The sequence below is a fragment of the Micromonospora humi genome, assembly GCF_900090105.1.
Classification (GTDB): Bacteria; Actinomycetota; Actinomycetes; order Mycobacteriales; family Micromonosporaceae; genus Micromonospora; species Micromonospora humi.
This window is the reverse complement of record NZ_FMDM01000006.1, coordinates 278,081-334,135: the sequence shown is the minus strand read 5'-3', so window position 1 is coordinate 334,135 and position 56,055 is coordinate 278,081. Positions and strand designations below refer to the sequence as shown.

The following is a 56,055-nucleotide window of genomic DNA, read 5'->3' as shown; positions in this document are numbered from 1 at the left end:
TCGAAGTGCCGCCTGACTTCCGAGCTCGTATCAACATAAAGACTGAGTTTCAACAGGTAATCACGGCCAAGCTCCGCCGCAATCCGTTCGTTCAAGCGGGGTCGACGGCCAACATGGTGGCTGTGGGTGCCTCGAATGTGGAGGCGGTCGTAGATGCAATCGTGGAGCTTCGAGAGGCGGGCGACGCCTACGCCGCGGACTTCACGAAGAACGTCCGATGGACGAGCGTGGAGCCGATCTTCACGACGAAGAGCCAGAACCGCAACGTTCGCGGCTGGAAAAACCTCAACCCGCTGCGGCCATTCCACAGCCCCCTGACGCTGAATGATCCCGCAATCGAGATTTACGACGAACTCGTTCAAGGGCGCATCGTCATTGTCGATCTTCATGTCGGCGCAAGCGCGATCACCAAGGCCCTGAGCGAATCGATCACGGCCCGGCTACTTGAGCGCCAGACCTCCGTCTTCACGGCAGGGCAGGAGCCTCCGGCCATTCAGGTGATGCTCGAAGAGGCTCACAACCTGTTCTCGTCGGACCGCTACAAGGATGACCGGGACATCTGGGTCAAGCTCGCCAAGGAGGCGAGCAAATTGAACCTCGGCATGACGTACGCCACCCAGGAAGTTTCGGGCGTCGCGCATCAAGTGAAGGCCAACACCGCCAACTGGGTCGTTGCGCACCTGAACAACACAAAGGAAGTTCGCGAACTCGCCCAGTTCTATGACTTCGGCTCGTTCTCCGATGCCATCATCGCCTCTGAGGACCGCGGCTACGTAAGGCTTAAGACCCTGTCGTCGCCATACATCGTTCCGGTACAGATCGATCGCTACGATCTGGAGCTCGTCAATGAAGCCCGCAGGTCCGCGGGTGATCCTCCGTTGACTCCGAACGGTGATGGGCCGGTTGCCTGATGCCCTACGAGACAGTCGCTGGGACGCACGAACTCGCCTCACGCCTCGGGCACTCAACCGCTGCAGTCCGCGCCATCGCCGATCAACGTACGTTCCACGTTCCAGCCGAGGTTCTGCGCGATGTCGAGGAGATCCGCAAGCGAGTCCGACCCCGAAGCGACCTCAAATCCTCAGCATCGTCGCTGTCCTCTGCCCTCGCCGTTGACGGGTCGTATGTTGTTGAGCGGGTACGGGACGGATTGCCGTCGGTATTGTATGGGTTTGCGCAAGCTGCGGCGGCGTATCTCGACCTTAGTATCCTTGAGACGCAGAAGGCGCAGCAGTTCGTCGACCCTTACGAGATCGCAAGAGCTGTCAACACGGCGCTTGTGACGCTCGACCTTCCGGTCGCCGGCGCCTACACCCGTGAGGGTGTCGACATCGCGACCTCGTGGCGAGAGGCGATCGACCAGCTCTTCCGTACGAAGAAGGTCGAAGTCAATCGTCTGAATCAGACGTTGTCGGAGCTGCTCTTCCTGTTACACGGGAAGCCGGGCGTTCCTGCGTCAACGGTGCCCGTAAACTGCCCGAGCGAAGATTGCAGCAAGGACGTGCGCGTCCCGCCGGACGGAGTCGCTTGCGACGCATGTGGCAGTTGCCTATTTCCCACCGACGTCCTGCGCATCCACGAGGAAGTGGGCGAGGAGGGAAGCAACCAGTCTGCCCTCGGCCGGCTCATGTCGGTTGTCGAACTACTTGTGCTCGTCGGGCTGGCTACCCTTTTGTGGGAGCAGTCTCGTCAGGAGCTACTGCCTACCACCCTGTTCATTGTCGATGGGCCCCTTGCCGTGTACGGACCTCCGGCCAAGCTGCGAGGCCGTGCCCTCGACTACTTCCAAGCGATGTCTGCGACCACGCCGGGCGTCGGTCCATTTATCTGTGGTATCGAGAAGTCGGGTGCCATGGTCGACTACGCGCGCCAGTTGGCTCGCCATGATGTGCTGACCCCTGGCGATTTGCTTGTTTGCGACGAGCAGATCATCGCTCGCGTCACCAACGCGACCAATGCGCGTGCCTACGGCAAGGAGACCTACTGGGGACGGAAATTCGTATATCGGGCGCTGGACGGCCGGGTGGTGGTCCCAACGGTCATGCCACCGTCAGGCGCGCCATACGACGCGAACGGGGGACAGCCTAACCCAAGGGACTACCCGACGCTTCCTTCAATTCTCGACGTTATCGACCGGACGGGCTCCTCCATGTACATCGACGGAGTCATTCCCGTGGCGGCCGCGCATGGAAAGGCGGCGTTTCCCATCGGCGTCGGCACCGACGTACTGCGGCTGGTGGCTAGCAAGCGACTTGGTCTCGATGGAACGGCCCGCAGTACCGGCCTGGTACCATGATCGCCGTGACCGGCGCCGTACGCGAACAGGAGTCGGCGCGTACGGAGATTTTGGTTCCTGTTGGAACGACGCCCCGCAAGATCGACCAAGCGCCTGCCGAGGTCGCGCATCCCCTGGCCGCAGGCCGGTACCAGAGTCCCCTGCGCTACCCGGGTGCCAAGAGCGGTCTGTCGAACGTAATCGGCGAGCTCATTGCAGCCGCTCAGCGGTCCGCTCAAGTCAGGCGAGTCGACCTCCTCGTGGAGCCCTTCGCCGGCGGCGCGTCGACCACCCTCAGGCTGGTTGGTGCAGGCATCGTCGAGCGTGCGCTACTTGCGGACGCAGATCCGATGGTGGCGGCTTTCTGGCAGGTGGCGGCCTCTCGCACGCAGGAGCTTGTGGAGCGCATCGCCGACGAGCATGCGACGTACGTCGCCGCCGGCGGGGCAACAGCACTGGCACGCTGGGACTACTGGCGCGCCTGGAAGGCGGCTCCTGGTACCAGTCGTTCGACTGAGGACCTCGAACTCGCCACGAAGTGCTTGTTCCTCAACCGAACCACCTTCTCAGGGATTCTCCATGGGCAGGCAGGCCCTATCGGCGGTCGCGCACAGACCTCGGAGTACGGCATTGGATGCCGATTTAACCTCAAGAGCTTAGTCGAGCGGCTCGAATATATCGGTCACCTGTACGAGACGAGGAGGATCGCGGACGTCTGGCGATCGGACTGGAAGACCACGCTCCACGGCGTCGCCTCGCACTATAAGACGCTGCTCCCCGACCGCGTGGTCGCCTACCTCGACCCGCCTTACCTTTCGAAGTCGGGCAAGCTCTATAGGGCTTCGTATGATGGTCAGGCAGCGCAGGCGGGTAAGGATCTCGACTGGATGGGCACGCTCCAGCATCGCAACCTGGCCGAGTACCTGCGGCAAGAGATGCAGTACCGCTGGATTCTGTCGTACGACTACGACGAGCGACTGCTCACGGAGGACGCGTTGTATGCAGCAAAGGCGATGCACCCCTCGGGACTCAGCCGCGAGCTGAACGGTGTCAAGGCTTGGCGTATCAGCAAGCGCATCGTGACACTGAACTACACCGCCTCCTCGCGCACTGGGCGCGGCCCTGCACGGGAACTCCTGCTCACCACGCTGCCACCGGCAACAGTGCCATCCAACGACAGATTGCTCGCCGAGGTGCCCGGCTGATCTGCGGGCGACTCTACGCACCACCCAGCCGCATCGGAAACAGCCGAGCACCCCACGAGACACCCAGGTCCACATGGGGCGCGATTGCTGTGACTGCGGGCGCAAAGCTGCAGATCAACCCGCATTCCGATTCGATGGACGTCGATGCAATTTGGCAAGTCCTATGGATTAAAAGTCCACAGCTTTGCCATTGAGCTAGCGGCCCGCCCGACCAGGCTACCGGAACCTCCACGCTCGGGGCTCCCGGCTTCCGCCGCCTGCCGGGTCCGAGCGATGTTCTCGTCGCCCCCTCGGGCCCGTGACGGTGGGGGATGCGCTCGTCGCAACCGGTGCCCGTCCGCCGGAGAAATCCGCCCGATCAGCAGGCTGACCTGCGGGCGGGCCGCCGCACATCGACCTGCCGCTACCGGTTGTGGAGTTGGTGGAACGGGTCTAACGTCCGTTGCTTAAACCGGTTTAGTAGTTCGCCCGACGAGGGAGGTGCCGGTGACCCGGCCAGGTCGACCAACGATCCGCGATGTCGCCCGCGCCGCCGGCGTATCGAAGGGTCTGGTCTCCTTCGCGCTCAACGGCCGGCCGGGTGTGGCCGACGAGACGCGCGAGCGGATCCTCACCGCCGCCCGCGCCCTGGGCTGGGAGCCGAGCCACCGGGCCCGCGCCCTGTCGGCCTCGCGGGCCTTCGCGGTCGGCCTCGTGATCGCCCGCCCGCCCGAATTGCTCGGCGCGGACCCGTTCTTCCCCGCCTTCATCGCCGGGGTGGAGCGGACGCTGTCCGACCGGGGTCAGGCTCTCGTCCTGCAGGTGGTGCCGGAGTCGGCCGAGGAGGCCGGCTACCGAAAGCTGGCCGCCGACGGCCGGGTGGACGGGGTCTTCCTGCTCGACCTGCGGGTCGACGACCCACGGCTCGCCCTGCTGGAACAGCTCGGGCTGCCGGCGGTGACGATCGCCCGGCCGATGGCGCCCACCCGCTGGCCGGCCCTGCTGATCGACGACCGGCCGGGCGTCGCCGCAGCGGTCGCTCACCTGGTCGAGCTGGGGCACCGCCGGATCGCGCACGTCGCCGGGCCGGACCACTTCCTGCACGGCCGGGTCCGCCGGCTGGCCTGGGAGCGGGCGCTGGTGGACGCCGGTCTACCCGCCGGTCCGTGCGTGGCGTCGGACTTCTCGGCGGCCGGTGGCGCGCAGGCAACCCGCGAGTTGCTCGACCGGGCCGAGCGGCCTACCGCGATCGTGTACGCCAACGATCTGATGGCCATCGCCGGGCTCGCGGTGGCCCGGGAACTCGGTGTCGACGTGCCCGGGCAGCTGTCAGTGACCGGCTTCGACGACGCCGAGCTGGCCGGCTACGTCAGCCCGACGTTGACCACCGTGCGCACCGACCCCTTCGAGTGGGGTCGGGCGGCCGCGCGCGCCCTGCTCGAACTCATCGACGGCGAGCCCGTGGCCGACGTGCCCACGCCGCCCGCGCGGCTCGTCGTCCGGGCCTCCACCGCTCCACCACCGGCACCACCCGCCCAGCGGCGCCGCCCGCCCGCACCGTCCCGATCGGAGCAGACATGAAACGTACCCTCCCGGCCCTGCTGCTGACCGCCGCCCTCGCCGTCACCGCGGGCTGCGACGGCAGCGGTGGTGGCGGCGACGCCGCCGAGGCCAACGCCGCCCGCGGTCCGATCAACATCTGGCTGTCCAACAACCAGGAGGAGTTGGCCTGGGGCAAGGCGATGGTCGAGGCGTGGAACGCGCAGCACGCCGACCAGAAGATCACCGCGCAGGAGATCCCGGCGGGCACCAGCTCGGAGGAGGTGATCGGGGCCGCCATCACCGCCGGCAACGCGCCGTGCCTCATCTTCAACACCGCGCCGGCGGCCGTGCCGCAGTTCCAGAAACAGGGCGGGTTGGTCGCCCTGGACTCGTTCGACGGCGGCGCGGCATACGTCAACGAGCGCACCGGCGGCACGGCGGAGCAGTACAAGTCGCCGGACGGCAAGTTCTACCAGCTGCCCTGGAAGTCGAACCCGGTGATGATCTTCTACAACAAGACGATCTTCGCCAAGGCCGGCCTCGACCCGGAGCGGCCCTCACTGGCGACGTACGACGAGTTCCTCGCCGCCGCCCGGAAGATCAAGTCTTCCGGCGCCGCGCAGGCCGCCATCTATCCGGCGCCGACCAGCGAGTTCTTCCAGTCCTGGTTCGACTTCTATCCGCTGTTCGCCGCGGAGACCGACGGCAAGCAGCTCGTCGACCAGGGCAAGGCCCAGTTCGACTCGCCGGAGGGCCAGCGGGTCGCGGAGTTCTGGAAGACCCTCTACACCGAGGGGCTCGCCCCGAAGGAGAAGTACAACGGCGACTCGTTCGCCGACGGCAAGGCCGCCATGGCCATCGTCGGCCCCTGGGCGATCTCGGTGTACGGCAGCAAGGTGAAGTGGGGCGCGGTGCCGGTGCCGACGTCCACCGGCAAGCCGGCCGACCAGATCCGCACCTTCAGCGACGCGAAGAACGTCGCGATGTACTCCGCCTGCCAGAACCGCGCCACCGCCTGGGACGTGATGCGCTTCGCCACCAGCAAGGAACAGGACGGCGCACTGCTGGCCAAGACCGGCCAGATGCCGCTGCGCAGCGACCTGGCCGCCGCCTACCCGGACCACTTCGCCAAGAACCCGGCCTACCAGGCCTTCGCCGACCAGGCGGCCCGGACGGTCGAGGTGCCGAACGTGCCGAACTCGGTCGCCGTCTGGCAGGCGTTCCGCGACGCGTACTCCGAGTCGGTGATCTTCGGTAAGAAGCCGGTGCCCGACGCCCTCGCCGGCGCCGCGGACAAGGTCGACCAGCTCGCCGCCGGCTCCTGATGTCCACCGCCGACACCGCGGCGGCCCCGGTCACCGGGGCCGCCGCCCGGAGCCCGCGACCGGCGGGCCGGGGCCGGGTGACGGCCGTGCTGGGCCGCCACCCGGTCGGCATGGTGCTGGCCGCTCCCTACGCCGTGTTCATCGCCGTGGTGTTCGCCTACCCGCTGGGCTTCGCGGTCTGGATGAGCTTCCACGACTACTTCTTCGCCGCGCCGGGCGCGGCGGTGGACCGGCCCTTCGTCGGGCTGGACAACTACCGCGCGGTGCTCGCCGACCCCGCGGTCCGTCAGTCGTTCGGCAACATCGGGATCTTCCTGGTCATCAACGTGCCGCTGACCACGGTGCTGGCCCTGCTGCTGGCGGTCGCGCTGAACCGGGTGGTGCACGCCCGGACGTTTCTGCGGGTCGCGTTCTACGTGCCGTACGTGACCGCGAGCGTGGCGGTGGTCGGTGTGTGGCTGTTCCTGTTCAACTCCGACGGGCTGGTCAACTCGGTGCTCGGCCCGCTGGCGCCCGACCCGTCCTGGCTGGTCAACGCGGGACTGGCGATGCCGGTCATCGCGGTGTTCGTGGTCTGGAAGCAGCTCGGCTTCTTCATCCTGCTCTACCTCGCCGCGCTGCAGAACGTGCCCAGGGAGCTGTACGAGTCGGCGTCGGTCGACGGCGCGGGATGGTGGCGGCGGTTCCGATCGGTGACCGTGCCGGCGGTACGCCCGGCGACCGCCCTGGTGGTCATCCTGGCCACCATCACCGGCGCCAACCTGTTCACCGAGCCCTACCTGCTCACCGGTGGGGGCGGCCCGAACGGGGCGTCCGCCTCGCCGGTGCTGGTCATGTACCAGCGCGGCATCCAGCAGGGCCAGCCGGACGTGGCCGCCGCCATCGGCGTGCTGCTGGTGATCGGGGTGCTGATCATCTCGTGGGTCAACCGCCGGCTGATCGAGAGGGACTGACGTGACACCGACTTCCACCGCCCGGTGGCCGGGGCTGCTGCGTTACGTGGCGCTGTTCGCCGGGGCCCTGCTGTTCCTCTTCCCCTTCTACTACATGCTGGTCGGCAGCCTGCAGTCCGAACCGGACACCTCGGTGGCCGGGGCGTTCCCGACCTCCGGCCTCACCCTGGACAACTACCGGGACATCAACTCCCGGGTCGACCTGCTCGGGTCGCTGGTCAACTCCGGCATCTTCACCGGAGGGGTCATCCTCGGCACCGTGGTCTTCGGGGTGCTCGCCGGCTACGCGCTGGCCCGGCTGCGGTTCCGTGGCCGGGGCACGCTGTTCGCCCTGGTGCTGCTGGTCCAGGTGATCCCCTTCCAGCTCCTGCTGATCCCGCTCTACGTGCTGATCGTGCGCGGGTACGGGCTGGCCGACTCCTACCTCGGGATGATCCTGCCGTTCGCGATCAACACCACCGCGGTCTTCGTCTTCCGACAGTTCTTCCTGCAACTGCCGGACGAGCTGTTCGCCGCCGCCCGGATCGACGGCGCCGGGGAACTGCGGCTGCTCTGGTCGGTGGCGCTGCCGCTGGTCCGCCCCGCGCTGCTGACCGCGGTGCTGCTCACCTTCATCGGGCCGTGGAACGAGTTCCTCTGGCCCTTCCTGATCACCAAGCAGGCGGACATGCAGCCGCTGGCGGTCTCCCTGGCCAACTACATCAGCAACGTGGCGGCCCGCGCCGCCAACCCGTACGGGGCCGTGCTGGCCGGGGCCTGTGTGCTCGCCGCGCCGGCCGTCGGCCTCTTCCTGGCCTTCCAACGACACTTCATCTCCACCGACATCGGTTCCGGTGTGAAAGGTTGACATGCGTTCTCTCTCGACCACTGTCCCGTACACGCTGACCCGGCTGGGCGTGCTGATGGCGCCCGACCCGGCCGAACCGTTCGAGACCGCCGGGGTGCTCAACCCGGCGAGCGGGCGCACCCCGGACGGCCGGCTGCACCTGCTGCCCCGGCTGGTCGCCGACGGGAACGTGTCCCGCGTCGGGCTCGCCGAGGTCGAACTCCGCGACGGCGTACCGGTCGGCGTGCGCCGGCAGGGCGTCGTGCTGGCCCCGGACGAGGGCTGGGAACGCGGCCTGCACAACGCCGGGGTGGAGGACCCGCGCACCACCTGGGTGCCAGGGCTCGGCCGGCACCTGATGACCTACGTCGCGTACGGGCCGCTCGGCCCCCGCCTCGCGCTGGCCACCTCCACCGACCTGCGCTCCTGGCGGCGGCTCGGGCCGGTGCAGTTCGCCTACCAGCCCGACCTGGACACCGACCTCAACCTGTTCCCCAACAAGGACGCGGTGTTCTTCCCCGAACCGGTGCCCGGCCCGGACGGCCGGCCCTGCTACGCCATGCTGCACCGACCGATGTGGGACCTGGGCTGGTTCCGCCCGGGCGAGGGCGTGCACCTGCCGGCCGGGACCACCGACGAACGGCCCGGCATCTGGATCTCGTACGTGCCGGTGGACGAGGTGCACGCCGACCTCAGCGCGCTGGCCCGCCCCCGGAACCACCGGGTGGTGGCCCTGTCCGAGTTCCCCTACGAGGAGCTGAAGATCGGCGCCGGCCCGCCGCCGCTGCGGGTGCCGGAGGGCTGGCTGCTCATCCACCACGGGGTGACCGGTCACGCCCCCAGCGGCTGGGACCCGACCACCCAACGCGTCGAGTACTCCGCCGGGGCGATGCTGCTCGACCCGGCCGACCCGGCCCGGGTGCTGGCCCGCACCGCCGAGCCCATCCTCGCGCCGGACACCGAGGACGAGAAGGCCGGCACGGTGCCCAACGTCGTCTTCCCCACCGCGATCGAGGAGGTCGACGGCGTGCGTTACGTGTTCTACGGGATGGCGGACACCAAGATCGGCGTCGCCCGGCTCGACCACACCCCCTGAGCCACCGAGGAGACCGTCATGAAGCGTCGATCACTCCTGCTCGGCGGCAGCCTCGCGCTGACCGCGCCCCTGCTGGCGCCGGCCTCCGCCGGGGCCGCCCCCGCCACCTCGCTGACCAACCTGTCCCATCTGGACTTCCTCGGTGACCGCGTCACGCCGCCCGGGCAGGCCGGGCACACCACGTACCGGCTCGCCGACGATCCTTCGGTCGGGGTGCTGTGGACGTACGCCGACCCGAACCCGGACGGCACCTACCGCCGGGTCGGCGGTGGGACCTACCACCCGGAGACGGACACCTGGGGGCAGGGCGCCTTCAACGCCGACGACATCGCCCGCGCCGCCGTGGTCTACCTGCGGCACTGGCGGGCCACCGGCGCCGTCAGCAGCCGGGACGCCTCGTACGCCCTGTTACGGGGACTGACCTACCTGCAGACCGCCACCGGAGAGAACGCCGGGAACGTGGTGCTCTGGATGCAGCCGGACGGCACGTTGAACCCGAGCGCCGAGCCGGTGGAACTGCCCGACCCGTCCGACAGCGGTCCGTCGTACTGGCTGGCCCGCACAATCTGGGCGCTGGGCGAGGGGTACGCCGCCTGGCGTACCGCCGATCCCGGGTTCGCGGCGTTCCTGCGGGAGCGGCTCGACCTCGCCGTCGGTGCGGTGGAGCGTCAGGTGCTCGTGCGGTACGGCAGGTGGCAGGTCGTCGACGGCGAGCGTACGCCCGCCTGGCTGATCGCGGACGGCGCGGACGCCACCGCGGAGGCCGTCCTCGGGCTGGCCGCGTACGTGCGCGCCGGTGGTGGCGCCGGGGCGCGGCGGGCGTTGAGCCGGTTCGCCGAGGGCATCGCCGCGCTCTCCGACGGCGGCGTCCGGGAATGGCCGTTCGGCGCGGTGCGCCCCTGGGCGCTGTCCCGGTCGGTGTGGCACGCCTGGGGCTCGCAGATGCCCGCCGCGCTGGCCGTCGCTGCCCGCGTGCTCGGCGACCGGCGGCTGGTGACGCCGGCGGTGACCGACTCGGCGGTCTTCACGCCGTGGCTGCTGACCTCCGGCGGCCCGGACAACGGTCGGCAGCCGACAGCGACGGACCGGTCGCAGATCGCCTACGGCGTGGACTCCAGGGTGCAGTCGTTGCTCGCCGTCGCCGACGCCACCGGGCGCGCCGGGTTCCGGCAGCTCGCCGGGATGGTGGCGGCCTGGTACTTCGGCGCCAACGCGGCAGGCGTGCCCGGGTACGACCCGGCGACCGGGCGCACCGTCGACGGCATCGCCGGCGACGGGACGGTCAACCGCAACGCCGGCGCGGAGTCGACCATCCACGGCCTGCTCAGCATGCTGGCGCTGGACGCCCACCCGGAGGTAGCCGCGCTGGCCCGGCAGGGTCGGATCGTGACCCGGGTCGGCAGCACCATGGTGGAGGCCGAGCAGGCCACGCTGACCGGCGGCGCGAGCGTGGTCACCCCCGACCCGGCGTGGACCGGCGAGTCGGCGTTCAGCGGCGGGTACGCGCTGCTGCCGGCCGGCGCGAGCGCCCGCTGGCGGTTGCCGGCGGCGGAGCAGCCCCGGCTGGTGCTCCCGGTGGTCGAGTTGCGGCCGGGCAGCCGGGCCGTCACCAGGTGGTCCACCTCGACCGCCGGCCGGGAGCGGACCGTGGGCAGCGTCCGGCACGGGCGGGTCGGCGACCAGGGTGCCTCTCCGGCGCCCGGCGCGCTGCTTCCGGTGACGCCGAGCGGCCCGGCGGAGGCGCCGGCCGGCGGCGTCGACCTGGTGGCCGTCTCGACCGGTGGTGACGCCGTGGTCGACGCGGTCCTGCTCGAACCGCTGGTCTCCCGGTACGTGATCGCCGGCACCGGGTCGGCGACGGCGCTGCTGCGCAGTGCCGCCCGCACGCCGACGACGGTCACGGTCACCGTGCCCGGCTCGGGGACGGCGTGCGTCGAGACGTACGACGCGCGGGGCGTGCGGCGGACCCGGGCGCAGGTCCGGGGCGGCACGGTGCCGGCGGTGGTGCTGCCGGGCGGCTTCACGATCGTCCGGCGGTGACGGGCGCGGCCCGGGCGACCTTGTCGCCCGGGCCGCTACGCTTCGGCCATGTCGAGCTGGCGCGACCGGGTGGCGGCGACGGCCCTGGTGCCGGCGGTCGGCCTGGTGGCGCTCGTCGGCCTGCTGGTGCAGGCGGACGGCGTCGACACCGCCGCCGAGTCGGTGGCGCTGCTGGTCGTGCTCCTGTCGACTGCGGCGCTCTACGCCCGCCGCCGGTACCCGGTGGCGGTGGGCGTGGCGGCGCTGGCGGCGGTCAGTGCCTACGGGGTGCTGCTGCACCGGCCCGGGCCGGTCATGCTGGTGTTCGTCGTGGCGCTCTACACGGTGGTCGACGAGGGGCACCTCGCCGTCGCGGTGGGGCTCGGCGTCGCCTCGGTGGTCTCGTTCGCCGTTGCGGACGGCTACGACCGGACGGGCGCCGGCGGGAACGGCGCGACGCTGCTGCACGCCGGGTGGCTGGTCGCGGTGATCGTCGGGGTGACCCGGAACCGGCGGGCCTATCTGGCCGAGGTGCGGGCCCGGGTGCTCGCCGCGGAGCAGGGCCGGGACGAGGAGGCCCGGCGTCGGGCCACCGAAGAACGGCTGCGCATCGCCCGCGAGCTGCACGACCTGCTCGGTCACCACCTGTCGTCGATCAACGTGCAGGCGAGCGCCGCGCTGCACCGCCCCGATCCGGAACGGTCCGCGGCGGCGCTCGCCGCGATCAAGCAGACGAGCCGGGAGACACTGCGGGAACTGCGGGAGACGCTCGGCATCCTGCGCCGCGACGGCGACGCGCCGACCGCGCCCGCACCCGGGCTGGACCGCCTGGGCGAGCTGGTCGAGACGGCGGGGCGGGGCGGCGTACGGATCCGCACCGAGGTGGCCGCGACCGGGCCGCTGCCGGCGGAGGTGGACCTGGCGGCGTACCGGATCGTCCAGGAGGCGCTCACGAACGTCTCCCGGCACGCGGCCGCGACCAGCGCGGTGGTCCGGGTCCGGCCGGACCGCGACGGCCTGCTGGTGGAGGTGGCGGACGACGGCGCCGGCACCTCGTGCCCGCCCGGGAACGGGATCCTCGGCATGGGGGAACGGGCCCGGGCGCTGGGCGGTTCGCTGAGCGCCGGGCCCGGGCCGGACGGCGGATTCCTGGTCCGCGCCCACCTGCCGGTGCGGTCCGACCCGCTGCCGGCCGGCGCGGCGGTGCCGGCGCCGCGTCCGGAGCCGGGGGTGGCCGGATGATCCGGGTGCTGGTCGCCGACGACCAGACACTGGTACGCGCCGGCTTCCGCTCCATTCTCGACGGTGAGGACGGCATCGAGGTGGTCGGTGAGGCCGCCGACGGTGCCGAGGCGGTACGGCTGGCCCGGCGGCTACGGCCGGACGTCGTCCTCATGGACGTCCGGATGCCGCGGATGGACGGTCTGGCCGCGACCCGCGAGATCGCCGCCCACGCCGACGCCCGGGTGATCATCCTGACCACGTTCGACCTGGACGACTACGTCTACGGCGCGTTGCGGGCCGGCGCGAGCGGCTTCCTGGTCAAGGACACCGAGCCGGCGGAGCTGATCCACGGGGTACGGGTGGTGGCGCGGGGTGACGCGCTCATCGCCCCGGCCATCACCCGCCGGCTGATCGCCGAGTTCGCCGCCCGGGTCCGGCACCCCGAGCCGGGGCCCCGGCTGAACGCGCTCACCGACCGGGAGCGGGAGGTGCTCGCGCTCGTCGCCGCCGGCCTGTCCAACGACGAGATCGCGGCCCGGCTGGTGCTCAGCCCGGCCACCGCGAAGACGCACGTCAGCCGGATCATGACCAAGACCCGGATGCGGGACCGCGCCCAGCTGGTGATCCTGGCGTACGAGTCGGGGCTCACCGTGCCGGGCTGGCTCGCGCCCTCCTGACCAGGTTGGCCGGCGGCGCCGGTCAGGCGGTGCGGCGGGAGCGGGCCAGTGCCAGCGCGCCCAGCCCGACGCCGACGAGCCCCAGCACCACGCCCACGATCGCCCCGGCCCGCCCCTGACCGGTGCCGAAGCCCTCGGTGGTCAGCGCCAGGTGCGACGCGCTGAGGACCAGGCCGACCACCCCGACCGCCAGGGCCAGCGGGGCGCGGCGCCGGCCGGCGCCCACCCGGCGGACCGCCAGCCCTCCGATGATCACGCTGGCCAGACTCACCAGGGCGAACGCGGTGGCGCCGACCCGTCCGGAGCCGCCGACCCCACCGGCGGCGAGCAGATCGTTGATTGACATCGGAACTCCCTGAAGGTCGTGAGCTGCGGGTACGAGCGGGAGCGTATGGACGGGCCTTCCGGGAGCGCGTCGTGCCGGAGTTGCCGGTCGGGCTACCACCCGGGATGTACGCGCCGGGATCCCGTACTCCCGGGGTGGTGTCTCGACCCGGGGCGGTTGCTGTCCGGTTCAGCGGGTACCGCACCGGACATGCGCATCGTGATCGTGGGGGCCACCGGCAACGTCGGCACCGCCGTACTCCGCCGGTTGCGGCAGGAGTCGGCGGCCGAACTGGTCGGCGTGGCCCGCCGGCTGCCCGGGCCGGACGCCGGCGAACCGTACGACGACGTCCAGTGGCACTCCTGCGACATCGGCGCGCCCGGCGCGGCCGACGAGCTGGTGCGGATCTTCGCCGGGGCGCGGGCGGTCGTGCACCTGGCCTGGCAGATCCAGCCCAGCCACGACCGGCGCACGCTTCACCGGACCAACGTCGGCGGCAGCCGCGCGGTCGTCGAGGCCACCGTCCGGGCCGGCGTTCCCGCCCTGGTGTACGCCTCGTCGGTCGGCACCTACGCGCCCGGCCCGAAGGACCGCCCGGTCAGCGAGAACTGGCCGGCGACCGGGGTGGAGACGTCCTCGTACAGCCGGGACAAGGCGGAGGTGGAGGCGCTGCTGGACGACGTGCGGCGGGAGCACCCGGAGCTGCGCATCGTGCGACTGCGACCGGGGCTCATCTTCCAGCGCGAGGCCGGTACGGAGATCAGCCGCTACTTCCTCGGCCCGCTGGTGCCGGTGCGGCTGCTGCGCTACGGCCGGATCCCGCTGGTGCCGTCGCACCGGCGGCTGCGCATGCAGGCGGTGCACGCCGACGACGTGGCCGACGCGTACGCCCGGGCCGTCCTCGGCGACGCGCGCGGCGCGTTCAACGTGGCGACCGACCCGGTGCTCACGCCGGAGCTGGTGGCGCGGCACTTCCACGGCTGGACGGTCCCGGTGGCGGTGCCGGTGCTGCGTGGCGCGGCGGCGGTGACCTGGCGGGCCCGCCTGCAACCGGTGGACACCGGCTGGGTCGACCTGGCGTTGAACGTCCCGCTGATGTCCACCCACCGGGCCGAGACGGAACTGGGCTGGGCGCCCCGCGTGGACACGGTGACCGCCCTGCGGGACCTCATCGCCGGCATGGCGACGAGGGCCGGCACCAACGCCCCGCCCCTGTCCACGGACCCGACCCTCCCCGGCCGCCCCGCGGCCCTGACGAAGGGCGCCCTCCCCGGCCACCCCAACCCCTACTGACCCGCGCCACGGCGGTGAGAAGGTGCCCCTTCTCTACCGGAGGCGTTAAGAAGGGGCCCCGCCTTACCGGGTGACCGACGGGGGGCGGGCGCCGAGGAAGAAGATGCCGGGGAAGCCCTTCGTCTCGAAACCCCTGCTCGGGTTCCTCCGCAGCGTCGAGCTGGAGATCGTCATCGTGCCGGTGCGGTTGTTGCTGACGAAGAAGATGGCGCCGCCACCCTCGTTGGCGCTGTTGTCCTCGATGATCGTGCCGGCGAGCTTCACCGTGAACTCGTTGCCGTCGCAGTAGATCGCGCCGCCGCTGCCGCCGCCCGGCGTACCGCCCCGGGCCGGGTTCGCGCCGGTGCCGACCGCCCGGTTGTCGCGGAAGACGCTGTTCAGCACCGTCCAGGAGACACCGATGCTGCTCAGCGCCCCGCCGTTGGCGCACACCCCGCCGGTGAAGGTGCTGCCCACCACGTACACCGGCTTGTTCTCGAACTGGCTGAGCACCCGCAGCGCCGCGCCGCCCAGGTCGGGGCCGGTGCGGTCGCAGCGGTTGTCGACGAACCGCGAGTTGACCACCTTGACCCGCCCACCCCGGACGAAGATCGCGCCGCCCCCGCCGCCCTCGGTCCGGTCGCCGGTGGAGTTGCCGCCGGTGAACGTCAGGTTCTGCACGGTGAGCTGCGGGTGGTCCTGGTTCTGGCAGTGCGAGGTGGTGAAGCCCTGCGCCTGGTCACAGGTGTTCATGTAGAGGATCCGACGGCTGCCGCCGCCGCTCAGCGTGACCTTGCCGCCGCCGTCCAGCACGATGCGCGGGCCGTGCGCGTTCACCACCTTGGCGGTGGCCTTCATGGTGATGGTCACCGGCGCCGGGCCGCAGTCGAACGTGATGACGCCGCCGGCCGCGACCGCCTTCACCACCGCCGCCGAGGTGCAGCTCGCGGGTGTGCCGGTCCCGACGGTACGGGTCGGGCGCGACGTGTCCACCGCGCGCGCCTCGGCCGGCACGGTGGCCCGCCCGGCCGGGTTGCCGGCGCGCAGCGCGGGCGTGGCGGGGGAGGGGCTGGGCTTGGCGCTGCCGAAGCCGGCGCGGGCACTCGGCGAGGCCGCCGGCGCGTCGGCCGCCGGGCCGGCCGGTGTGCCGGCCGGGGTGCCGGTGGCGGCGGCCGGGGCGGGCCGGTCGGACGGGTCGTCGCCGCCACCGCACCCGGGCAGCGTGGCGGTGGCCAGGGCGAGGACGAGCAGGGAGACAGCGGACTTCACGCGCACCCGCCCGATGCTAGGAGGGCGGGCCGCTCCGGCACGACTCCACCGGCGATCCTTAACCCGCCGCTAAGCCACCCGCCGGGGCGTCAGGTGTGGGAGAGGGCGAACGCGACCAGGAAACCGAGCACGGTGATCAGGCCGACCAGCAGGTGCGCGTCCTCGAACGCCTCCGGGACCATGGTGTCGGTGATCATGGCGAGGATCGCGCCGGCCGCGAGCGCGGTGATGGTGGCGAGCACCTCGGGCGGGGCGCCGCCGAGCAGCGTGTACCCGGCCAGCGACGCGGCGCCGGAGATCAACGCGATGGCGATCCAGAGGCCGAAGACGTACCGCCGGGTCCGCCCGGCCTGCCGCATGCCGGCCGCGCTGGACAACCCCTCCGGCACGTTGCTGAGGAAGACCGCGATCACCGTGACGAAGCTGACCGGGCCGCCGGCCAGCAGGCTGGTGCCGATCACCACCGACTCCGGTACGCCGTCGAGCAGCGCGCCGACCGCTATCGCGTTGCCCGAACCGGGCTGCTCCTGCTCGGAGGGCTGCTCGTCGCCGGAGCGCTTGCGGTGCCGTGCCCCGCGCCGGGCCAGCAGCACGTTCGCCCCGGTGTACGCGAGCGCGCCGGCCGCCGCGCCGATCGCCACCGGCAGCAGGCCGCCCTGCTCGTGCGCCTCGTCGATCAGCTCGAACGAGACGGCGGAGAGCAGCACGCCGGCCCCGAACGCCATCACCGACGCGGTGGCCCGGCGCGGCACCCGTACGAAGAACCCGACGGCCGCCCCGATCAACAGGGCGGACCCGGCGAGCAGGCCCCAGAATCCCGCTTCCAACCACTCCGGCACGCGCAGGACCCTACCCCCGGCCCGGCGTCGTCAACCGGATCAGAAGTCGGCGAACAGGTAGGGCAGCTCACGCGGGAAGAGTCGACGCAGCTCGGTGGCCGCCTCCACCGGCACCTCACCCAGCCCGCGCACGGCCACCTCGGTCGGGTCGAGCACCCCGTACGCGAGGGCGGAGAGCCCGGCGGCGGTGAGCCGCGCACACGGCACGCTGCCCTCGGCGGCGTTGTCGGCCGGCAGCACCGCCAGCTTGCCGGTGGTGCCGTCGAGCAGGTGCCGGCCGGCGAGCCAACGGTCGCCGACCAGCTCGACGAGCACCCGGCCGACTCCGACCGGCTGGTCGGCGAGCGCCTCCAGGCTGAGCAGCCGGGCCATCGGCGCGGAGGAGTCGGGCCGGTGCACCCGAGCCTCGGTGTGCACCTCGACGTCGGTGAGCCACAGCTCGGGCAGTTCGTCCGGGAGCAGTTCGACGCTGATCTTCGTCACCTGGTCGACGTGCCGGGCGAAGAACTGGAGCAGCGACGCCCGCGCGTACGGGTCGTCGAAGAGCAGGTCGTCGGCGATCAGCGTGCCGGCGTGGTCGTCGATCCGGTAGGTGACAGCGCCGACCGTCTCGCCGCCGCGCACCACGCTGACCAGCCAACGGTCGTCCCGCTCGCGCAACCCGACCGCGCGGAAGTCGGGGAAGACCGCGAAGCCGTGCCGCTCGCGCAGGCACCGGTCGGTGTAGGCGCGCCACCGGGGATAACCCGCGCCGATCCGCTCCCACACCAGCTCGTCGGGCAGCTCGGCCCGCAGCAGCGGCGCCAGGTCCGCCGGGGCGAAGACCGCGGTACGCCGCCGGGGCAGCCCGACGTAGCCGAAGCGCTCGTAGAACGAGGCGCGGAACGGGTACAGCGCGCTGAGCTGGTGACCCTCGTCGCGCATCCCGTCGAGGAGCTGGTGCATCAGCGTCCGCACGTGCCCGCGCCGGCGGGCCAGCGGGTGGGTGGCCACCCCGGCGACGCCGGCCATCGGCAGCACCGCGCCGCGCAGGTTCTGCCGCATCGGGATCGCCGAGGCCGCCGCCGTGGTGACGCCGTCCTCCTCGACCACGAGCGTGGTGTTCCCCGCGTTGTACGGCAGGTAGGCCCGGAACTCGTCGGTCCGGGCCGCCGTCATCGGCGACGCCTCGAACGCGTACGCCTGTAGCGGGAAGCTGGTGGTCAGGCGGTCCTCGGTGGCCAGCCGGCGAATGTGCATCCGTTCATCCCAACGTGCCCGGGCGGGGGTCGCAACCCGAATCGGGCCCGGCTCAGGCCTCGGTGACGTCGGAGATGACCACCGTGACGTTGTCCGGCGCGCCGGCCTGGTGGGCCAGCTTCACCAACTGCTCGCCGCACTGCTGGCGGTCGCCGTAGGTGGCCAGCGCGGCGGCGATCGCGGCGTCCTCCACGTAGTCGGACAGGCCGTCGCTGCACAGCAGCAGCCGGTCGCCGGGGAAGACGGTGAGCGCGCCGACCGCGGGTGGCGCGTCCGAGCCCTGCACCGCGCGGGTGACCAGCGAGCGCTGCGGGTGGTGGCGGGCCTGGTCGCGGGAGAGCGCGCCCTGGTCGACCAGCGCCTGCACGAACGTGTCGTCGCGGGTGAGCTGGGTCAGCTCGTGGTCGCGCAACAGGTAGCAGCGGGAGTCGCCGACCTGGGCGAGGACCAGCGTGTCGCCGGCCAGCAGGGCGGCGGTCAGCGTCGTACCCATGCCGTCGCGGGCCGGGTCCACGGTGATGGCCGCGCGGATGCGCTGGTTCGCGGTGCTGACCACGGCGCGCAGCGCGTCGGCCGCCTCGTCGGCGGCGGTGGGCGGGGTCAGCTCGTCCAGAATCCGGATGACGATCTCGCTGGCCACCTCGCCGGCCGGCAGGCCGCCCATGCCGTCGGCCACCGCGACCAGGCGGTCACCGGCGAGGGCGGAATCCTCGTTGTTGGTCCGGACGAGGCCGACGTCGTTGAGGATCGCCGAGCGGAGGATGAGCGTCATGGGGACAAGCTTGCCAAGAAGAATGCCTTCGCGTCTCTACGCGTTGCCGGGTCGGCGGAAAGAAATGTCATCCCCTTGCATCCTGGGTATGTGTCAATTGTCCTTACCGGACGGACGCGGATAGCGCAGCAGCAGGCTGGCGCGGACCTGTTCGTCGCCCACCGTCGCGTAGCTGTGCGGCACGTCGGAGGTCCATCGCAGGTAGCCACCCGGGCCGGCGGTGAGCGGGGCGTCCACCGGCCCGGCGCGGAGCGTGCCGGAGAACACCGTCACGTGTTCGGTCACGCCGGCCTGGTGGGCGGGGGAGAGCTGCGCCGGCCCCGGGCTTACCCGCATCCGGTACAGCTCGTACGTCGCGTCCCGGTCGTGGAACACCTCGAGCAGCGTGGCGCCGACCGCGGCCCCGCGTACGGTCGGCGTCTCCTCGGGCGCCGACAGCACGGCGGTCAGCGGCACGCCGAGCTGCGCGGTGATCGCGTACAGCGTCTCCAGGGTGGGGTTGCGGGCACCGTTCTCCAGGCCGGAGAGCGTGGCCTTCCCGACCCCGGCCAGCCGCGCCAGCTCGGACAGGGAGATCCCCCGTGCCATCCGGAGGGCGCGGATCCGCGGGCCGACGTCCATGGGACTATCGTGCTACACCATGCCGTTCCGTAAACGGAACACCCGAGGAGGAAGCGTGGCCGGTCGACTCCAACCCGTGCTGGCCGGCGTGGTGACCGCCCTGGTCGGCTTCGCCAGCTCGTTCACCGTCGTCCTGGCCGGGCTGCGCGCGGTCGGCGCCGACCCGGCCCAGGCCGCCTCCGGCCTGCTCGCGCTCTGCGTGGCCAGCGGCGCCTGCGCGGTCTGGCTCGGCCTGCGGCACCGGCTGCCGCTCGCCATCGCCTGGTCCACGCCCGGCGCGGCGCTGCTCGTGGCCACCGGGCCGGTCCCCGGCGGCTGGCCCGCCGCGGTGGGTGCCTTCCTGCTCACCGGCGCGCTGATCGTCGCCGCCGGGCTGATCCCCGCGCTCGGCCGCGCGGTCGCCGCCATCCCCGCCCCGATCGCCGCCGCCATGCTCGCCGGGGTGCTGCTGCCGCTCTGCACCGCGCCGGTACGCGCCCTGGTCGAGGTGCCCCGACTCGCCGGGCCGGTGGTGCTGGTCTGGCTGCTGCTGCACCGGTTCGCCCGCCGCTGGGCGGTGCCCGGCGCGCTCGCCGTGGCCGTGGGGGCGATCGCGCTCACCACCACCGGCCCGGCCCGGCTGGACGCCGCCCCGGTGATCGCGCTGACCGCGCCGACCTGGACGCTGCCCGCGATCGTCGGGCTCGCGCTGCCGTTGTTCCTGGTCACCATGGCCGCGCAGAACGTGCCCGGCACCGCCGTGCTCGCCGGCTTCGGCTACCGTGCCCCGCTCGGCTCCGCGCTGCGCGTCACCGGGCTCGCCACCGCGCTCGGCGCACCGGCCGGCGCCCACGCGGTGAACCTGGCCGCGATCACCGCCGCGCTCGCCGCCGGCCCCGACGCCCACCCCGACCCGGACCGGCGCTGGATCGCCTCGGTCACCGCCGGCATCGGCCTGGCCCTGCTCGGCCTCGGCGCCGGCGTGGCGACCGCGCTGGTGCTGCTCTCCCCGCCGGTGCTGGTCGAGGCGGTCGCCGGGCTGGCCCTGCTCGCCGCGCTGGCCGGCGCGGTGTCGGCGGCGGTCGCCGAGCCGTACGCCCGGGAGGCCGCCGTGGTCACGCTGGTGGTCACCGCCTCCGGGGTCAGCCTGCTCGGCATCGGCGGCGCGTTCTGGGGCCTGGTCGCCGGCTGCCTGATGCTCCTGCTCTTCCACCGGCGTCCGACGATCCCGGTGGCCGTCCCGACGCCGGCCGATCCCGACGACCGGCCGGCTCGGACCGTGCGACAGATGGGCCCGAGCGGCCTGCAAACTTGATGGCCTAAACGGGTCGCAGCCGTGATGCATCTACGCCATCAAGTTTGCAGGCGCCACGCCGTCATGTTCCTGGCCGCGACGGTCAGGGAGTGGGGCGCGTTGACACCGGGGAAGGCCGCGGCCGATCGGGCGCATTTTCGTCGGCTCCCGTGGTCGGACGTGGGGCCATGACGTGCGGTCACTCCTCGGCAGGGAGCTCCGCCGCCGGGACGGTGAGGCGGACCGCGCCGTCGGCCACGGTGGCGATCCGATCGGCGAGCACGTAGACCGCACCGGTGTGGACCAGTTCGGTGGAGACCTTGAGGTAGCCCTCGCGCAGCAGCCGCGCGGCCAGGTCGGCGGGCACGTCCGGCTCGTCGACGGCGGCCGACTCGATCAGCTCGTCGAGGCTGCTGCCCGGGTCCACCGGGGCGGGAGCCTCCACGGTCACCGCGGCCGGGTCGCCGCGCCGGACGAGGTCCACGGTGCCGATCTCGACGCCTGTGGAGTCGACGACAGGCATGCCGGTGGTGACCCGGGAGACGGTGTCCTGCTGCTGGCTCATGCCGAAGCGGTTCCCGGGCGGCGCGGGCGCTAAACGGACGGGGCCCAGCCACCCGGCGGGCGCGGCGACAGCTCGCGCCAGGTGTCCGGCCCGTCGAGCAGCGCCCGGACCGTCTCCTCGGCCTCCTCGACGCTGGCGTGCTCGTAGAAGCGGGAGACCCCCTCGGCGCCGCCGGCCCGCTGCTCCACGTGCCAGCGGTCGCCGTCCACCCGGAGGAAGACGTCCCGCCGGGCGAGCCGCCCCCACTTCCCGTTCCACCAGTGCCTACGCTGCTCCATGGTCGGACTCTATCGAACATGTGTTCGATTCTCGTCGGCCCCCGCGAAATCTCCGCGGGGGCCGATGAGCTATGGCGTCAGCGCGGGGTCGGCGGCTCCTGCCGGCGGCCCAGCACGTCGTCCAGCGCGCCGCGCTGGGCGGGGGTGCCCTGCCCGCCGGCGAGCAGCGCGTCCCGGATCTCGGTGAGCAGCTTGACCTCCTCGCTGGGCGCCGAGGGCGGCGGCTCCTCGCCGCGCTTGCGCCGCTCGGCGAGCTTGTTCATGGGGTAGACGACCAGGAAGTAGAGCGCCGCGGCGGTGAGTGCGAACGTGATCACCGCGTTGACGAACGCCACCCAGTCGAACTCGATGCCGCGGAAGCTCGGCGTCGAGCCGCTGAGCCCGTCCTTGTTCCCGGTGATCAACACGATCACCACCCGCACCAGCGGTTCCAGGAACGACTTGGTCAGCTGCGTGACCACGCCGGTGAACGCGGCGCCGATGACGACGCCGACCGCCAGGTCGACGACGTTGCCGCGCATGATGAAGTCTTTGAAGCCCTTGAGCATTCGCACTCCCGTGCCGTCCGATTCTCGGTCCGGCAGACCCTATGCCCCGGACGGCCCCTCGAGAAAAGCACCTGCTTCGATCGCTGCCCGCTCCGGGTCGCCGGCCCGGATCGCCGCGACGAGTCGCCCGTGGTCGACGTACCGCTCCTCGGTCAGGGCGGTGCCCATGGCCTGGGCGACGGTGCTGCGTAGCGCGGCGCCGACCGACGCGTACAGCTCGGCGAGCATGGCGTTGTGCGCGGCGGCCACCACCACCGTGTGCAGCGCGGCGTCCGCCTCCACGAACTCGTCCACCCGGCCGGACCGCCACGCGGCCTCCCGGGCGGCGAGCGCGCCGTCCAGCGCCGCCAGGTCTTCCGGGGTACGCCGCAGCGCGGCGAGCCGGGCGGCCTCCACCTCGAAGGCGCGCCGGACCTCGACCACCTCGGCCATCCGGTCGTCGGTGAGCCGGCGGGCCACCACCGGGGCCAGCTCGTCGGTCGACACCACGTAGGTGCCGGAGCCCTGCCGGCACTCCAGCACGCCGGCGTGCACCAGGGCGCGGACCGCCTCGCGGACCGTGTTGCGCCCCACCCCGAGCGCGGCGACGAGCTGCGGCTCGGTGGGGATGCGCCCGCCCACCGGCCACTCGCCGCCCAGGATGCGGGCCCGCAACTGCTCGATCGTCCGGCGGACCCGGTGGCCGCGTGGCGGCACGGCGACGGAATCCACGACGGGTGTCACCGGTTACACCTGCTGCCGAAATTCATCCCATGATTGTAGGTTCGAGGTCATGACCCCGCCACCCCCACCCGCCGCGACCGCGCCCACCGCCGACGTCACGCCCGGGCCGGCGCCCGCGGCCGCACCCGACCCGGCGGCCGGACCGGCGTCGGCGGTCACCCCGGTGCGGGGCGGCCTGCTGGTGCTGGCCGGGATGCTGCTGGTCGCGCTGAACCTGCGGGCGGCGGTGACCAGCCTGGGCGCGCTGCTCGACGAGATCCGCGTCGGGCTGGGCCTCTCCGGCGCCATGGCCGGCGTGGTCACCACGCTGCCCACCGTCGCGTTCGCCGGCCTGGGCGCGCTCACCCCGTGGCTGGTCCGCCGCTGGGCCGCGCCCCGGGTGCTGGTGCTCGCCATGATCGCGCTGACCGCCGGGCAGGTGCTGCGCGCGGTCACCGGCTCGGTGGCCGTCTTCGTGCTCACCAGCGCGCTCGCGCTGGCCGGCATCGCGGTGGCGAACATCCTGCTGCCGATGCTCGTCAAGCAGCACTTCCCGCACCGCACCGGGCTGGTCACCGGGGCGTACACGATGGCCCTGACGGTGGGCACGACGGTGGCCGCCGCCTCCGCCGTGCCGGTGGCCCACGCCTTCGGCTCCTGGCGGGCCGGGCTCGGCGTCTGGGCCGGGCTGGCCGCGCTGGCGGTGATCCCGTGGGTGCCGCTCACGCTGCGGGCGCGCGCCGCCCGCCGGGCCGCCGACCGGGCCGCGACCCCGGCGGCGGTGGTCGCCGCCCCGGCCCGGGTGCGCCCGGGCCGCACGCGGCTGGGCTGGGCCATGGCGGTCTACTTCGGGGCGCAGTCGCTCAGCGGTTACGCGATCATGGGCTGGCTGGCCCAGCTGTTCCGGGACGCCGGCTACCGGCCCGAGTCGGCCGGCCTGCTGCTCGCCGGGGTGACCGCGCTGGGCGTGCCGGTGGCGCTGATGATGCCCACGCTGGCCGGCCGGCTGGCCACGCTGCGCCCGCTGGTGCTGTCGCTGACCGCGTTCTCCGCCGCCGCGTACCTCGGTCTGGCGCTCGCGCCGCGCGGCCTGGCGCCGCTGTGGGTGCTGCTGCTCGCGCTCGGCCAGGGGGCGTTCCCGCTCATCCTGACCACCATCGGGCTGCGCGCCCGCACCGCCGAGGGCACCGTGGCGCTCTCCGCCTTCGCGCAGAGCACCGGGTACGTCATCGCCGCGCTCGGCCCGCTGCTGGTCGGCATCCTCTACTCCGCGACCGGCGGTTGGACCGCCCCGATCGGCTTCCTGCTGCTGGCGCTCGCCGTGCAGACGACCGCGGGCATGGTGATCGCCCGTCCCCGCTACATCGAGGACGAGCGCTGAGCGGGGAGCGTCAGGAGGAGGCGGGGGTGGGGTCGCCCGCGACGGCCTCGTCCACCGTCGGGTAGGTGTGCAGCACCTCGACCAGGCCACTGACCTCGAGGATGCGCAGCACACCGCGCTGCGGGGCGGCCAGCCGGACCACGCCGCCGGCCTCGTCGCAGCTGTTCTTGGCGCGGACGAACACCGACAGCCCGGTCGAGTCGCAGAACGACACCTCGGCCAGGTCGAACACGAGGCGGCTGCGCCCCTTGTCCAGCAGGTCCGTGATCTGGTCCTGGAGCTGCGGTGCGGTGGCCATGTCCAGCTCACCCGCGACCGACACCACGACCACGTCGCCGCGCTGTTCCGTGTGCACCGTCAGGGACATTCGTCGACCTCCTGTGTTCGGTGGAACGGTATCCCACGATGACCGCGCCGCGCAGAACGGGAGCCGGCACAGGTGCTGTCGATCATTTCTTTGTCCCGTGGCAAGTAGTGCGACGGACCCCGGTGATAGAGTCCGCCCGTCCAGATCTGGGAGGTCAACGTGGCATTGAGCGCGGAACAGGGTGGTCGGCTCGCCGACCTGCTGAGTCGGCACGCAGACCGGTTGTCCAACCGCTGGATCGAGATCGTCGCCGCTTCGCTGCGCGGCCGGCTCAGCCGGGCCGAACTGGCCCGCCAGGTGCAGGAGCTGCACCGCGCCCTGGTCGACGCCGGCCGGCAGGGCCTCGGCGAGCTGGCCGACGAGCACGGCGGTGAGCTGCGGGCGGTGCTCGCGGAGCTCTCCACCACCCGGGCCCGGCAGGGATTCAGCGCCACCGAGACCGCGATCAGCGTGTTCGCGATCAAGGACGCCCTGCTGGAGCTGATGGAGGAGGAGCAGGGCGAGACCACGCTGCGCGACTTCGTCGCCTTCTCCGCGCTGGTCGACCAGATGGGGCTCTTCACCTTCGAGACGTTCGTCCGGGCCCGGGAGAGCCTGATCGCCGACCAGGCGGAGCAGCTGCTGGAGCTCTCCACGCCGGTGGTCAAGCTGTGGGAGGGCGTGGTCGCCGTCCCGCTGGTCGGCACGCTCGACTCGGCCCGCGCCCAGGTGGTGATGGAGCGGCTGCTCCAGACGCTCGTCGACACCGGCTCGCCGTACGCGATCATCGACATCACCGGTGTGCCGGCGGTGGACACCCAGGTCGCCCAGCACATCCTCAAGACCGTGGTGGCCGCCCGGCTGATGGGCGCCGACTGCATCATCTCCGGCATCCGACCGCAGATCGCCCAGACGATCGTCGCCCTCGGCATCGAGTTCGGTGACATCGCCACCAAGGCGAGCCTCGCCGACGCGCTGCGCCACGTGCTGCGCCAGACCGGGGTCGAGACCACCTCCCGCCGCGCCCGCCGGGAGGCGTGATGGAGCGGGTGCCGATCCTCAAGATCGGCGACATCCTGCTGGTCTCCATCCAGGTCGACATGTCCGACCAGACGGCGATCCAGCTCCAGGAGGACCTGGCCGAGCGGATCGTCGCCACCGGATGCCACGGCGTGATCATCGACATCACGGCACTGGACATCGTCGACTCCTTCGTCGGCCGGATGCTCTCCACCATCGCGTCCATCTCCAAGGTGCTGGACGCCGAGACGGTGGTGGTCGGGATGCGTCCGGCCGTCGCCATCACCCTGGTCGAGCTGGGCCTCTCGCTCAACGGCATCCGCACCGCGCTGAACGTCGAACGGGGCATGGAGCTGATCGCGGCGACCCGCGCCGACGACGGGGACGTGGCGTTCGACGACGAGGACGCCGACCCGACGGCGACGCCATGACCACCGGCCTCGACCTGGGGACGCCCGCGACGCAGGCGATCCGTAGCGACGAGGACGTGGTCCGGGTCCGGCAACTGGTGCGGACCACCGCCGTCGCGGTCCGGCTCTCCCTGGTCGACCAGACCAAGCTGGTCACCGCCGCCAGCGAACTGGCCCGCAACACGCTGATCTACGGCGGTGGGGGCAGCGCCGAGGTGACCACCGTCGCCGACGGCCGTCGCCGCGGCGTCCGTATCGTCTTCGCCGACCAGGGGCCGGGCATCCCCGACCTCGACCTGGCCCTCACCGACGGCTACACCACCGGTGGCGGCCTGGGTCTCGGGCTCAGCGGCGCCCGCCGGCTCGTCGACGACTTCGACATCAAGACCGCCGTCGGCGAGGGTACGGCGATCACCATCACCAAGTGGTCGCGGTGATCGCCGACGTCGTCCCCGACCACGGCGTGTGGTTCCGGGTCGACAACGGCGCTACCGCCGGCGGCGTACGCCGGGTGGCCGAGCGGCTCGGACGGCAGCTCGAACTGAGCGCGCCGCGCGTCGCGGACCTGGCCATCGTCACCGCCGAGATCACCAGCAACCTGGTCAAGCACGCCCGCGAGGGCGCCCTGCTGCTGCGTCCGGCGCGCCGCGACGGGCGGGCCGGGGTGGAGCTGGTGGCCATCGACTCCGGCCCCGGCATGGCCGACCTGACGCTCTCCTCGGCCGACGGGCACTCCACCTCCGGCACGCTCGGCATCGGCCTCGGCGCGATCACCAGGCAGGCGAGCCGGTTCGACGGCTTCTCGACGCCCGGTCGGGGCACGGTCCTGACCGTCCAGGTGTGGGACGGGCCACCGCCGGCGCCCGACTGGGCGGGTGGGCTGGCCCGGCCGATCACCGGCGAGCAGGACAGCGGCGACGGCTACGCGGTGCGGATGGCCGACGGGCGCCGGCAGGTGCTGGTCTGCGACGGGCTCGGGCACGGGCCGCTGGCCGCCGCCGCCACCGGTGCCGCGGTCGCCGCGTTCCGCTCGGCGCCGGCCGGCCCGCCGGACGTGGTGGTGCGGCACCTGCACGCCGCCATCTCGCACACCCGCGGCGCGGCGCTCGCGGTGGCCGAGCCGGATCCGGCGACCGGGCAGCTCCACTTCGCCGGCCTGGGCAACATCGCCGCCATGATCGTGGCCACCGGCGAGCGGCGGCGCGGCCTGGTGTCGCTGCCGGGCATCGCCGGGCACCAACGCCCGGCCATCCGGGGGTACGACTACCCGTTCCCGCCCGGCGCGACGCTGGTGATGCACAGCGACGGCGTGGTGGACCGCTGGGACCTGGACGACTATCCCGGCCTGGCCGTCCGTCCGCCGCTGCTGGCCGCCGCGACGCTGCTGCGCGACGCCGGGATCCGCCGTGACGACGCCTGCGTCCTGGTCGCCCGGGTGGCACGGCATGAGTGAACGCACCGAGCCGCTCCTGCACCTGGCGCTCCGGGTCGAGCAGGACATCTTCCTGGTCCGCCAGCGCGGCCGGGAGGTCGCGGCGGCCGTCGGGCTGGAGCACCAGGACCAGGTCCGGATCGCCACCGCGCTCAGCGAGGTGGCCCGGGAACTGTTGCGCGGGGTGGACGGCGCGGACGTCACGTTCGCCGTCGACCGGGACGCCACCTCCGGCCGGACCCGCCTCCACGTGGACCTGTCCCCGGTCCGTCCGCTCCCCGGCGGCCGGTACGAGCCGCAGTCCGGCGCGGTCGCGCGTCTGGTGGACTCGTTGCAGGTGATCACGGTCGAGGGCGATACCGTCGTGAGGATGTCCCGACGAGTACCGGACCACGCCGAGGAGCTGACGCCGGAACGCGCCGGCAAGCTCCGCGACGAGCTGGCCGAGCGCGCTCCGGGCTCCGCGCTGGACGAGTTGGCCGCGCAGAACGCCCAGCTCATCGCCGCGCTCGACGAGGTACGCAGCCAACGGGACGAACTGGCCGTGCTCAACTCCGAGCTGGCGGAGACCAACCGGGGCGTGATGGCGCTCTACAACCAGCTCACCGAGGAGTTGGAGGAGACCAACCGCGGCGTGGTGGCGCTCTACGCCGAGCTGGACGAGAAGTCGGCCCAGTTGCGGGCCGCCAGCGAGTCGAAGAGCCGGTTCCTGGCCAACGTCAGCCACGAGCTGCGTGCCCCGGTCACCGCGATCATCGGGCTGGGGCGGCTGCTGGCCGATTCCGCCTCCGATCCGCTCACCGGCGAACAGGCCCGCCAGGTGGGGCTGATCCGGTCTTCCGCCGGCGACCTGCTGGCCCTGGTCAACGAGCTGCTCGACCTGGCCAAGGCGGAGTCGGGCCGGATCGAGCCGGACTGGTCCGAGGTCGACCTGCGGGCGGTCTTCGGGCAGCTCCGCGGCACGCTGCGGGCGCTCGCCACCCGGCCCGAGGTGGAACTGGTGGTCGAGGAGCCGCCCGCCCCGGCCACGGTGCGTTCCGACGAGGTGCTGCTCGCCCAGGTGCTGCGCAACCTGCTGCACAACGGCCTGAAGTTCACCGAGCGGGGCGAGGTGCGGTTGCGCGCCGAACGCCGCGACGAGGCGTGGCTCCTCTCGGTCACCGACACCGGCGTCGGCATCCCGCCCGAGCTGCACGAGCGGATCTTCGAGGAGTTCTACCAGGTGCCCGGCACGACCCGGGTCGGCGGCACCGGGCTCGGCCTGCCGTACGCGCGGCGGCTGGTCACCCTGCTCGGCGGCACGCTGGAGTTGACCAGCGAACCGGGCCGGGGCAGCACGTTCACCGTGATCCTGCCCGTGGGCGGAGTGTGACGGTGGAGGGCGGGCCGGCGACGGTGCTGGTGGTCGACGACAGCGGCCCGAAGCGTTACCTGCTGGTGAACTGGCTCAACCGGGCCGGGTTCACGACCGTGGAGGCGGAGAACGGCACGGCGGCGCTGGAACGGGTGGGGCGGGAACCGGTCGACCTGGTGGTACTCGACGTCCGGCTGCCGGACATGAGCGGCTTCGAGGTGTGCGAGCGGATCAAGGAGACGTACCCGTCCACCCCGGTCATCCACGTCTCGGCGCACGCGGTGGACGTGGTGGACCGGGCGCAGGGCCTCACCCGGGGTGCGGACGCCTACCTGACCGAGCCGATCGAGCCGGAGGAACTGGTCGCCACCGCGCACGCGGTGCTGCGCTACTACCAGGCCCGGCGGCGGGCCGAGCAGCTCGCCGAGCGGCTGGCCGCGCTGGCCGACGCCACGGTGGAGATGCACGCGTCGCCGAACTTCGTCCGGCTGTTGGAGGCCGCCGCGTCCGGGGCCGCGCGGATCTTCCGGTCGCCCGCGGCGGTGGTCGCCGAGACGTTCGACGGGGACTGCCTGGCCGGGGTGGCCGCGGACCCGCACACGCCGGCCGGGATCGTGCCGTGGGTGGTGGACGACACCGGCGTGCCGATCGGCACCCGGGTGTGGGTGGACCAGGCGGCCAACTGGCCGTTGACCGACTGGCCGGCCGGTGACACGGTCACCGTGGCCGCCTCCCGGCTGCGCGAGGACCGGGCCCCCCTCTACGTGGTGGTGCCCACGTCGACCCAGACCGTGCGCACGCCGGTGCTGGTGCAGCTCGCCCAGGCCGTCGCGTCGGCGGTGGAGGCGCAGCGTTCCTTCGACGAGGAGCACCGGATCGCGGTGACGCTCCAGCGCAGCCTGCTGCCTCGGCGGCTGCCCGAGGTGACCGGCCTGGACCTGGCCGTCCGCTACGAGCCGGCGAGCGCGCAGACCGAGGTGGGCGGGGATTTCTACGAGCTGGTGATGCTCGACGGGCACCTGCTGGTGGCGATCGGTGACGTGGCCGGGCACTCGTTGCACGCCGCCACCGTGATGGCCGAGCTGCGGCACGCGGTGCGGGCGTACGCGGTCGAGGGGCACCAGCCGGGCGTGATCCTGGACCGGGTCAACGAGCTGATGCGTACGCTGCTGCCGACCGAGCTGGCCACCATCTGCGTGTTGCTGCTGCACCCGGGCAGCGGGCTGATCCGGCTGGCCAGCGCCGGGCACCTGCCGGCGCTGCTGAGCCGGGAGGGGCGGGTCGAGTTCGTCACCCAGTCCGCGCCGCTGCTCGGGGTGCGCGCGCCGCGCCCGCCGGACCTGGAGTTCGTGTTGCCGGCCGGGGCCACGCTGGTGCTCTACACCGACGGGCTGATCGAGCGGCGGGACGCCACCATCGACGAGGGCATGGCGGCGCTCGGCGTGGTGGCCGCCCGGGTGGACGACGATCTCGACCAGTTCTGCCAGCGGCTGCTGATCGAGCTGGCCCCGCCGGAGATCCACGACGACGTCGCCGTGGTCGCCGTGCGCCGCCGCTGACGGTCACTTTCCGCAGTTATCGGCATTGTCACTCTTCGTGCCCGACCGGTGTGGGTGGCGACACGACCCGTCGGTGCCTTTGCTCTGCAGCCATTGGCGCAGCACCGTCGTGACCAGGCTTGGTGGGTGTGCGGCCGCAGCGCCGGTCGCGTCGCTGTGGTCACCGTGGGTGCGTGCTGCGCCCGTGGCTGCAGAGCAAAGGCGGTTCGGGCTGATCTCGGTGGCACGGGTTGCCGTGACAGCTGGTGACCACGTCGCATGACTCGCCCCTCGCGGCGGCCGGGCCGGTCGACGACCGCGGGGGCTGGCCCGCCCGGCGACTCAGGCGCCGCCGGAGGCGGCCAGCGAGCGGGCGTACGCGGCGGGCGGCATGCCGGTGACGGCGGTGAACTCGCGGACCAGGTGCGCCTGGTCGGCGTACCCCAGCTCGGCGGCGACCCGCGACCAGTCCAGCGGCCCGGCGGCGGCCTGCTCGATCGCCTCCTGGAGCCGGTACCGCCGGATCACCCACTTCGGACCGACGCCGACGTGGTCCAGGAAGAGTCGCTGCAGCCGGCGGGTGGAGACGGCGTGCCGGTCGGCGAGGTCGGCCACCCGCAGCACGCTCCGGTCGGCGCGGATCTCGTCGACCAGCGCGACCGCCTCGGTGGTGGCCGGGTCCGGCACCGGAGCCCAGCCGGTCAGCAGGTCGTCCAGCCGGCGGCACCGGTCGTCGTCGTCGCCCGGGCAGACCGGCCCGACGAGCCTGCCGGCTCCGGCGGGGTGGGCGGCGGCGAGGGGGATGCGACGACCGGTCAGCTCGGCCACCGGGCGACACCAGAACGGGCGGAAGCCGCCGGGACGGAACTGCACGCCGGTGACCCGCCCGACGCCGTGCAGCGTGACCGCGAACAGGCCGGTGTCCACGCCGGCGATCTCGCCGTGCTCCGTCGCGCCGTCCTGCGCCCGGAACACCACGTTCACCGACGGATGCGGCACGACCTGCTGGTCGAACGGTTCGGTCAGGTCCCAGTCGATCAACCAGTAGTGCTCCACCCACGGGCGCAACGCCGGGGCGGGCAGCCGGCGGCGGAACCGGACCCGGCGCAGCAGCCGGCCGGGATCGAGGATCCCCCGGCTGTCCCGCCGCGGTTCGTGTCGCATTTGTTCAAGACCGCCCTCATACGCTGGCCCGATGAGCACGAAGACTAGTGAACTGCTGGCCGTCGCCGCGCCGGGCACGGCGGCGGTGGTGCGCGGTGTCGCCGACGACCAGCTCGACCGGCCCACCCCGTGCCCCGAATATCCGGTACGCGACCTGCTCAACCACCTGTTCGAGGTGGCGGTCAACTTCCAGGCGATGGCCCGGCGGGAGGAGGTCGACTGGTCGGGTGGGGTCGACCACCTGACCGACGGCTGGCGGGACCGGTTCGCCACCGAGACGCAGCGGCTGGTCGAGGCGTGGTCGGACCCGGACGCGCTGGAGGGTGACTCGCCCGGCATGGGGCTGCCCCAGGAGACGGTCGGGCTGATGGCTCTGATCGACCTCACCGTGCACGGCTGGGACCTGGCCCGTGCCACCGGCCAGGCGTTGGTGGTGGAGCCGTCGGTGGTGGCGGCCGGGCACGAGTTCATGGACCGGATGGGCGACACCGGGCAGCGGATGGGCGCCTTCGGCGCGCCGGTGGCGACCGACGCCGACCCCACCTCGCTGGACGCGCTGCTCGGCCGGACCGGCCGCGACCCGGCCTGGACCCGCTCTTGACACCGCTATTCGCTCAGCGAATAGTTGGGCCGTGTCCACCCAGCACGTCCTGCTCGGGCTGCTCGCCGGCGGGCCGCGTCACGGCTACGAGCTGAAGCGGGCCCACGACGAGCGGCTGCCCCGCGCCCGGCCACTCGCCTTCGGGCAGGTCTACGCGACACTGGCCCGGCTGCACCGGGACGGCCTGGTCGCCCCGGCCGGCCCCACCCGGGACGGCGGGCCGGACCGCACCGCCTACACGCTCACCGACGACGGGCGGGCCGCGCTCGACGCGTGGCTCGCCACCGTCGAGCCACCGATGCCGTACGTGGCCAGCACGCTCTTCGCCAAGGTGGTGGTCGCGTTGCTGGTGGCCGACGCCGACCAGGCCCGCGCCTACCTGATCGCCCAGCGCCGGGCGCACACCGCACGGCTGCGGGAACTGACCGCGGTCAAGACCGCCCCCGGCGCCCACCTCGACGAGGTGGTCGCCGCCGACTTCGCCATCGCCCACCTCGACGCGGATCTGCGGTGGCTGCACACCACCCTCGACCGGGTCGCCGACTGGCACCGGGAGGTGCACTCGTGACGTTCCTGGAGGCGCGCGGCGTGGTTCGGGCATACGGCCCGACACCGGCGCTGCGCGGCGTGACGCTCGACGTGGCCGAGGGCGAGATCCTCGCCGTCACCGGCCCCAGCGGGTGCGGCAAGTCGACACTGCTGCACTGCCTCGCCGGCATCCTGCGCCCCGACGCGGGCCAGGTCACCTGGCGCGGCGAACGGATCGACACGTGGTCGGAGGCGGCCCGCTCCCGGCTGCGCCGCACCGAGTTCGGGGTGCTGTTCCAGTTCGGCCAGCTCGTCGCCGAGCTGACCGCGGCGGAGAACGTCGCCCTTCCGCTGCTTCTCGCCGGCACGGGGCGGCGAGCGGCGCGGACGGCGGCGCTCACCTGGCTGGAGCGGCTCGGGGTGGCCGAGGTCGCCGACGTCCGGCCGGGCGAGATGTCCGGCGGGCAGCAGCAGCGCTGCGCGTTGTCCCGGGCCCTGGTCACCGAGCCCCGGGTGCTCTTCGCCGACGAGCCCACCGGCGCGCTCGACACGCTCGCCGGCGAGCAGGTGCTCACCCAGCTGGTCCGGTTGGCCCGGGAACAGCGCACCACGGTCGTGCTGATCACCCACGAGCCGCGGATCGCCGCGTACGCCGACCGGGAGGTGAGCCTGCGCGACGGCATGGTCGACCACACCGGGCTGGGCCTCGACCCGGCGCTGCCGGGCGGATCACGGTGAGGCCCGGCACGCTGCTGCGGCTCGCGCTGGCCGGCACCCGCACCGACGGGGCGCGGGTGGCGCTGACCGCGCTGAGCGCCGCGCTGGCGACGCTGGCCGGGCTGGCCGCGCTGACCGTGCTGGCGGTGGCGAAGCCGCCGGGCGACGAGTGGACGCAGTCCGAGCAGTACACCACCGCGCTGCTGCGCGAGCCCGGCCTGCGCCCCGGCGTCGCGTTCGCGTTGCTGCTGCTCTGCGTACCGGTGCTCGGGCTGGCCGGGCAGTGCGCCCGCCTCGGTGCGCCGGGGCGCGACCGCCGGCTGGCCGCGCTCCGGCTGGCCGGGGCCACCCCGGGTCAGGTCACCCGGCTCGCGGTCGCCGAGACCGGGGTGGCGAGCCTGCTCGGCACCGTCAGCGGCCTGGCCGTCTTCGAGGTCGGCCGTCGGCTGCTGCACCGGCCCGACGCCGCGGGCCGGCTGCCCCTGCCCACCGACATGCACCCGGCCCCGGCCGCCGTGGCCGCCGTCGTGGTCGGCCTGCCGCTGGTCGCCGCGCTGGTCAGCGCGCTGCTGCTGCGCCGGGTCACCACCACCCCGTTCGGCGTCGTGCGCCGGGTCCGCACCCGGGCACCCTGGCCGTGGCCGGGGGTGCTCATCCTGGTCGCGCTGGCGTCGTTCGCCGCGATCCGTCCGCTGCTGCTCTGGTACGAGCGGCGTGACGCGGTCGAACCCGACGGGCTGGTGCCGACACTCGTGGTCGTCGGATCGCTCGCCGCGATGATCGGCGTGGTGTCCGGCACCGGCTGGATCTCGTACACCGTCGGGCGGGTGCTGCACCGCCACGGGCGCGGACCGGCGGCGCTGCTCGCCGCGCGCCGGCTCACCGCCGACCCGTGGGCCGGCAGCCGCACTTTCGCCGCGTTACTGGCCGCGCTGATCTTCGGTGCCGGGGCCGCCGCGATCCGCGCCGACTTCCTGGCCCGGATCGAACTGTCCAGGATCGCCGACTCCGGCGGCATGGCCGGATCGGATTCGTTCTATCTCGGCGCGATGGACCTGGTCGACCTGGCCGTCGCGGTGGCCGTGGCGATCGCCGCCGGTGGACTGCTGGTCGCCGTGGTCGAGGGTGTCACCAGCCGGCGTCGGGCATACGCGGCGCAGGTGGCGACCGGGGTGCCCCGGTCCACCATCGGCCGCTCGCTGCTCTGGGCCTCGATCGCCCCGGCCGCGCCCGCGATCGCGCTCGCGTTGACCGTCGGCTACCTGTTGATCCGGGGAACGCTGCCCGCGCCCAGCGGCGGCGACTTCGAGCGGGTGGTCTGCGACACCGGTCCGCAGGGATGCGGCACCGACGGCGTCGCGACGCGTACCGAATGGGTGCCGAAGGTGACCGTCACGCCGGACGTACCGTGGGAGCAGTTGGCCTGGTTCGCGGCGGGTGGGTTGGCGGCGGTGCTGGTCACGGTCGGAGCCGGCCTGCTCCTCCTGCGCTCCGCGACCTCGGTGGAGGAGCTGCGCGCCTCCTGAGCCGGCCGGTCAGCGGCCGAGCAGCCCGGCCGAGCCGGCGACGGCCAGGCCGATCGCTGTCGAGCAGCAGCAGACCACCAGCGCGGCGGCGACCACCAGGAGGATCACCCAGGTCGGTCCGCGCCGCGCCGCCGGCTGGTCCTCCTCGCTCACCCCGGCAGTCTAGGACCAGGATGGTGCGATGGAGCTGATCTCGATCGCCGACGTCCGGGCCGCCGCCGACGACGTGGCAGGCACCGTGCTGCGCACCCCGCTGCTGCCCACCGCCTGGGACGACGAGCTGTGGCTCAAGCCGGAGAGCCTGCAACCGGTGGGGTCGTTCAAGCTGCGCGGCGCCACCCACGCGGTGGCCCGGCTCGACCCGGCGCTCCGGTCCCGAGGGGTGGTCACCCACTCCTCGGGCAACCACGGGCAGGCGCTGGCGTACGCGGCCCGCGCGTTCGGGGTGCCCTGCACGGTGGTGGTGCCCGAGGGCGCGCCCGCGGTCAAGGTGGACCGGATGCGGGCGCTCGGCGCGGACGTGCGACTCGTGCAGCCGGCCCGCCGCCTCGCCGAGGCGGAGCGGATCGTGGCGGAGACCGGCGCGGCGCTGGTGCCGCCGTTCGACCATCCGGCGATCATCGCCGGGCAGGGCACCATCGGGCTGGAGATCGTCGCCGACCTGCCGGACGTGGACGTGGTCCTGGTGCCGGTGGGCGGCGGCGGGCTCGGCTCGGGTGTCGCCACGGCGGTCAAGGCGCTGCGCCCGTCGGCCGCCGTGATCGGCGTGGAGCCGGCGCTGGCCGCCGACGCCCGGGAGTCGCTCGCCGCCGGCGAGGTGGTGGTCTGGGACGTGGCACGCACCTACCGGACGTGCGCCGACGGGCTGCGCACCAACCTGTCCGCGCTGACGCTGGCGCACCTGCGGGAGCGGCTCGACGGCATCGTCACGGTGACCGAGGACGAGATCATGTCGGCCGCCGGCCGGCTGATGCGGGACGCGCGGCTGGTGGTGGAGCCGAGCGGCGCGGTGGCCACGGCTGCCCGGCTGTACCACCGCGGGGAGCTGCCGGCCGGACGGACGGTCGCGGTGGTGAGCGGCGGCAACGCCGAAGCCGCGGTGCTCGCCGCCGCGCTCGCTGTGTAAGGAGGGGCCCCTCTTAACGCCTCCGGTAGAGAAGGGGCCCCTTCTCACAGACGGGTGTCAACAAGGGGCCCCTCCTTACCTCCGGGGTCAGGCGCGGCCGAGGCGGTCCAGCGTCCAGGCGTTGACGAACGCCTCCTCGCGCCAGGCGTCGTAGCGGCCGCTGGGGCCGCCGTGACCGGCACCCATCTCGGTCTTGAGCAGGTAGTCGCCCTGCGGGGCGAGCGCGCGCAACCGGGCGATCCACTTGGCCGGCTCGTGGTAGAGCACCCGGGTGTCGTTGAGGCTGGTCACCGCCAGGATGGCCGGGTAGTCGGCGGCGGTCACGTTCTCGTACGGGGTGTACGACTTCATGTACGCGTAGACCTCGGGGTCGTCCAGCGGATTGCCCCACTCCTCCCACTCGGTGACCGTCAGCGGCAGCGACGGGTCGAGGATGGAGGTGAGCGCGTCCACGAACGGCACCTGCGCCACGATCCCGGCGAACGCGTCCGGCGCGAGGTTGGCCACCGCGCCCATCAACAGGCCGCCGGCCGAGGCGCCCCGGGCGACCAGCCGGTCGCTCGCCGTCCAGCCGGCCTTGACCAGGTGCCGCGCGCAGGCCACGAAGTCGGTGAACGTGTTCTTCTTGGCCAGCAACTTGCCCTCGTCGTACCAGCGCCGGCCCAGCTCGCCGCCGCCGCGGATGTGCGCGACAGCGAAGATGACGCCGCGGTCGAGCAGGCTCAGCCGGGCGATCGAGAACCACGGGTCCATGCTGGCCTCGTACGACCCGTAGCCGTAGATGACCGCGGGCGCGGAGCCGTCGCGCGGGGTGTCCCGGCGGCAGACCAGCGAGATCGGCACCCGCGTGCCGTCGTCGGCCAGCGCCCAGTCCCGGTGCTGCTCGTAGTCGGCCGGGTCGTACGCCCGCCCGTCCGGGCCGGGCCGCACCGGCTTCTGGCGCAGCAGCGTCAGCTCCCGGGTGCTGAGGTCGTAGTCGTAGACCGAGTCGGGCGTGACCAGCGAGGTGTAGCGCAGCCGGACCGTGCCGGTGCGGTATTCCGGGTTGGCGTCCAGCCCGACGCTGTAGATCGGCTCCGGGAAGTCGATGTCCCAGCTGTCGTCGCTGCCGACCGGCAGCACCCGCAGCCCGGTCAGCCCGTTGCCGCGCAGCGAGACCACCAGGTGGTTCTCGAACGCGTCGACCGCCTCCAGCCGGGTGCCCGGGGTGTGCGGGATCAGCGGCGTCCAGTCGCCCGGCGCGTCCGCCGAGGTGTACGCCAGCGCGAAGTCCTCCGCGCCGTCGTTGTGCAGGATCAGGAAGCGGTGCCCGTGGTGCTCGACCGCGTATTCCACGCCCTGCCGGCGCGGGGCGACGATCGCCGGCTCGCCGGTCGGGTTGGCCGCCGGGATCACCCGGACCTCGCTGGTGATCTTGCTGTGGATGTCGACGACCACGAAGCGCTCGGAGCGGGTCAGCTCGACGCCGACCCAGAACCGCTCGTCGTCCTCCTGGTGCACCACCACGTCCTCGCTCGACGGGGTGCCCACGGTGTGTCGCCACACCCGGTTCGGCCGCCACGCGTCGTCGACAGTGACGTAGAAGAGCGTGGAGGCGTCGCTGGACCACGCGGTGCCGTAGAACGTGTCCGGCACCTCGTCGGGCCGCAGCTCGCCGGTGGCCAGGTCCTTGATCCGCAGGGTGAACCGCTCGTCGCCGGAGAAGTCGGTGGAGTAGGCCAGCCAGCGCCCGTCCGGGCTGACGTCGAACGCGCCGAGCGAGAAGAAGTCGTGCCCCTCGGCGAGCTGGTTGCCGTCGAGCAGCACCTCCTCGCCGTCGAGCGGGGCGCCGTCCGCGCTGACCGGAGGCGTGGTCTCGTCGGGGCGGACGGCGCGCCGGCAGTGCACGCCGTACTGCTGCCCCTCGACCGTGCGGGTGTAGTACCAGTGGCCGCCCTTGCGGGTGGGCACCGACAGGTCGGTCTCCTGGGTGCGCCGGCGGGTCTCCTCGAACAGCTCGGCCCGCAGCCCGGCCAGGTGCGCGGTGCGCGCCTCGGTGTGGGCGTTCTCGGCCTCCAGGTAGGCGATCGTCTCCGGGTCGTCCTTGGTGGCGAGCCAGGCGTACTCGTCGACGACGGTGTCACCGTGGTGGGTCCGCTCGGCCGGAACGCGCTTCGCCGTGGGCTGTGGGGTCGTGGTCACGGCGCCACGTTACCGGTCGCCCGGCCGCCGCCGGGCGTCCGCGCCGCGCGAATCCCGCGACTCGCCGCCAGCGTTTTCGAACATGTGTACGATGACCGCCATGGCGGCTGCAGCGCGTTCGACCGACCGGCCCGGAGCCCTCGAGATCACCCGGAAGTTGACCGAGATCTGCGGTCCGCCGTTCGCCCGGTTCGCCGGCCCGGCCGACGAGGTGGCCGGCCGCACCGCCCGGTGGGTGGCGGTGCCGGGTGGCCCGCACGCCGCCGCCGAGGTGCTGCGGCTGGCCGCGGCGCACGACCTGACCGTGGTGCCGCGCGGCGCCGGCACGAAGATCGACTGGGGCGCCGCCCCGGCCCAGGTCGACATCATGCTCGACACCGGCCGGCTGGCCGGGGTCTGGCACGAGCCGCACGCCGCCTCGGTGGCCGAGATCGGCGCCGGCACGCCGCTGCGCGCCGTCCAGGCCACGCTGGGCCGCACCGGCCGACGGCTCCCGGTCGACGTGCCCTCGCCGGGCGCGACGCTGGGTGGCGTGCTCGCCGCCGACGAGTCCGGCCCGCTGCGCCACCGGCACGGCAGCCCGTGCGCCCAACTGGTCGGCGTGCGCTACCTCGGCGCCGACGGCGAGCTGGTCAGCGTCGGCGAGTCCGGCACGGCCCGCTTCGGGGCGGCGGCCCCGACCGGCGGCCCCGGTGGCGACGGGCGAGCCGAGGGCGTCGGGGACGTGGCCGCCGGCCAGGGGTCCGCCATGGGCTGGGGCCGCGCCGGCGGGCTCTTCGTCGCGGGCGATGGCATCGGCGGATCCGGCGCGCTCGGCCCGGGCCGCCTCTTCGCCGCCGGTCCGGGTGCCGGCGGCCTCGGCGCGGCCGGTGCGGAGGTCGGCGGCGGTGACGCGGTCCTGGGGCGCGGAGAGCTGCCGGGGCTGGACGTGGCGCGGCTGCTCTGCGGCTCGCAGGGCGGGCTGGGCGTGCTGGTCTCGGCGACCATGCGGGTGCACGCGGTGCCGGCGAGCCGGGTCTGGGTGTCCCGCCCGGTCTGGACCCCGCTGGAGGTGCACGACCTGGTCCGTGCGGTGCTGGCCGCCGAGGTCGCGCCGGCCGCCGTCGAGCTGGACCTGCCGGTGCCGGTGCCCCTGCCCCGCCGCCGGGTCCCGGCGAGCCATCCCTCGGTGGCCGGCCGCCCCGACCATCCGGCGGTGACCGGGCGACCGGCCGCGGGCAGCCTGGTGGTGCTGCTGGAGGGCGGCCCGTCCGACGTGGCCGAGCGGGCCGAGCGGCTGACCGCCGTGCTCGGTGCCGAGGCCGTGGTCAACCACCACGCGCCCGAGTGGTGGGGGCGCTACCCGTTCGCCCCGGGCGACACCGCGCTGCGCATCGAGGTGCCGGCCGGCGACCTGCACGCCGCGGTCTACGCGCTGCGCGACGCCGCCGGCGCTCCGGTGCCGGTGCGCGGGTCGGCCGGCGTGGGCACCGCGTACGCCGCCCTGCCCGGCGTGCTGTCGCCGGAGCGGGTCGCGTCGATCCTCACCGCGGTCCGCAGCGTGCTGATCGCCCGGCAGGGCCGGTGCGTGGTGGTGGCGGCGCCCGCGCCGGTGCGCCGCGTGGTCGACCTCTGGGGTGAGCTGCCGGCGTTGCCTCGGCTGCGCAGCGCGAAGGCCCACCTCGATCCGCACCACCGCCTGGCTCCCGGCCGCCTCCCCGGCGGCCTCTGACCTGTGTCGGTGCCCGCGCCCCGCGCCCCTCGCTCAGTCGGCCAGGGCGGCCTGCCGGGCGTGTCGCGCAGCGCGGGACAACCGGGTTGAGTGCGGTATACCTGTGAGTCAGTTTTATGCCTCACAGGTATACCGCTGAGAACCGGTTCCTTCATCAGCGAGATCACCCTGGGTGATCAGCGGCCGAGAGGGTCGGGTCAGAGCATGTCGTTGCGGAGGACCAGGACGGCGATGTCGTCGCGCGGGGGTTCGGCGGAGAACGCGATGGTGGCGGCGCGCAGCCGCGCGGCGACCACGTCGGCCGAGTAGCCGGCCAGCGGCGCCGCCGACTCGCGCAGCCGCTCGGTGCCGAACAGCTCCCGGCCGCGCCGCCGTTCGGTCACCCCGTCGGTATAGAAGATCAACGCGTCGCCGGGCTTGAGCGCCAGCTCCGCCGTCGGGGTGGTGATGGTGTCGAGCAGGCCGAGCGCGGTGCCGCCGGTGCCGACGAACGCCGCGCCGCCACCGCCGTGCAGCAGCACCGGGCGGTCGTGGCCGGCCAGGTGCAGGGCGACGTCGAGCTGGTCGCCGTCGCCGGGTGCGACCGCGGCCAGCGCCAGCGTGCAGTAGCGTCCGCCGCCGCGCTCGACGAGCGTCTCGTTGAGCCGGCCGAGCACCTCCGGCAGCGGCTTGCCGTCGCCCACCAGCACCCGGATCACGTCCCGGACCAGACCGGTCACGGCGGCTGCCTGCACGCCCTTGCCGGAGACGTCACCGACCACCACCAGCCAGCGGCCGTCCGGCAGCGGCACCACGTCGTAGAAGTCGCCGCCGACCTCCGCGTCGTCGCCGGTCGGGACGTATTCCGCGGCGAGGCCGATGCCCTCGACCACCGGGAGCACCGGCGGCAGCAGCGACTGCTGGAGGGTCTGCGCGACCCGGCGGCGCTCGGCGTGGATGCGGGCGTTCTCGATGGCGAGCGCGGCCCGCCGGGCCACGTCCTCCAGCACCGCGACCTCGTCCGGGTCGTGCCGGTGCCGCTGGTGCCGGCCCACGGCCAGGGTGCCGAGCCGCTGACCGCGAGCGATCAACGGCACGGCGAAGCCCTCCATCGGCGCGCCCAGCGGCATCTGGGTCAGGCTGCGGGACGCCTCGCGCAGCCGGGACTGGATCGAGTCCGGGCCGGTCTCGGCCAGGACCCGGTGCAGGTGGGGGAGCATCGTCTCGTCGGCGTGGCTGGACGCGGCGAGGCGCAACCGCCCCCACTCGTCGGTGGTGTGCACCGCGCACCACTGGCCGAGCCGGGGCACCACGAGCTGCGGGATGAGCGCCATCGTCAGCTCGACGTCGAGCGACTGGGCGAGCAGCTCGCTCGCCTCGGCGAGGAAGGTCAGCCAGGTGGAGCGGCGTACGTCGGCCCGGCGCAGCCGGTCGTTCTCCAGGTGCAGCGAGAGCCGCTCCGCGGCGAGCAGCGCGAGCGGCCGGGCGTACGTCGAGGGCGCGGCGTCCAGTTCCAGCTCGCCGGCGTACGGGCGGTGCACGGCGAGCGGGACGCGCAGCAGCTCGTTGTCGTCCCGTGGTGGCCGGCCGTGGCGGGCGAACACCTGGGTGCCCAGCCCGTCGCCGCGGTCGAGTCGGACCGTCCCGCCGGCGGCGCCCACCATCTCGGCCACCCGGGTCAGCAGCTCGGCGGCGAACTCGGGCAGCGGGTCGTCGGCGTACGGGTCGGGGGTGGTCTGCATCAGCTCGCTCATCGCGGCGGCACTGGGGGTGCCCTCGTCCACCGGTTGCGCCGCCGCCCGGGCCGGGCCGGCGGACGGCCGGGCGGAACCACGCAGGCCGGGACGGTCCAGCCGGAACCAGACCCCCTTGCCGCTGGGCAGGTAGGTGGTGCCCCACCGGCTGGCGAAGTGGTCGACCAGCAGCAGGCCGCGCCCGCGCGCGGCCACCTCGGTGATGTCGGAGGTGGTGTTACGCACCCCGACGACGAGTTCGTCGACCGGACCGGAGGCGAAGTCGGTGACGGTGACGGTGAAGCCGGCGGGATCGGCCTCGACCTCGATGTCCAGTTCGGTGCCCGCGTGCTCGACCGCGTTCGTGGTCAGCTCGGTGGTGAGCAGCAACGCCTCGTTGAGCAGTTCGGGCAGGCCGGCTTCGAGGAGCATGGCGCGCACCAGCGCCCGGGCCGCGGCCGGGGTGCGGCGGTCGGCGGGAAGGCGGACCCGTCGGACGTGCTCGTCCGCGCCGCCGCCGTGGGTCGGCTCCACCTCCGCTGACACCTTCGTATCCTCCACCGCCGCCACCCCGGGTGCCAAGCTCCCCGGCCGAACCGCCGAACCGGGTGGATACCGCCCGTGACGCGCCACGAGCCGGCGGTGACCTCGACGGATCGCGCGGCAGAATGATGGGATGGCCGCGTGTCGGCACGAGCCGGTGGGCCCCGAGCTGAGCGAGGAATGATGACCACGGCGAAACAGTCGGTGACCGCGGATCCGTCCGCGTCCGACCACGAGGTGCTCCTCGGCGAGCTGGTCGAGGCGCTGCAGCGGGTGGCCCGCGGCGACCTGCGGGTGCGCCTGCCCCGACGGGCCGGCCTGTCCGGTGAGGTCGCCGACGCCTTCAACGACGTGGTGTCGCTGCAGGAGCGGCAGCACCTGGACCTGCGCCGGATCAGCCGGATCGTCGGCCGGGACGGGCGGCTCACCGAGCGGCTCGACGACGAGGGCCTGGAGGGCTCCTGGGCGGAGGGGCAGCGGGCGGTCAACTCGCTGATCGACGACCTGGGCCGGCCGACCACCGAGATCGCCCGGGTCATCGTGGCGGTGGCGGACGGCGACCTGTCCCAGCACATGGCGCTGGAGATCGACGGGCGGCCGCTGCGCGGTGAGTACCTGCGCATCGGCCGGACCGTGAACACGATGGTGGACCAGCTGTCGTCGTTCGCCGACGAGGTGACCCGGGTGGCCCGTGAGGTGGGCACCGAGGGCAAGCTGGGCGGCCAGGCCGACGTGCGGGGCGCGGCCGGCACCTGGAAGGACCTCACCGACTCGGTGAACACCATGGCGTCGAACCTGACCGGCCAGGTGCGGTCGATCTCCCAGGTGGCGACCGCGGTGGCGAAGGGCGACCTGTCGCAGAAGATCACCGTCGGGGCGCGCGGCGAGGTGGCCGAGCTGGCCGACACGATGAACTCCCTCACCGACACGCTGCGCCTCTTCGCCGAACAGGTGACGCGGGTGGCGCGTGAGGTGGGCACCGAGGGCAAGCTGGGTGGTCAGGCGCAGGTGCCGGGTGTGGCCGGCACCTGGAAGGACCTGACCGACAACGTCAACTCGATGGCGTCGAACCTGACCAGCCAGGTCCGCAACATCGCCCAGGTGTCCACCGCGGTGGCCAAGGGCGACCTGAGCCAGAAGATCACGGTGGCCGCGCAGGGCGAGATCCTGGAGCTGAAGGACACCGTCAACACGATGGTGGACCAGCTCTCGTCGTTCGCCGACGAGGTGACGCGGGTGGCCCGCGAGGTGGGCATCGAGGGCAAGCTGGGCGGTCAGGCCCAGGTACGCGGCGTCTCCGGCACCTGGCGCGACCTCACCGAGAACGTCAACCAGCTCGCCGGCAACCTGACCAGCCAGGTCCGCAACATCTCGCAGGTCTCCACCGCGGTGGCGAAGGGTGACCTGGGTCAGAAGATCACTGTGGACGCGCAGGGCGAGATCCTGGAGCTGAAGAACACCGTCAACACGATGGTGGACCAGCTCTCCTCGTTCGCCGACGAGGTGACGCGGGTGGCCCGCGAGGTGGGCACCGAGGGCAAGCTCGGCGGGCAGGCGCAGGTGAAGGGCGTCTCCGGCACCTGGCGTGACCTGACCGACAACGTGAACTCGATGGCGTCGAACCTGACCAGCCAGGTCCGCAACATCGCGTCGGTCACCACGGCGGTGGCCAAGGGCGACCTGTCGCAGAAGATCACCGTGGACGCCCGGGGCGAGATCCTGGAGCTGAAGTCGACGGTCAACACGATGGTGGACCAGTTGTCGTCGTTCGCCGACGAGGTGACCCGGGTGGCCCGTGAGGTGGGCACCGAGGGCAAGCTGGGCGGTCAGGCCCAGGTGCGCGGCGTCGCCGGCACCTGGCGCGACCTGACCGACAACGTGAACTCGATGGCGTCGAACCTGACCGCCCAGGTGCGGAACATCGCCCAGGTGTCCACCGCGGTGGCGAAGGGCGACCTGTCGCAGAAGATCACCGTGGACGCGCAGGGCGAGATCCTGGAGCTGAAGTCGACGGTCAACACGATGGTGGACCAGTTGTCGTCGTTCGCCGACGAGGTGACGCGGGTGGCCCGTGAGGTGGGCACCGAGGGCAAGCTGGGTGGTCAGGCGCAGGTGAAGGGCGTCTCCGGCACCTGGCGTGACCTGACCGACAACGTGAACTCGATGGGCTCGAACCTGACCAGCCAGGTCCGCAACATCGCGTCGGTCACCACCGCGGTGGCGCGGGGTGACCTGGGGCAGAAGATCACCGTGGACGCGCAGGGCGAGATCCTGGAGCTGAAGAACACCGTCAACACGATGGTCGACCAGTTGTCGTCGTTCGCCGACGAGGTGACCCGGGTGGCGCGCGAGGTGGGCACCGAGGGCAAGCTCGGTGGCCAGGCGCAGGTCAAGGGCGTCTCCGGCACCTGGCGCGACCTCACCGAGAACGTCAACCAGCTCGCCTCGACGCTGACCACCCAGTTGCGCGCCATCGCCCAGGTCTCCACCTCGGTGACCCGCGGCGACCTCACCCAGCGGATCAACGTGAAGGCGCAGGGCGAGGTCGCCGAGCTGAAGGACAACATCAACCAGATGATCGTCACCCTCCGGGAGACGACCAAGAAGAACGCCGAGCAGGGCTGGCTCGACTCCAACCTGGCCCGCATCGGTGGCCTGCTCCAGGGCCAGCGGGACCTGGGCGAGGTCTGCCGCATGATCATGATGGAGGTGACCCCGCTGGTCGACGCGCAGCTCGGCGCGTTCTTCCTGGCGGACAGCTCCGAGGGCAGCATGCGGCTGCGACTCACCGCCTCCTACGGCTACGTGGCGCGCGGGCACGACGTCACGTTCGGTCCCGGCGAGGGGCTGGTCGGGCAGGCCGCGCTGTCCCGCCGGACGATCCGGGTCAAGGCGCAGCCGGACGGGCGGCTGGTGGTCCGGTCCGGGCTGGCCGACACGCCCCCGGCCGACCTGGTGGTGCTCCCGGTGCTGTTCGAGGGGGAGCTGCTCGGCGTGATCGAGTTCGCCGGCGTGACCACCTTCTCCGAGCTGCACCTGGCGTTCCTGGAGCGGCTGGTGCTCACCATCGGCGTCGCGGTCAACACCATCCAGGCCAACCGGCGTACGGAGGAGCTGCTGGCGCAGTCGCAGCGGCTGGCGCACGAGATGCAGGACCAGTCGGCGGAGTTGCAGCGCACCAACGCCGAGCTGGAGGACAAGGCGAAGCTGCTGTCGGAGCAGAAGGCCAACATCGAGACGCAGAACCGGGAGATCGAGCTGGCCCGGCTCGGCCTGGAGGAGAAGGCGCAGCAGCTCACCCGGGCGTCGGCGTACAAGTCGGAGTTCCTGGCGAACATGAGCCACGAGCTGCGTACGCCGCTGAACTCGCTGCTCCTGCTGGCGCGGCTGCTGGCCGAGAACCCGGAGCGGAACCTCAGCCCGAAGCAGATCGAGTTCGCCCGCACCATCCACGGCGCCGGCTCGGACCTGCTCTCGCTGATCGACGACATCCTCGACCTGTCCAAGATCGAGGCGGGTCGGATGGACGTGGAGCCCACCGAGGTCCACTTCTCCGAGATCCGCGGCTACGTCGAGCAGGCGTTCGCGCCGCAGGCCGAGGAGAAGGGCCTGGACTTCCAGGTGCGGGTGAGCCGGGAGCTGCCGGCGGCCCTGGTCACCGACGCCCAGCGGTTGCAGCAGATCCTGCGCAACCTGCTCTCCAACGCGGTGAAGTTCACCGACAACGGCGCGGTGACGCTGCGCATCGGGCCGGCCGCCGAGAACGCGGTGTTCGACGTGCCGGCGCTGACCAACGCCCAGCGGGTCGTCGCGTTCACCGTGATCGACACCGGCATCGGCGTCTCGGACGACAAGCTGTCGCTGATCTTCGAGGCGTTCCAGCAGGCGGACGGCACGACCAGCCGGCGCTACGGCGGCACCGGCCTGGGCCTGTCGATCAGCCGCGACCTGGCCCGCCTGCTCGGCGGCACGATCACCGTGTCGTCCGCGCCCGGGCAGGGTTCCACGTTCACTCTCTTCGTACCCGATGTGTTGGCGCCGGACGCGGTGGTGGCGCCGGCGCCGCCGTCGCCGAGCCGCGCGGGCCTGCCGTCGTCGCTGCTCATGCCGATGGAGCTGCCGCAGCCGCAGGAGACGCCGGCCACCCGCCGGCTGGACGGCGTGACGGTGTTGATCATCGATGACGACGTGCGGAACGTGTTCGCGCTGACGTCCGCGTTGGAACTGCACGGGATGACCGTGTTGTACTCGGACAACGGGGTGGACGGCGTGCGCCAGCTCGCCGAGCACCCGGAGGTGGACATCGTCCTGATGGACGCCATGATGCCCGACCAGGACGGCTACGAGACGACCGCGCAGATCCGCCGCAACCACCGGTTCGCGGACCTGCCGATCGTGTTCCTGACCGCCAAGGCGATGCCCGGCGACCGGGAGTCGGCGCTGGCGGCCGGCGGCAGCGACTACATCACCAAGCCGGTGGACCTGGACGAGCTGATCGGGCTGATGGCCTCGTGGATCGGCCGCAGCAGAGGCGAGGAGAGCGCGTGACGCAGACGGCCAAGGCGCTGCTGGTGGACGACCGGCGGGAGAACCTGATGGCGCTGGAGGCGATCCTCCAGGGGCTCCCGGTGCAGTCGATCGCGGTGGAGAGCGGCGAGGCCGCGCTCAAGCAGTTGCTGGTGGACGACTTCGCGGTGATCCTGCTGGACGCCCAGATGCCGGACATGGACGGCTTCGAGACCGCCACCCACATCAAGCGGCGGGAGCGGACCCGGCACATTCCGATCATCTTCCTCACCGCGGCGGACAAGGACGCCCAGCTCGCGCTGCGTGGCTACCAGGTCGGTGCGGTGGACTACCTGACCAAGCCGTTCGACCCGTGGGTGCTGCGGGCGAAGGTGACCGTCTTCGTCGAGCTGTGGGTGAAGACCCGGCAGCTCGCCGCCCAGTCGGACGTGGTGCGCGAGCGGGATGTGCAGTGGCGGCGTCTCGCCGAGGCGGTGGACTCCGCGACCGCGCTGCTGCGCGCCGACGACGACCCGGCGTCCCGGGAGCGGGCGGCGGACCTGTTGGAGCAGGCGCGCTGGGGCAACACCCGCTGACGGCTCAGTCGCCGGCCGGGTGTGCGTGCCCGGTCGCGGCCCGCCGGGCCCGCCAGCGGTCGCCGAGGGATTCCAACTCCTCCTGTACGAAGAGGAAGAAGTCCCGCATCTCGGCGACCCGCTCACCGGCCGGGGTGCTCCGGCCGCGCAGCGCCTCGACGCCGCCGCCGGCGATGTCGATGAAGTTCTTGTAGAGGTTGGTCTTGGTGATGGTGGCCTCGTACCAGGGGTTGTCCGGCATCCGGTAGCGGTCGCGCCGGGAGCCCTTGACCGGCTCGCGGACCAGCATGGCGAACTGGGTGAGGTAGCGCACCGCGCCGGACACGGCCGCCGCGCTGACGCCCAGCCGCTCGCCGATCTCGCCCGCGGTGAGCGGGTCGTCGGCGCTCATCACGGCGAACAGGACCCGGGCGGCCATCCGGGGGAAGCCCACGTCGGCGAAGGCCATCGCCATCCGCTCGACGAAGAGGTGGACCTCTTCCTCGTCGCGCCGGCTCGACTCGGTCATGGTCGGCTCCTCGACACTCACCCCGTGACCCTACAGTCTTCACAAATTTATGAAACGAGCGTAACTTCCGAAGTATGGAAACGGCAATTGAGGTGTCCGGCCTGGTGAAGACGTTCGGCCGCACCCGAGCGCTCGACGGACTCGACCTCACCGTCCGCACCGGCGAGGTGCACGGCTTCCTGGGCCCCAACGGCTCCGGCAAGTCCACCACCATCCGGGTGCTGCTCGGCCTGCTGCGGGCGGACGCGGGGGCCGTCCGACTGCTCGGCGGCGACCCCTGGCAGGACGCCGTCGCCCTGCACCGCCGGCTCGCCTACGTGCCCGGCGACGTCACGCTCTGGCCCCACCTCAGCGGCGGCGAGGTGATCGACCTGCTCGGCCGGCTGCGCGGCGGGCTCGACCCGAAGCGCCGCGCCGAACTGCTGGAGTCGTTCGAACTGGACCCGCGCAAGAAGGGCCGCACCTACTCCAAGGGCAACCGGCAGAAGGTCGGCCTGGTCGCCGCGCTCGCCTCCGACGTCGAACTGCTCATCCTCGACGAGCCGACCTCCGGGCTCGACCCGCTGATGGAGGAGGTCTTCCAGCACTGGGTCCGGCGGGCCCGCCAGGACGGCCGCACGGTGCTGCTCTCCAGCCACATCCTGGCCGAGGTGGAGGCGCTCTGCGACCGCGTGACGATCATCCGGGCCGGCCGGGCGGTCGAGTCCGGCACCCTCGGCGACCTGCGCCACCTGCACCGCACCGCGATCGACGCCGAGGTGACCGCGCCGCTCGACGGGCTGGCCGACCTGCCCGGCGTGCACGACCTGCGGGTCGACGGGCACCGGGTCCGCTTCGACGTGGACGCCGCCGCGCTCGACGCCGCGCTGCGCCGCCTCACCGAGCTGGGCGTCCGCAGCCTGGTCAGCACGCCGCCGACGCTGGAGGAGCTGTTCCTGCGGCACTACGAGAGCGCCGGCCGATGAGCGCGCTCACCGGGACCCGGCACCTGGTCCGGTTGAACCTGCGCCGGGACCGCGTCCTGCTGCCGATCTGGGTGCTGATCCTCGCCGTGCTGCCGGTCTCCTACGCGGCCAGCTTCTTCGAGCTGTTCCCCACCGCCGCCGAGCGGGCCGCGTACACCGAGGGAACCGCCCGCAACCCGTCCATCGTCGCGCTGCTCGGCCCGGTCTACGGCGACAGCGTCGGCGCGCTGACCGCCCAGCGCAGTGGCTTCCTGCTGGTGATCGTGGCGCTGGCCAGCCTGCTCACGGTGATCCGGCACACCCGCACCGAGGAGGAGGCCGGCCGGCGGGAGCTGCTCGGCGGCAGCGTGCTGGGCCGGCACGCCGGCCTGACCGCCGCGCTGCTCGTCACGTACGCGGCCGACCTGGTGCTCGGGCTGCTCACCGCGGCCGGGCTGCACGCCACCGGCCTGCCGACCGCCGGCTCCTCCGCGTACGGCCTCGTCGCCGCGCTGACCGGGATGGTCTTCGCCACGCTCGGCGGGCTGGCCGCGCAGCTCACCGAGACCGCCGGCGGGGCACGGGGGATCGGCATCGCCGGCCTCGGCGCCGCGTTCGCGTTGCGCCTGGTGGGCGACACCGCCGGCAACGACTGGCCGAGCTGGCTCTCCCCGCTGGGCTGGGCGGCGCGGGTTCGGCCGTACGAGGGGGAGCGGTGGTGGGTGCCGCTGCTGCCGCTGGTCGCCACGGTGCTGCTCGCGGCGGTCGCGTACCCGGTCTCGGTCCGCCGCGACCTGGGCGCGGGCGTGCTGCCGCCCCGACTCGGCCCGGCCACCGCCGGCGGCGCCCTGTCCGGACCGTTCGGCCTGGCCTGGCGGCTGCACCGGGGGCAGATCCTCTGGTGGTCGGTCGGGTTCGGCCTGCTCGGGCTGATCCTCGGCGGCGCCGCCGAGGCGGCCGGTCGCTCGGTCGAGGGCAACGCGCAGCTGGAGCAGATCATGGCCCGGATCGGCGGGGCCTCCGGGTTGGCCGACGCCTACCTGGGTGCCACGCTGAGCCTGGCCGGGCTGGCTGCGGCCGGGTACGGCATCCAGGCCGCGCTGCGGATGCGCGCCGAGGAGTCCGCCGGCCGGGCGGAGCCGGTGCTCGCCACCGGCACGCGCCGCTCGACCTGGCTGCTCTCCCACGTGGCATTCGCGCTGCTCGGCCCGGTCGTGGTGCTCGCCGTGACCGGGCTGGCCACCGGCCTGACCTACGGGTTCAGCGTGGGCGACGTGCCCCGGCAGGTGGGTCGGATGCTCGGCGCGGGCCTGGCCCAGGCGCCGGCCGCCTGGGTGCTGGCCGGGCTCGCCGTGCTGCTCCACGGCCTGCTGCCCCGGTTCGCGTCGGCCGCCTGGGCGGTGCTGGCGGTCTGTGTGCTGCTCGGTCAGCTCGGCGCGGTGCTGGAACTCGACCAGTGGTTGCTGGACCTGTCCCCGTTCACGCACACCCCGCAGGTGCTGCGCGACGCGTGGAGCGCGACCCCGCTGTTCCTGCTGACCGCCCTGGCCGCCGCCCTGGCCGCCGCCGGCCTGCTCACCTTCCGCCGCCGCGACATCCCCGTCCTCTGACCCCCAGCCGCGTCGATCTTGCACTTTCCGCCCCGACATAAGGGACAAACAGCCCACGCCGGGGGCCGAAAGTGCACGATCGCGGGGGAGGAGGGGAGGGGGTCAGCGGATCATCAGGGCGCTGCGGAGGCCGGTGATATCGAGGACGCGGATCAGGAAGTCGCCGACGTTGCTCAGCATCAGCACGCACTGCATGTGGCTGGCCTTGCGGCTGAGCACGACGAGCGTGCCGAGGCCCTGGGAGTCGCAGAAGGTGACGCCGCCGAGGTCGAGCACGATGCGCGGCGGCGGGTCGGCCAGCACCTCGTTGACCACCGTGGAGAGCTGGGCGGCCGTGAGCATGTCGATCTCACCGGCCAGGCGAAGCACGGCTTCGTCACCCGTCCGGTGCACGGTGATGGACAGTTCGGCACGATCCACCCGGTCAGCCTATCGCGATCTCGACGAACGGGCCTGTCGAGCGGGTCGCGGCCGGCGCACCCGCCGGCCCGACGAGGGGTGAGCCCGGTAACCCTCGTTGCGGGGTGGCTGCCGGCGGGCCGGTCGTCGCTGACACAATGGCGGCATCGTGACCGAGACTCTTTCCGCCGGATCCGGCCGCTACCCGGCTGATGCTCCGGCCTCCGAGGCCCTGTTCGACCGCGCCAAGGCCCTCGTGCCCGGCGGGGTGAACTCCCCCGTGCGCGCGTTCCGCGCCGTCGGCGGCACCCCGCGCTTCATGGTCCGGGGCGAGGGGCCCTGGCTCTTCGACGCCGACGGCCGCCGCTACGTCGACCTGGTCTGCTCCTGGGGGCCGCTGATCCTCGGCCACGCCCACCCGGCCGTGGTGGAGGCGCTGCGCGAGGCCGCCACGCTGGGCACCAGCTTCGGCACGCCGACCCCCGGTGAGGTCGACCTGGCCGAGGAGATCGTCGCGCGGACGCCGGTGGAGCAGGTGCGCCTGGTCAACTCCGGCACCGAGGCGACCATGTCGGCGATCCGGCTGGCCCGCGGCTTCACCGGCCGCTCCAAGATCATCAAGTTCGCCGGTTGTTACCACGGCCACTCGGACGCGCTGCTCGCCGCCGCCGGCTCCGGCGTGGCCACGTTCGGCCTGCCCGACTCGCCCGGAGTGACCGGCGCGGCGGCCGGCGACACGATCGTGCTGCCCTACAACGACCTGCGGGCGGTCGAGGCGGCGTTCGCCGCCGAGGGCCCGAACCTCGCCGCGATCATCACCGAGGCGGCGGCCGGCAACATGGGCGTGATCGCCCCCCGGGACGGCTTCAACGCCGACCTCGCCCGGATCGCGCACGCGCACGGCGCGCTGCTCATCGTCGACGAGGTGATGACCGGGTTCCGGGTCTCCCGCGCCGGCTGGCACGGCCTCGACCCCTCCGACGCCGACCTGTGGACGTACGGGAAGGTCATGGGTGGCGGCCTGCCCGCCGCGGCGTTCGGCGGGCGCGCGGAGATCATGGCGAGGCTGGCCCCGGCCGGCCCGGTCTATCAGGCCGGCACGCTCTCCGGTAACCCGCTGGCCTGCGCGGCCGGGCTGGCCACGCTGCGGCTGGCCGACGACGCGCTCTACCGGCGACTCGACGAGACGTCCGCCGCGCTGGGCAAGCTCGCCACCGAGGCGCTGTCCGCGGCCGGCGTGCCGCACCGCCTCTCCACCGCGGGCAACATGTTCTCGATCTTCTTCACCGACGCCGACGTGCGCGACTACGACAGCGCCCGCACCCAGCAGGTGCCGGCGTTCAAGGCGTTCTTCCACGCGATGCTCGCCGCCGGCGTCTACCTGCCGCCGAGCGCGTTCGAGTCGTGGTTCGTCTCCGCGGCGATCGACGACGCCGCGTGGGAGCAGATCGCCGCCGCCCTGCCGGTGGCGGCGCGGGCGGCGGCAGCGGCCGGACACGGGGGGTAACTGATGGCGGAGACGGTGGTGCACGTGCTGCGGCACGGCGAGGTGTACAACCCGGACGGCATCCTCTACGGACGCCTGCCCGGGTTCCGCCTCTCCGAGCTGGGCGTGCAGATGGCCAAGGCGGCCGCCCAGGCGCTCGCCGAACGCACCGTCGTGCACGTGGTGGCCAGCCCGCTGGAGCGCGCCCAGCAGACCGCCGAGCCGATCGCGGCCCAGTTCGGCCTCTCCGTCGGCGTCGACGAGCGGCTGATCGAGAGCGCGAACTGGTTCGAGGGCAAGAAGGTCTCGCCGGGCGACGGCTCGTTCCGCGACCCGCGCAACTGGTGGGTGCTGCGCGACCCGGTCACCCCGTCCTGGGGCGAGGCCTACCAGGTGATCGCCGAGCGGATGTTCGCCGCGCTGCACGCCGCCCGGGTCGCCGCCGAGGGGCGCGAGGCGGTGCTCGTCTCGCACCAGCTCCCGATCTGGACGCTGCGCCGGCACGTCGAGCGCAAGCGGCTCTGGCACGACCCGCGTCGCCGCCAGTGCGGCCTGGCCAGCCTCACCTCGTTCCACTTCGACGGCGCCAAGATCGCCGGTATCGGCTACTCCGAGCCGGCGGCCCACCTGATCGCGATCTCGCCGACCGCCCGGACGGCCAAGGGGGCCTGATGCTCACCCGGAGGCTCGCCGCCGCCCTCCTCGCCGCCGTCACCGCCGGTACGGCGCTGGCCGGCTGCACCTCCGGCAGTGAGGAGAGCCGGTGCGCCGCCGACGGTCTCACCGTGACCTGCGCGCCGGACCAGCGGTCCACCACGCCCAAGGTGAGCGGTGAGCTGCTCACCGGCGGCAGCTACGACATCGCCCGCGACCGCGGCCAGGTCGTCGTGGTCAACTTCTGGGGCTCCTGGTGCGCGCCCTGCCGGGCCGAGGCGGACGACCTGGAGGGCACCTACCAGGCCACCAAGGGCGACGGCGTGACGTTCCTCGGCATCAACGTGCAGGACAGCAAGGACAAGGCGACCGCGTTCGAGGAGAGCTACGGGGTCACCTACCCGAGCCTCTTCGACCCGTCCAGCCGGCAGGCGCTCAACTTCGACATCCCGCCGAACTCCACCCCGGCGACCGTGGTGCTCGACCGGGACGGCCGGGTCGCCGTGGTGATCCGCCGTGCGGTCACCCAGGACGAGCTGCGGCCGATCGTGGCGAAGATCGCCGCCGAGAAACCGGCGCCGAACGGCTCCCGCTGATGGGTGAGACGTTCGCCCGACTCGCCTCGTCCGGGCCGTTGCTGTTCGCGGTGGGCGCGGCGGCGCTGGCCGGCCTGGTGAGCTTCCTCTCCCCGTGCGTGCTCCCCCTGATGCCCGGCTACCTGTCCTACGTCACCGGCCTGGCCGGCGCCGACCTGGAGGGTGCAAGGAGGGGCCCCCGCTTAACGCCTCCGGTAGAGGAAGGGGCCCCGGTTAACACCGGCAGTGGTGGCGTGGGTGTGGCGGAGCGGGCGCCGGCGCGGACCACGGCCGCCGTCAAGGGGCGGGTGCTCGCCGGCACGCTGCTGTTCATCGCCGGCTTCACCGCCGTCTTCGTGTCCACCGCGATCCTCTTCTCCAGCGTCGGGCGGCTCTTCTTCCGCTACGAGCGCACGCTGGAGATCGTCATCGGCGCGCTGGTGGTGGTGCTCGGGCTCGGCTACCTCGGCGTGATCCCCGGCATGCAGCGCGAACTCCGCATCCGGTGGCTGCCGTCGGCCGGGCTGCTCGGCGCGCCGGTGCTCGGCGCGGTCTTCGCGCTGAGTTGGCTGCCGTGCACCGGGCCCACGCTCGGTGCGGTGCTCGGCCTGGCCGCCACCGAGGGCAGCGCCGGCCGGGCCGTGGTGCTCGCCGTGGCGTACTGCCTCGGGCTGGGGCTACCCTTCGTCGTCTTCGGGCTGGGCTTCCAGCGCCTGCTCGGGGTGTTCCGCGCCGTCCGGCGCAACAGCCGCTGGGTCACCCGCGTCGGCGGCGCCCTGCTGATCCTGATCGGCCTGGCGCTGGTCACCGGCGGCTGGCAGAACGTGGTGATCTGGTTGCAGACGCACGTGGGCGTGGGCGAGGTGAGCATCTGATGACGACCGTGGACGACCGGCCGACCACCCCGCCGGCCGAGGCGCCCCGCCGCCGGGTCAACCCGGTGCTGGCCCTGCTGCGCAACTCGTGGCGGCAGCTCACCAGCATGCGTACCGCGCTGATCCTGCTGTTCCTGCTCGCGGTCGCCGCCATCCCCGGCTCGGTGCTGCCGCAGCGCGGGGTCAACCCGGAGAAGGTCGACCAGTGGTTCGTCGACCACCCGGACCTGGCGCCCCGGCTGGACCAGATCGGCGCGTTCGCGGTCTTCGGCTCGGTCTGGTTCTCCGCGATCTACCTGCTGCTGTTCACCTCGCTGATCGGCTGCATCCTGCCCCGTACCCGGGATCACGTCCGGGCGCTGCGGATGCGGCCGCCGGCCGCGCCGAAGCGGCTGGACCGGCTGCCGCAGCACGCCGCGCTGGAGGCCCCGGCCGCCGCCGACCCGGCGGCGATCGCGGCGGTGCTGCGTCGCCGCCGCTGGCGGGTCGCCGTCCGGGGCAACGAGGTCTCCGCCGAGAAGGGCTACCTCAAGGAGACCGGCAACCTGCTGTTCCACACGTCGCTGATCGCCGTCCTGCTCGGCGTCGCGGCCGGTTCCTGGTACGGCTGGCACGGCAACCGGATCCTGGTCGCCGGCGCGGACAACGCGTTCTGCAACACCCGTCAGCAGTACGCCGAGGCGTCGCTCGGCCCGCGCGTGGACAGCGCCGACCTGCCCCCGTTCTGCCTCACGCTGGAGAAGTTCGAGGCCGACTACCTCGACTCCGGGCAGGCGTCCCGCTTCTGGGCCACGGTGAGCGTGGACTCGCCGGGCGACACGCCCCGGACCGCCGGCTTCTCGGTCAACTCGCCGTTGCGGCTCGACGGCGCCAACGTCTACCTGCTCGGCAACGGCTACGCGCCGGTGCTGAAGTACACCGACCGCTACGGCAAGAGCCAGACCAGCGACGACCCGTTCCTGCGCACCGGCGACCCGAACGCGACCGAGGAGGGCGTGGCCCTCTTCCCGGACGCGAACGTCGACCCGAAGACCGGCCGGCGGGCCGCGGACCAGCAGGTCGCCTTCGACGGGCTCTACCTGCCCACCGTCGGGGACCAGCCGCCGTACGTCGCGTCGCAGTTCCCGGCCGAGCGGAACCCGGCGCTGAACCTGACCGCCTACCGGGGCAACCTGGGGCTCGACGCCGGCATCCCCGGTTCGGTCTACCAGCTCGACCAGCGGCAGGTCGACAACGGCAAGCTCAAGCAGGTCGGCACCAAGCTGCTCCGGCCCGGCGAGACGTGGACCCTGGACGACGGCAGCACGCTGGAGTTCGTCGGCACCCGCCCGTACGTCACGCTCGCCGTGCGGCACGCACCCGGGCAGACGCTCCTGCTGGTGGCCAGCGGCACGCTGTTGCTGGGCCTGATGGGCTCGCTGTTCGCCCGCCGCCGCCGGGTCTGGTTCCGGGTTTCGCCCCCCGAGGGTGGATCTCCGACGAGCGGTAGTAGCTTGGTGGAGGCCGGTGGGCTGCCGCGCACCGAGCATCCAGGGTTCGCCGACGAGTTCGCGCAGCTCGTCGCCGCGGTCAGCGGCGACGCGCCGGACCGGCGGCGGGCGCGAGAAGGAGACGAGTGATGTCCGCACTCTCCGACCAGCTGGTCACGTTCGCGATCCTGACGTACCTGGTCGCGATGATCAGCCATGCCGTGGAGTTCGCGCTGGGCAACGCCCGGAAGGTGGCGGTCGCGGCCCCGGCCCGGGAGCTGGTCGGCGCGGGCGTCGGGGGCGCCGGTGGGTCGGTCGA

General features: G+C 72.9%; 53 protein-coding genes and 1 tRNA gene (2 of these 54 only partly in view). 36 read left to right on the top strand and 18 right to left on the bottom strand.

Features of this window, described 5'->3' with window-relative positions; translation table 11 throughout:
* The 3 genes in view from GA0070213_RS14680 to GA0070213_RS14670 are tightly spaced (at most 5 nt apart) and all read left to right on the top strand, a layout consistent with a single transcriptional unit that may run on beyond the window.
* Nucleotides 1-911, top strand: the final stretch of a protein-coding gene (locus tag GA0070213_RS14680; RefSeq protein ID WP_091063026.1) for a helicase HerA domain-containing protein. The gene continues 1,138 nt to the left of window position 1, outside the view; only the last 911 of its 2,049 coding nucleotides appear in the window; its start codon lies beyond the left edge, outside the window; it ends in the stop codon at nt 909-911.
* A complete protein-coding gene (locus GA0070213_RS14675; RefSeq protein ID WP_139128671.1) occupies nt 911-2,296 on the top strand; it encodes a DNA double-strand break repair nuclease NurA in 1,386 nt (461 codons plus the stop codon). Before GA0070213_RS14680 ends, GA0070213_RS14675 begins: the two co-directional genes overlap by 1 nt.
* Before the next feature lie 5 nt (nt 2,297-2,301).
* A complete protein-coding gene (locus GA0070213_RS14670; protein ID WP_175441338.1) occupies nt 2,302-3,480 on the top strand; it encodes a DNA adenine methylase in 1,179 nt (392 codons plus the stop codon).
* Between the two features lie 94 nt (nt 3,481-3,574).
* On the opposite strand, the gene GA0070213_RS31530 is transcribed toward GA0070213_RS14670, so the two are convergent.
* Nucleotides 3,575-3,687 (bottom strand) — tRNA-Lys (locus GA0070213_RS31530).
* A 279-nt stretch (nt 3,688-3,966) separates the two neighbouring features.
* Between GA0070213_RS31530 and GA0070213_RS14665 the strand changes: the two genes are divergently transcribed.
* Genes GA0070213_RS14665 through GA0070213_RS14630 form a run of 8 tightly spaced genes read left to right on the top strand, consistent with a single transcriptional unit; the run spans nt 3,967 to nt 13,121 of the window.
* On the top strand, nt 3,967-5,040 hold the full coding sequence (locus GA0070213_RS14665) for a LacI family DNA-binding transcriptional regulator (RefSeq protein WP_091063251.1): 1,074 nt from the start codon (nt 3,967-3,969) through the stop codon (nt 5,038-5,040).
* The gene (locus GA0070213_RS14660) at nt 5,037-6,326 is read left to right on the top strand and encodes an ABC transporter substrate-binding protein (protein WP_091063020.1); all 1,290 of its coding nucleotides are present in this window, start codon (nt 5,037-5,039) and stop codon (nt 6,324-6,326) included. Before GA0070213_RS14665 ends, GA0070213_RS14660 begins: the two co-directional genes overlap by 4 nt.
* Nucleotides 6,326-7,279: a carbohydrate ABC transporter permease gene (locus tag GA0070213_RS14655; RefSeq protein WP_091063018.1), complete on the top strand. Its 954-nt coding sequence runs from the start codon at nt 6,326-6,328 to the stop codon at nt 7,277-7,279. The genes GA0070213_RS14660 and GA0070213_RS14655 overlap by 1 nt, the downstream gene beginning before the upstream one ends.
* 1 nt (nt 7,280) lies before the next feature.
* Nucleotides 7,281-8,126 carry a carbohydrate ABC transporter permease gene (locus tag GA0070213_RS14650; RefSeq protein WP_217628616.1) on the top strand — a complete coding sequence of 282 codons (846 nt, stop codon included), beginning with the start codon at nt 7,281-7,283 and terminating at the stop codon, nt 8,124-8,126.
* Between the two features lies 1 nt (nt 8,127).
* The gene (locus GA0070213_RS14645; RefSeq protein WP_217628615.1) at nt 8,128-9,201 is read left to right on the top strand and encodes a glycoside hydrolase family 130 protein; all 1,074 of its coding nucleotides are present in this window, start codon (nt 8,128-8,130) and stop codon (nt 9,199-9,201) included.
* 18 nt (nt 9,202-9,219) lie between these two features.
* On the top strand, nt 9,220-11,241 hold the full coding sequence (locus GA0070213_RS14640; protein ID WP_091063016.1) for a hypothetical protein: 2,022 nt from the start codon (nt 9,220-9,222) through the stop codon (nt 11,239-11,241).
* 48 nt (nt 11,242-11,289) lie between these two features.
* The gene (locus GA0070213_RS14635) at nt 11,290-12,462 is read left to right on the top strand and encodes a sensor histidine kinase (RefSeq protein ID WP_091063014.1); all 1,173 of its coding nucleotides are present in this window, start codon (nt 11,290-11,292) and stop codon (nt 12,460-12,462) included.
* The gene (locus tag GA0070213_RS14630; protein ID WP_091063011.1) at nt 12,459-13,121 is read left to right on the top strand and encodes a response regulator transcription factor; all 663 of its coding nucleotides are present in this window, start codon (nt 12,459-12,461) and stop codon (nt 13,119-13,121) included. The genes GA0070213_RS14635 and GA0070213_RS14630 overlap by 4 nt, the downstream gene beginning before the upstream one ends.
* A gap of 22 nt (nt 13,122-13,143) precedes the next feature.
* Here GA0070213_RS14630 and GA0070213_RS14625 read toward each other — a convergent pair whose 3' ends face one another.
* Nucleotides 13,144-13,467 (bottom strand): DUF6223 family protein, encoded by a 324-nt coding sequence (locus GA0070213_RS14625; RefSeq protein ID WP_091063010.1) that lies wholly within the window; start codon nt 13,465-13,467, stop codon nt 13,144-13,146.
* 189 nt (nt 13,468-13,656) lie between these two features.
* On the opposite strand from GA0070213_RS14625, the gene GA0070213_RS14620 reads away from it, so the two are divergent.
* Complete coding sequence (locus GA0070213_RS14620) at nt 13,657-14,739, top strand: NAD-dependent epimerase/dehydratase family protein (protein ID WP_091063008.1); 1,083 nt, start codon at nt 13,657-13,659, stop codon at nt 14,737-14,739.
* 63 nt (nt 14,740-14,802) lie between these two features.
* Here the strand turns inward: GA0070213_RS14620 and GA0070213_RS14615 are convergent, their stop codons facing one another.
* The 5 genes from GA0070213_RS14615 to GA0070213_RS14595 all read right to left on the bottom strand — a co-directional run bounded on the left by GA0070213_RS14615 (nt 14,803) and on the right by GA0070213_RS14595 (nt 19,458).
* Complete coding sequence (locus GA0070213_RS14615; RefSeq protein ID WP_091063243.1) at nt 14,803-15,987, bottom strand: hypothetical protein; 1,185 nt, start codon at nt 15,985-15,987, stop codon at nt 14,803-14,805.
* Between the two features lie 89 nt (nt 15,988-16,076).
* On the bottom strand, nt 16,077-16,826 hold the full coding sequence (locus GA0070213_RS14610; protein WP_091063006.1) for a ZIP family metal transporter: 750 nt from the start codon (nt 16,824-16,826) through the stop codon (nt 16,077-16,079).
* Nucleotides 16,827-16,865: 39 nt separating this feature from the next.
* Nucleotides 16,866-18,065: a GNAT family N-acetyltransferase gene (locus GA0070213_RS14605; protein WP_091063004.1), complete on the bottom strand. Its 1,200-nt coding sequence runs from the start codon at nt 18,063-18,065 to the stop codon at nt 16,866-16,868.
* A gap of 52 nt (nt 18,066-18,117) precedes the next feature.
* Nucleotides 18,118-18,837, bottom strand: a complete 720-nt coding sequence (locus GA0070213_RS14600) for a PP2C family protein-serine/threonine phosphatase (protein WP_091063003.1) — start codon at nt 18,835-18,837, stop codon at nt 18,118-18,120.
* Between the two features lie 93 nt (nt 18,838-18,930).
* Nucleotides 18,931-19,458, bottom strand: coding sequence for a helix-turn-helix domain-containing protein (locus tag GA0070213_RS14595; RefSeq protein ID WP_091063000.1), 528 nt, complete (start codon nt 19,456-19,458; stop codon nt 18,931-18,933).
* A gap of 55 nt (nt 19,459-19,513) precedes the next feature.
* On the opposite strand from GA0070213_RS14595, the gene GA0070213_RS14590 reads away from it, so the two are divergent.
* Complete coding sequence (locus GA0070213_RS14590; RefSeq protein WP_091062998.1) at nt 19,514-20,752, top strand: benzoate/H(+) symporter BenE family transporter; 1,239 nt, start codon at nt 19,514-19,516, stop codon at nt 20,750-20,752.
* A gap of 178 nt (nt 20,753-20,930) precedes the next feature.
* Here the strand turns inward: GA0070213_RS14590 and GA0070213_RS14585 are convergent, their stop codons facing one another.
* From GA0070213_RS14585 to GA0070213_RS14570, 4 genes are all read right to left on the bottom strand, one after another.
* A complete protein-coding gene (locus GA0070213_RS14585) occupies nt 20,931-21,296 on the bottom strand; it encodes a hypothetical protein (RefSeq protein WP_091062996.1) in 366 nt (121 codons plus the stop codon).
* A gap of 29 nt (nt 21,297-21,325) precedes the next feature.
* Nucleotides 21,326-21,574, bottom strand: coding sequence for a hypothetical protein (locus GA0070213_RS14580; protein ID WP_091062994.1), 249 nt, complete (start codon nt 21,572-21,574; stop codon nt 21,326-21,328).
* A 77-nt stretch (nt 21,575-21,651) separates the two neighbouring features.
* Nucleotides 21,652-22,122, bottom strand: a complete 471-nt coding sequence (mscL, locus tag GA0070213_RS14575; protein WP_091062992.1) for a large conductance mechanosensitive channel protein MscL — start codon at nt 22,120-22,122, stop codon at nt 21,652-21,654.
* A gap of 39 nt (nt 22,123-22,161) precedes the next feature.
* On the bottom strand, nt 22,162-22,845 hold the full coding sequence (locus GA0070213_RS14570) for a FadR/GntR family transcriptional regulator (protein WP_091062990.1): 684 nt from the start codon (nt 22,843-22,845) through the stop codon (nt 22,162-22,164).
* Nucleotides 22,846-22,894: 49 nt separating this feature from the next.
* Between GA0070213_RS14570 and GA0070213_RS14565 the strand changes: the two genes are divergently transcribed.
* Nucleotides 22,895-24,205, top strand: coding sequence for an MFS transporter (locus GA0070213_RS14565; protein ID WP_091062988.1), 1,311 nt, complete (start codon nt 22,895-22,897; stop codon nt 24,203-24,205).
* 10 nt (nt 24,206-24,215) lie between these two features.
* On the opposite strand, the gene GA0070213_RS14560 is transcribed toward GA0070213_RS14565, so the two are convergent.
* Complete coding sequence (locus GA0070213_RS14560) at nt 24,216-24,572, bottom strand: STAS domain-containing protein (RefSeq protein ID WP_067310147.1); 357 nt, start codon at nt 24,570-24,572, stop codon at nt 24,216-24,218.
* A gap of 159 nt (nt 24,573-24,731) precedes the next feature.
* Between GA0070213_RS14560 and GA0070213_RS14555 the strand changes: the two genes are divergently transcribed.
* Genes GA0070213_RS14555 through GA0070213_RS14530 form a run of 6 tightly spaced genes read left to right on the top strand, consistent with a single transcriptional unit; the run spans nt 24,732 to nt 30,326 of the window.
* Nucleotides 24,732-25,592 (top strand): STAS domain-containing protein, encoded by an 861-nt coding sequence (locus tag GA0070213_RS14555; protein WP_091062986.1) that lies wholly within the window; start codon nt 24,732-24,734, stop codon nt 25,590-25,592.
* A complete protein-coding gene (locus GA0070213_RS14550) occupies nt 25,592-26,002 on the top strand; it encodes an STAS domain-containing protein (protein WP_091062984.1) in 411 nt (136 codons plus the stop codon). Before GA0070213_RS14555 ends, GA0070213_RS14550 begins: the two co-directional genes overlap by 1 nt.
* Nucleotides 25,999-26,418 carry an ATP-binding protein gene (locus GA0070213_RS14545; RefSeq protein ID WP_091062982.1) on the top strand — a complete coding sequence of 140 codons (420 nt, stop codon included), beginning with the start codon at nt 25,999-26,001 and terminating at the stop codon, nt 26,416-26,418. The genes GA0070213_RS14550 and GA0070213_RS14545 overlap by 4 nt, the downstream gene beginning before the upstream one ends.
* Nucleotides 26,415-27,434, top strand: coding sequence for a SpoIIE family protein phosphatase (locus tag GA0070213_RS14540; RefSeq protein WP_091063239.1), 1,020 nt, complete (start codon nt 26,415-26,417; stop codon nt 27,432-27,434). The genes GA0070213_RS14545 and GA0070213_RS14540 overlap by 4 nt, the downstream gene beginning before the upstream one ends.
* On the top strand, nt 27,427-28,785 hold the full coding sequence (locus tag GA0070213_RS14535; protein WP_091062980.1) for a sensor histidine kinase: 1,359 nt from the start codon (nt 27,427-27,429) through the stop codon (nt 28,783-28,785). Before GA0070213_RS14540 ends, GA0070213_RS14535 begins: the two co-directional genes overlap by 8 nt.
* A 2-nt stretch (nt 28,786-28,787) precedes the next feature.
* Nucleotides 28,788-30,326 (top strand): SpoIIE family protein phosphatase, encoded by a 1,539-nt coding sequence (locus GA0070213_RS14530; protein ID WP_091063235.1) that lies wholly within the window; start codon nt 28,788-28,790, stop codon nt 30,324-30,326.
* 321 nt (nt 30,327-30,647) lie between these two features.
* On the opposite strand, the gene GA0070213_RS14525 is transcribed toward GA0070213_RS14530, so the two are convergent.
* The gene (locus tag GA0070213_RS14525; RefSeq protein ID WP_091062978.1) at nt 30,648-31,469 is read right to left on the bottom strand and encodes a helix-turn-helix domain-containing protein; all 822 of its coding nucleotides are present in this window, start codon (nt 31,467-31,469) and stop codon (nt 30,648-30,650) included.
* A 31-nt stretch (nt 31,470-31,500) separates the two neighbouring features.
* On the opposite strand from GA0070213_RS14525, the gene GA0070213_RS14520 reads away from it, so the two are divergent.
* Genes GA0070213_RS14520 through GA0070213_RS14505 form a run of 4 tightly spaced genes read left to right on the top strand, consistent with a single transcriptional unit; the run spans nt 31,501 to nt 34,841 of the window.
* Nucleotides 31,501-32,070: a TIGR03086 family metal-binding protein gene (locus GA0070213_RS14520; RefSeq protein WP_091062976.1), complete on the top strand. Its 570-nt coding sequence runs from the start codon at nt 31,501-31,503 to the stop codon at nt 32,068-32,070.
* A gap of 31 nt (nt 32,071-32,101) precedes the next feature.
* A complete protein-coding gene (locus tag GA0070213_RS14515; protein ID WP_091062974.1) occupies nt 32,102-32,638 on the top strand; it encodes a PadR family transcriptional regulator in 537 nt (178 codons plus the stop codon).
* Complete coding sequence (locus tag GA0070213_RS14510) at nt 32,635-33,336, top strand: ABC transporter ATP-binding protein (RefSeq protein ID WP_091062972.1); 702 nt, start codon at nt 32,635-32,637, stop codon at nt 33,334-33,336. The genes GA0070213_RS14515 and GA0070213_RS14510 overlap by 4 nt, the downstream gene beginning before the upstream one ends.
* Entirely contained in the window at nt 33,333-34,841 is a 1,509-nt protein-coding gene (locus GA0070213_RS14505) for an FtsX-like permease family protein (RefSeq protein WP_091062970.1), read from the top strand. Before GA0070213_RS14510 ends, GA0070213_RS14505 begins: the two co-directional genes overlap by 4 nt.
* A 9-nt stretch (nt 34,842-34,850) precedes the next feature.
* Here the strand turns inward: GA0070213_RS14505 and GA0070213_RS31525 are convergent, their stop codons facing one another.
* A complete protein-coding gene (locus tag GA0070213_RS31525; RefSeq protein WP_175441330.1) occupies nt 34,851-34,994 on the bottom strand; it encodes a hypothetical protein in 144 nt (47 codons plus the stop codon).
* A gap of 28 nt (nt 34,995-35,022) precedes the next feature.
* Here GA0070213_RS31525 and GA0070213_RS14500 point away from each other — a divergent pair, with 28 nt between their 5' ends.
* The gene (locus GA0070213_RS14500; protein ID WP_091062968.1) at nt 35,023-35,967 is read left to right on the top strand and encodes a threonine ammonia-lyase; all 945 of its coding nucleotides are present in this window, start codon (nt 35,023-35,025) and stop codon (nt 35,965-35,967) included.
* A gap of 87 nt (nt 35,968-36,054) precedes the next feature.
* Here the strand turns inward: GA0070213_RS14500 and GA0070213_RS14495 are convergent, their stop codons facing one another.
* Nucleotides 36,055-38,148 (bottom strand): S9 family peptidase, encoded by a 2,094-nt coding sequence (locus GA0070213_RS14495; RefSeq protein ID WP_091062967.1) that lies wholly within the window; start codon nt 38,146-38,148, stop codon nt 36,055-36,057.
* A 100-nt stretch (nt 38,149-38,248) separates the two neighbouring features.
* On the opposite strand from GA0070213_RS14495, the gene GA0070213_RS14490 reads away from it, so the two are divergent.
* Nucleotides 38,249-39,859, top strand: a complete 1,611-nt coding sequence (locus GA0070213_RS14490; RefSeq protein WP_245716388.1) for an FAD-binding oxidoreductase — start codon at nt 38,249-38,251, stop codon at nt 39,857-39,859.
* A gap of 197 nt (nt 39,860-40,056) precedes the next feature.
* On the opposite strand, the gene GA0070213_RS14485 is transcribed toward GA0070213_RS14490, so the two are convergent.
* Entirely contained in the window at nt 40,057-42,117 is a 2,061-nt protein-coding gene (locus GA0070213_RS14485; protein ID WP_091062963.1) for a SpoIIE family protein phosphatase, read from the bottom strand.
* A gap of 180 nt (nt 42,118-42,297) precedes the next feature.
* On the opposite strand from GA0070213_RS14485, the gene GA0070213_RS14480 reads away from it, so the two are divergent.
* Both GA0070213_RS14480 and GA0070213_RS14475 read left to right on the top strand, forming a co-directional pair.
* A complete protein-coding gene (locus GA0070213_RS14480) occupies nt 42,298-46,662 on the top strand; it encodes a HAMP domain-containing protein (protein ID WP_091063232.1) in 4,365 nt (1,454 codons plus the stop codon).
* Nucleotides 46,659-47,216, top strand: a complete 558-nt coding sequence (locus GA0070213_RS14475; RefSeq protein WP_091062961.1) for a response regulator — start codon at nt 46,659-46,661, stop codon at nt 47,214-47,216. The genes GA0070213_RS14480 and GA0070213_RS14475 overlap by 4 nt, the downstream gene beginning before the upstream one ends.
* Nucleotides 47,217-47,220: 4 nt before the next feature.
* On the opposite strand, the gene GA0070213_RS14470 is transcribed toward GA0070213_RS14475, so the two are convergent.
* On the bottom strand, nt 47,221-47,745 hold the full coding sequence (locus tag GA0070213_RS14470) for a GbsR/MarR family transcriptional regulator (RefSeq protein ID WP_245716387.1): 525 nt from the start codon (nt 47,743-47,745) through the stop codon (nt 47,221-47,223).
* 53 nt (nt 47,746-47,798) lie between these two features.
* On the opposite strand from GA0070213_RS14470, the gene GA0070213_RS14465 reads away from it, so the two are divergent.
* Nucleotides 47,799-48,689, top strand: coding sequence for an ABC transporter ATP-binding protein (locus GA0070213_RS14465; RefSeq protein ID WP_091062958.1), 891 nt, complete (start codon nt 47,799-47,801; stop codon nt 48,687-48,689).
* Nucleotides 48,686-50,278, top strand: a complete 1,593-nt coding sequence (locus tag GA0070213_RS14460; protein ID WP_091062957.1) for an ABC transporter permease — start codon at nt 48,686-48,688, stop codon at nt 50,276-50,278. The genes GA0070213_RS14465 and GA0070213_RS14460 overlap by 4 nt, the downstream gene beginning before the upstream one ends.
* A 102-nt stretch (nt 50,279-50,380) precedes the next feature.
* Here the strand turns inward: GA0070213_RS14460 and GA0070213_RS14455 are convergent, their stop codons facing one another.
* A complete protein-coding gene (locus GA0070213_RS14455; protein ID WP_091062954.1) occupies nt 50,381-50,698 on the bottom strand; it encodes an STAS domain-containing protein in 318 nt (105 codons plus the stop codon).
* A gap of 148 nt (nt 50,699-50,846) precedes the next feature.
* Between GA0070213_RS14455 and hemL the strand changes: the two genes are divergently transcribed.
* The 6 genes in view from hemL to ccsB are tightly spaced (at most 3 nt apart) and all read left to right on the top strand, a layout consistent with a single transcriptional unit that may run on beyond the window.
* Nucleotides 50,847-52,184, top strand: coding sequence for a glutamate-1-semialdehyde 2,1-aminomutase (hemL, locus tag GA0070213_RS14450; protein WP_091062953.1), 1,338 nt, complete (start codon nt 50,847-50,849; stop codon nt 52,182-52,184).
* A gap of 3 nt (nt 52,185-52,187) precedes the next feature.
* Nucleotides 52,188-52,835, top strand: coding sequence for a histidine phosphatase family protein (locus tag GA0070213_RS14445; protein WP_091062951.1), 648 nt, complete (start codon nt 52,188-52,190; stop codon nt 52,833-52,835).
* Nucleotides 52,835-53,413, top strand: a complete 579-nt coding sequence (locus tag GA0070213_RS14440; protein WP_091062949.1) for a TlpA family protein disulfide reductase — start codon at nt 52,835-52,837, stop codon at nt 53,411-53,413. Before GA0070213_RS14445 ends, GA0070213_RS14440 begins: the two co-directional genes overlap by 1 nt.
* Nucleotides 53,413-54,267 carry a cytochrome c biogenesis CcdA family protein gene (locus GA0070213_RS14435; RefSeq protein ID WP_091062946.1) on the top strand — a complete coding sequence of 285 codons (855 nt, stop codon included), beginning with the start codon at nt 53,413-53,415 and terminating at the stop codon, nt 54,265-54,267. The genes GA0070213_RS14440 and GA0070213_RS14435 overlap by 1 nt, the downstream gene beginning before the upstream one ends.
* Nucleotides 54,267-55,886, top strand: coding sequence for a cytochrome c biogenesis protein ResB (gene resB, locus GA0070213_RS14430; protein WP_091062944.1), 1,620 nt, complete (start codon nt 54,267-54,269; stop codon nt 55,884-55,886). The genes GA0070213_RS14435 and resB overlap by 1 nt, the downstream gene beginning before the upstream one ends.
* Nucleotides 55,886-56,055, top strand: the 5' end (the start) of a protein-coding gene (gene ccsB / locus GA0070213_RS14425) for a c-type cytochrome biogenesis protein CcsB (protein ID WP_091062942.1). The gene runs 805 nt beyond the window's last position; the window shows 170 of its 975 coding nt (coding positions 1-170); the start codon lies at nt 55,886-55,888; its stop codon lies beyond the right edge, outside the window. Before resB ends, ccsB begins: the two co-directional genes overlap by 1 nt.

What these genes read in the sequence shown, in the direction of transcription:
- GA0070213_RS14655 (WP_091063018.1), top strand. Translation starts at nt 6,326, where the DNA reads ATGTCCACCGCCGACACCGCGGCGGCCCCGGTCACCGGGGCCGCCGCC.
- GA0070213_RS14560 (WP_067310147.1), bottom strand. Translation starts at nt 24,572, where the DNA reads ATGTCCCTGACGGTGCACACGGAACAGCGCGGCGACGTGGTCGTGGTG.
- GA0070213_RS14605 (WP_091063004.1), bottom strand. Translation starts at nt 18,065, where the DNA reads ATGCACATTCGCCGGCTGGCCACCGAGGACCGCCTGACCACCAGCTTC.
- GA0070213_RS14595 (WP_091063000.1), bottom strand. Translation starts at nt 19,458, where the DNA reads ATGGACGTCGGCCCGCGGATCCGCGCCCTCCGGATGGCACGGGGGATC.
- GA0070213_RS14545 (WP_091062982.1), top strand. Translation starts at nt 25,999, where the DNA reads ATGACCACCGGCCTCGACCTGGGGACGCCCGCGACGCAGGCGATCCGT.
- GA0070213_RS14645 (WP_217628615.1), top strand. Translation starts at nt 8,128, where the DNA reads ATGCGTTCTCTCTCGACCACTGTCCCGTACACGCTGACCCGGCTGGGC.
- GA0070213_RS14635 (WP_091063014.1), top strand. Translation starts at nt 11,290, where the DNA reads ATGTCGAGCTGGCGCGACCGGGTGGCGGCGACGGCCCTGGTGCCGGCG.
- GA0070213_RS14585 (WP_091062996.1), bottom strand. Translation starts at nt 21,296, where the DNA reads ATGAGCCAGCAGCAGGACACCGTCTCCCGGGTCACCACCGGCATGCCT.
- GA0070213_RS14630 (WP_091063011.1), top strand. Translation starts at nt 12,459, where the DNA reads ATGATCCGGGTGCTGGTCGCCGACGACCAGACACTGGTACGCGCCGGC.
- GA0070213_RS14565 (WP_091062988.1), top strand. Translation starts at nt 22,895, where the DNA reads ATGACCCCGCCACCCCCACCCGCCGCGACCGCGCCCACCGCCGACGTC.
- GA0070213_RS14600 (WP_091063003.1), bottom strand. Translation starts at nt 18,837, where the DNA reads ATGACGCTCATCCTCCGCTCGGCGATCCTCAACGACGTCGGCCTCGTC.
- GA0070213_RS14525 (WP_091062978.1), bottom strand. Translation starts at nt 31,469, where the DNA reads ATGCGACACGAACCGCGGCGGGACAGCCGGGGGATCCTCGATCCCGGC.
- GA0070213_RS14445 (WP_091062951.1), top strand. Translation starts at nt 52,188, where the DNA reads ATGGCGGAGACGGTGGTGCACGTGCTGCGGCACGGCGAGGTGTACAAC.
- GA0070213_RS14550 (WP_091062984.1), top strand. Translation starts at nt 25,592, where the DNA reads ATGGAGCGGGTGCCGATCCTCAAGATCGGCGACATCCTGCTGGTCTCC.
- resB (WP_091062944.1), top strand. Translation starts at nt 54,267, where the DNA reads ATGACGACCGTGGACGACCGGCCGACCACCCCGCCGGCCGAGGCGCCC.
- GA0070213_RS14520 (WP_091062976.1), top strand. Translation starts at nt 31,501, where the DNA reads ATGAGCACGAAGACTAGTGAACTGCTGGCCGTCGCCGCGCCGGGCACG.
- GA0070213_RS14660 (WP_091063020.1), top strand. Translation starts at nt 5,037, where the DNA reads ATGAAACGTACCCTCCCGGCCCTGCTGCTGACCGCCGCCCTCGCCGTC.
- GA0070213_RS14625 (WP_091063010.1), bottom strand. Translation starts at nt 13,467, where the DNA reads ATGTCAATCAACGATCTGCTCGCCGCCGGTGGGGTCGGCGGCTCCGGA.
- GA0070213_RS14580 (WP_091062994.1), bottom strand. Translation starts at nt 21,574, where the DNA reads ATGGAGCAGCGTAGGCACTGGTGGAACGGGAAGTGGGGGCGGCTCGCC.
- GA0070213_RS14460 (WP_091062957.1), top strand. Translation starts at nt 48,686, where the DNA reads ATGAGCGCGCTCACCGGGACCCGGCACCTGGTCCGGTTGAACCTGCGC.
- GA0070213_RS14500 (WP_091062968.1), top strand. Translation starts at nt 35,023, where the DNA reads ATGGAGCTGATCTCGATCGCCGACGTCCGGGCCGCCGCCGACGACGTG.
- GA0070213_RS14675 (WP_139128671.1), top strand. Translation starts at nt 911, where the DNA reads ATGCCCTACGAGACAGTCGCTGGGACGCACGAACTCGCCTCACGCCTC.
- GA0070213_RS14480 (WP_091063232.1), top strand. Translation starts at nt 42,298, where the DNA reads ATGACCACGGCGAAACAGTCGGTGACCGCGGATCCGTCCGCGTCCGAC.
- GA0070213_RS14435 (WP_091062946.1), top strand. Translation starts at nt 53,413, where the DNA reads ATGGGTGAGACGTTCGCCCGACTCGCCTCGTCCGGGCCGTTGCTGTTC.
- GA0070213_RS14490 (WP_245716388.1), top strand. Translation starts at nt 38,249, where the DNA reads ATGGCGGCTGCAGCGCGTTCGACCGACCGGCCCGGAGCCCTCGAGATC.
- mscL (WP_091062992.1), bottom strand. Translation starts at nt 22,122, where the DNA reads ATGCTCAAGGGCTTCAAAGACTTCATCATGCGCGGCAACGTCGTCGAC.
- GA0070213_RS14620 (WP_091063008.1), top strand. Translation starts at nt 13,657, where the DNA reads ATGCGCATCGTGATCGTGGGGGCCACCGGCAACGTCGGCACCGCCGTA.
- GA0070213_RS14465 (WP_091062958.1), top strand. Translation starts at nt 47,799, where the DNA reads ATGGAAACGGCAATTGAGGTGTCCGGCCTGGTGAAGACGTTCGGCCGC.
- GA0070213_RS14440 (WP_091062949.1), top strand. Translation starts at nt 52,835, where the DNA reads ATGCTCACCCGGAGGCTCGCCGCCGCCCTCCTCGCCGCCGTCACCGCC.
- GA0070213_RS14535 (WP_091062980.1), top strand. Translation starts at nt 27,427, where the DNA reads ATGAGTGAACGCACCGAGCCGCTCCTGCACCTGGCGCTCCGGGTCGAG.
- GA0070213_RS14640 (WP_091063016.1), top strand. Translation starts at nt 9,220, where the DNA reads ATGAAGCGTCGATCACTCCTGCTCGGCGGCAGCCTCGCGCTGACCGCG.